Source organism: Mesorhizobium sp. M0145, assembly GCF_040322355.1.
GTDB lineage: Bacteria > Pseudomonadota > Alphaproteobacteria > Rhizobiales > Rhizobiaceae > Mesorhizobium.
In genome coordinates this window covers 1-53528 of sequence record NZ_JAMYTK010000033.1, presented here as the reverse complement: position 1 = coordinate 53528, position 53528 = coordinate 1, and the positions used below count along the sequence as shown (strand labels likewise).

General features: G+C 64.1%; 61 protein-coding genes and 2 pseudogenes (1 of these 63 running past the window's edge). 36 read left to right on the top strand and 27 right to left on the bottom strand.

Annotated features, from left to right (window positions below):
• Positions 1-156: the start of a tryptophan 2,3-dioxygenase family protein gene (locus NKJ28_RS29695; protein WP_352453705.1), read on the bottom strand. The gene continues 594 nt to the left of window position 1, outside the view; 156 of the gene's 750 nt are visible here — the first part of the coding sequence; the start codon lies at positions 154-156; its stop codon lies beyond the left edge, outside the window.
• Positions 157-313: 157 nt separating this feature from the next.
• On the opposite strand from NKJ28_RS29695, the gene NKJ28_RS29690 reads away from it, so the two are divergent.
• Complete coding sequence (locus tag NKJ28_RS29690) at positions 314-790, top strand: Lrp/AsnC family transcriptional regulator (RefSeq protein ID WP_502897310.1); 477 nt, start codon at positions 314-316, stop codon at positions 788-790.
• Between the two features lie 5 nt (positions 791-795).
• On the opposite strand, the gene NKJ28_RS29685 is transcribed toward NKJ28_RS29690, so the two are convergent.
• Positions 796-1269: an Lrp/AsnC family transcriptional regulator gene (locus NKJ28_RS29685; RefSeq protein WP_352453704.1), complete on the bottom strand. Its 474-nt coding sequence runs from the start codon at positions 1267-1269 to the stop codon at positions 796-798.
• A 111-nt stretch (positions 1270-1380) separates the two neighbouring features.
• On the opposite strand from NKJ28_RS29685, the gene NKJ28_RS29680 reads away from it, so the two are divergent.
• A complete protein-coding gene (locus NKJ28_RS29680; RefSeq protein WP_352638128.1) occupies positions 1381-1947 on the top strand; it encodes an RBBP9/YdeN family alpha/beta hydrolase in 567 nt (188 codons plus the stop codon).
• A 52-nt stretch (positions 1948-1999) separates the two neighbouring features.
• Here NKJ28_RS29680 and NKJ28_RS29675 read toward each other — a convergent pair whose 3' ends face one another.
• Both NKJ28_RS29675 and NKJ28_RS29670 read right to left on the bottom strand, forming a co-directional pair.
• Positions 2000-2959, bottom strand: a complete 960-nt coding sequence (locus NKJ28_RS29675) for a prohibitin family protein (protein WP_352638126.1) — start codon at positions 2957-2959, stop codon at positions 2000-2002.
• Between the two features lie 150 nt (positions 2960-3109).
• A complete protein-coding gene (locus NKJ28_RS29670; RefSeq protein ID WP_352638125.1) occupies positions 3110-3613 on the bottom strand; it encodes a GIN domain-containing protein in 504 nt (167 codons plus the stop codon).
• A gap of 366 nt (positions 3614-3979) precedes the next feature.
• Here NKJ28_RS29670 and NKJ28_RS29665 point away from each other — a divergent pair, with 366 nt between their 5' ends.
• The 5 genes and pseudogenes from NKJ28_RS29665 to NKJ28_RS29645 all read left to right on the top strand — a co-directional run bounded on the left by NKJ28_RS29665 (position 3980) and on the right by NKJ28_RS29645 (position 5914).
• Complete coding sequence (locus NKJ28_RS29665; protein ID WP_352638123.1) at positions 3980-4357, top strand: hypothetical protein; 378 nt, start codon at positions 3980-3982, stop codon at positions 4355-4357.
• Positions 4354-4661, top strand: a pseudogene (locus tag NKJ28_RS29660) (hypothetical protein). Before NKJ28_RS29665 ends, NKJ28_RS29660 begins: the two are co-directional and overlap by 4 nt.
• 11 nt (positions 4662-4672) lie before the next feature.
• Positions 4673-4855 carry a DUF3606 domain-containing protein gene (locus tag NKJ28_RS29655; protein WP_023675702.1) on the top strand — a complete coding sequence of 61 codons (183 nt, stop codon included), beginning with the start codon at positions 4673-4675 and terminating at the stop codon, positions 4853-4855.
• 220 nt (positions 4856-5075) lie between these two features.
• Complete coding sequence (locus NKJ28_RS29650) at positions 5076-5258, top strand: hypothetical protein (protein ID WP_352638122.1); 183 nt, start codon at positions 5076-5078, stop codon at positions 5256-5258.
• A gap of 44 nt (positions 5259-5302) precedes the next feature.
• Positions 5303-5914, top strand: a complete 612-nt coding sequence (locus NKJ28_RS29645) for a hypothetical protein (RefSeq protein WP_352638121.1) — start codon at positions 5303-5305, stop codon at positions 5912-5914.
• A gap of 15 nt (positions 5915-5929) precedes the next feature.
• Here NKJ28_RS29645 and NKJ28_RS29640 read toward each other — a convergent pair whose 3' ends face one another.
• Complete coding sequence (locus NKJ28_RS29640) at positions 5930-6835, bottom strand: S1C family serine protease (protein ID WP_352638120.1); 906 nt, start codon at positions 6833-6835, stop codon at positions 5930-5932.
• A gap of 249 nt (positions 6836-7084) precedes the next feature.
• Between NKJ28_RS29640 and yghU the strand changes: the two genes are divergently transcribed.
• A complete protein-coding gene (gene yghU, locus NKJ28_RS29635; protein ID WP_352638119.1) occupies positions 7085-7972 on the top strand; it encodes a glutathione-dependent disulfide-bond oxidoreductase in 888 nt (295 codons plus the stop codon).
• Here yghU and NKJ28_RS29630 read toward each other — a convergent pair.
• From NKJ28_RS29630 to NKJ28_RS29620, 3 genes are all read right to left on the bottom strand, one after another.
• Positions 7969-8673, bottom strand: coding sequence for a hypothetical protein (locus NKJ28_RS29630; RefSeq protein WP_352638117.1), 705 nt, complete (start codon positions 8671-8673; stop codon positions 7969-7971). The two genes, yghU and NKJ28_RS29630, sit on opposite strands and share 4 nt — an antisense overlap.
• A 428-nt stretch (positions 8674-9101) precedes the next feature.
• Complete coding sequence (locus NKJ28_RS29625; protein ID WP_023675695.1) at positions 9102-9353, bottom strand: exopolysaccharide production repressor protein; 252 nt, start codon at positions 9351-9353, stop codon at positions 9102-9104.
• A 150-nt stretch (positions 9354-9503) separates the two neighbouring features.
• On the bottom strand, positions 9504-10670 hold the full coding sequence (locus tag NKJ28_RS29620) for a KamA family radical SAM protein (protein WP_502894501.1): 1167 nt from the start codon (positions 10668-10670) through the stop codon (positions 9504-9506).
• A gap of 488 nt (positions 10671-11158) precedes the next feature.
• On the opposite strand from NKJ28_RS29620, the gene NKJ28_RS29615 reads away from it, so the two are divergent.
• Positions 11159-11590, top strand: coding sequence for an SAM-dependent methyltransferase (locus NKJ28_RS29615; protein ID WP_352453694.1), 432 nt, complete (start codon positions 11159-11161; stop codon positions 11588-11590).
• A gap of 61 nt (positions 11591-11651) precedes the next feature.
• On the opposite strand, the gene NKJ28_RS29610 is transcribed toward NKJ28_RS29615, so the two are convergent.
• Both NKJ28_RS29610 and NKJ28_RS29605 read right to left on the bottom strand, forming a co-directional pair.
• Positions 11652-13274 carry an ABC-F family ATP-binding cassette domain-containing protein gene (locus NKJ28_RS29610; RefSeq protein WP_352472101.1) on the bottom strand — a complete coding sequence of 541 codons (1623 nt, stop codon included), beginning with the start codon at positions 13272-13274 and terminating at the stop codon, positions 11652-11654.
• Between the two features lie 161 nt (positions 13275-13435).
• Positions 13436-13987 carry an isochorismatase family protein gene (locus tag NKJ28_RS29605; RefSeq protein ID WP_352638114.1) on the bottom strand — a complete coding sequence of 184 codons (552 nt, stop codon included), beginning with the start codon at positions 13985-13987 and terminating at the stop codon, positions 13436-13438.
• A 211-nt stretch (positions 13988-14198) separates the two neighbouring features.
• Here NKJ28_RS29605 and NKJ28_RS29600 point away from each other — a divergent pair, with 211 nt between their 5' ends.
• Positions 14199-14750 (top strand): DUF4019 domain-containing protein, encoded by a 552-nt coding sequence (locus NKJ28_RS29600; RefSeq protein ID WP_352638113.1) that lies wholly within the window; start codon positions 14199-14201, stop codon positions 14748-14750.
• 251 nt (positions 14751-15001) lie between these two features.
• On the opposite strand, the pseudogene NKJ28_RS29595 reads toward NKJ28_RS29600, so the two are convergent.
• From NKJ28_RS29595 to NKJ28_RS29565, 7 genes and pseudogenes are all read right to left on the bottom strand, one after another.
• Positions 15002-15397 (bottom strand): annotated as a pseudogene (locus NKJ28_RS29595) (LysR substrate-binding domain-containing protein); the annotation flags it as partial.
• 66 nt (positions 15398-15463) lie between these two features.
• On the bottom strand, positions 15464-16234 hold the full coding sequence (locus NKJ28_RS29590; protein ID WP_352638112.1) for an exodeoxyribonuclease III: 771 nt from the start codon (positions 16232-16234) through the stop codon (positions 15464-15466).
• 9 nt (positions 16235-16243) lie between these two features.
• On the bottom strand, positions 16244-16888 hold the full coding sequence (locus NKJ28_RS29585) for an alpha/beta hydrolase family protein (RefSeq protein ID WP_352638111.1): 645 nt from the start codon (positions 16886-16888) through the stop codon (positions 16244-16246).
• Positions 16889-17070: 182 nt separating this feature from the next.
• Positions 17071-18102 (bottom strand): tetratricopeptide repeat protein, encoded by a 1032-nt coding sequence (locus NKJ28_RS29580; RefSeq protein ID WP_352638131.1) that lies wholly within the window; start codon positions 18100-18102, stop codon positions 17071-17073.
• A 59-nt stretch (positions 18103-18161) separates the two neighbouring features.
• Positions 18162-19073, bottom strand: coding sequence for a non-homologous end joining protein Ku (ku, locus tag NKJ28_RS29575; protein ID WP_352638110.1), 912 nt, complete (start codon positions 19071-19073; stop codon positions 18162-18164).
• Positions 19074-19510: 437 nt separating this feature from the next.
• Positions 19511-22006, bottom strand: a complete 2496-nt coding sequence (gene ligD, locus NKJ28_RS29570; RefSeq protein ID WP_352638109.1) for a DNA ligase D — start codon at positions 22004-22006, stop codon at positions 19511-19513.
• A 155-nt stretch (positions 22007-22161) separates the two neighbouring features.
• Positions 22162-22386 carry a hypothetical protein gene (locus NKJ28_RS29565; protein WP_023675682.1) on the bottom strand — a complete coding sequence of 75 codons (225 nt, stop codon included), beginning with the start codon at positions 22384-22386 and terminating at the stop codon, positions 22162-22164.
• A gap of 183 nt (positions 22387-22569) precedes the next feature.
• On the opposite strand from NKJ28_RS29565, the gene NKJ28_RS29560 reads away from it, so the two are divergent.
• The 5 genes from NKJ28_RS29560 to NKJ28_RS29540 all read left to right on the top strand — a co-directional run bounded on the left by NKJ28_RS29560 (position 22570) and on the right by NKJ28_RS29540 (position 28105).
• Positions 22570-23577 carry an aldo/keto reductase gene (locus tag NKJ28_RS29560; protein ID WP_352638108.1) on the top strand — a complete coding sequence of 336 codons (1008 nt, stop codon included), beginning with the start codon at positions 22570-22572 and terminating at the stop codon, positions 23575-23577.
• Between the two features lie 229 nt (positions 23578-23806).
• On the top strand, positions 23807-24757 hold the full coding sequence (locus NKJ28_RS29555) for a substrate-binding domain-containing protein (protein WP_352467966.1): 951 nt from the start codon (positions 23807-23809) through the stop codon (positions 24755-24757).
• 222 nt (positions 24758-24979) lie between these two features.
• A complete protein-coding gene (locus NKJ28_RS29550; RefSeq protein WP_502898198.1) occupies positions 24980-26548 on the top strand; it encodes a sugar ABC transporter ATP-binding protein in 1569 nt (522 codons plus the stop codon).
• Complete coding sequence (locus NKJ28_RS29545; RefSeq protein ID WP_352453856.1) at positions 26545-27561, top strand: ABC transporter permease; 1017 nt, start codon at positions 26545-26547, stop codon at positions 27559-27561. The genes NKJ28_RS29550 and NKJ28_RS29545 overlap by 4 nt, the downstream gene beginning before the upstream one ends.
• Before the next feature lie 46 nt (positions 27562-27607).
• A complete protein-coding gene (locus tag NKJ28_RS29540) occupies positions 27608-28105 on the top strand; it encodes a GNAT family N-acetyltransferase (protein ID WP_352638106.1) in 498 nt (165 codons plus the stop codon).
• A gap of 196 nt (positions 28106-28301) precedes the next feature.
• Here NKJ28_RS29540 and NKJ28_RS29535 read toward each other — a convergent pair whose 3' ends face one another.
• The 3 genes from NKJ28_RS29535 to NKJ28_RS29525 are packed head-to-tail and all read right to left on the bottom strand — an operon-like array spanning position 28302 to position 30487.
• Complete coding sequence (locus NKJ28_RS29535; protein WP_352638105.1) at positions 28302-28442, bottom strand: hypothetical protein; 141 nt, start codon at positions 28440-28442, stop codon at positions 28302-28304.
• Positions 28443-28484: 42 nt separating this feature from the next.
• Entirely contained in the window at positions 28485-30116 is a 1632-nt protein-coding gene (gene groL, locus NKJ28_RS29530; protein ID WP_352638104.1) for a chaperonin GroEL, read from the bottom strand.
• Positions 30117-30172: 56 nt separating this feature from the next.
• Positions 30173-30487, bottom strand: a complete 315-nt coding sequence (locus NKJ28_RS29525; protein ID WP_352579505.1) for a co-chaperone GroES — start codon at positions 30485-30487, stop codon at positions 30173-30175.
• A gap of 338 nt (positions 30488-30825) precedes the next feature.
• On the opposite strand from NKJ28_RS29525, the gene NKJ28_RS29520 reads away from it, so the two are divergent.
• On the top strand, positions 30826-31095 hold the full coding sequence (locus NKJ28_RS29520) for an usg protein (RefSeq protein WP_352638102.1): 270 nt from the start codon (positions 30826-30828) through the stop codon (positions 31093-31095).
• A 12-nt stretch (positions 31096-31107) separates the two neighbouring features.
• Here the strand turns inward: NKJ28_RS29520 and NKJ28_RS29515 are convergent, their stop codons facing one another.
• A complete protein-coding gene (locus NKJ28_RS29515; protein WP_245274651.1) occupies positions 31108-31320 on the bottom strand; it encodes a hypothetical protein in 213 nt (70 codons plus the stop codon).
• Between the two features lie 346 nt (positions 31321-31666).
• On the opposite strand from NKJ28_RS29515, the gene NKJ28_RS29510 reads away from it, so the two are divergent.
• The 9 genes from NKJ28_RS29510 to NKJ28_RS29470 all read left to right on the top strand — a co-directional run bounded on the left by NKJ28_RS29510 (position 31667) and on the right by NKJ28_RS29470 (position 39349).
• The gene (locus NKJ28_RS29510; RefSeq protein WP_352638101.1) at positions 31667-32143 is read left to right on the top strand and encodes an Hsp20 family protein; all 477 of its coding nucleotides are present in this window, start codon (positions 31667-31669) and stop codon (positions 32141-32143) included.
• A gap of 29 nt (positions 32144-32172) precedes the next feature.
• Positions 32173-32682: an Hsp20/alpha crystallin family protein gene (locus tag NKJ28_RS29505; RefSeq protein ID WP_352638099.1), complete on the top strand. Its 510-nt coding sequence runs from the start codon at positions 32173-32175 to the stop codon at positions 32680-32682.
• Between the two features lie 63 nt (positions 32683-32745).
• On the top strand, positions 32746-33426 hold the full coding sequence (locus NKJ28_RS29500; protein WP_352638098.1) for a hypothetical protein: 681 nt from the start codon (positions 32746-32748) through the stop codon (positions 33424-33426).
• 106 nt (positions 33427-33532) lie between these two features.
• Positions 33533-34135, top strand: coding sequence for a CDP-alcohol phosphatidyltransferase family protein (locus tag NKJ28_RS29495; RefSeq protein ID WP_352638097.1), 603 nt, complete (start codon positions 33533-33535; stop codon positions 34133-34135).
• A 26-nt stretch (positions 34136-34161) separates the two neighbouring features.
• Complete coding sequence (locus NKJ28_RS29490; protein WP_352638096.1) at positions 34162-35949, top strand: bifunctional alpha/beta hydrolase/class I SAM-dependent methyltransferase; 1788 nt, start codon at positions 34162-34164, stop codon at positions 35947-35949.
• A gap of 2 nt (positions 35950-35951) precedes the next feature.
• Positions 35952-37295, top strand: a complete 1344-nt coding sequence (locus NKJ28_RS29485) for a phosphatase PAP2/dual specificity phosphatase family protein (RefSeq protein WP_352638094.1) — start codon at positions 35952-35954, stop codon at positions 37293-37295.
• Positions 37292-37720 carry a hypothetical protein gene (locus tag NKJ28_RS29480; RefSeq protein WP_352638093.1) on the top strand — a complete coding sequence of 143 codons (429 nt, stop codon included), beginning with the start codon at positions 37292-37294 and terminating at the stop codon, positions 37718-37720. Before NKJ28_RS29485 ends, NKJ28_RS29480 begins: the two co-directional genes overlap by 4 nt.
• Before the next feature lie 8 nt (positions 37721-37728).
• Complete coding sequence (locus NKJ28_RS29475) at positions 37729-38391, top strand: lysophospholipid acyltransferase family protein (RefSeq protein WP_031211476.1); 663 nt, start codon at positions 37729-37731, stop codon at positions 38389-38391.
• 22 nt (positions 38392-38413) lie between these two features.
• Positions 38414-39349: a phosphatidate cytidylyltransferase gene (locus tag NKJ28_RS29470; RefSeq protein WP_023675663.1), complete on the top strand. Its 936-nt coding sequence runs from the start codon at positions 38414-38416 to the stop codon at positions 39347-39349.
• 124 nt (positions 39350-39473) lie between these two features.
• Here NKJ28_RS29470 and NKJ28_RS29465 read toward each other — a convergent pair whose 3' ends face one another.
• A complete protein-coding gene (locus NKJ28_RS29465) occupies positions 39474-41471 on the bottom strand; it encodes an AI-2E family transporter (RefSeq protein WP_352638092.1) in 1998 nt (665 codons plus the stop codon).
• Positions 41472-41731: 260 nt separating this feature from the next.
• Between NKJ28_RS29465 and NKJ28_RS29460 the strand changes: the two genes are divergently transcribed.
• The 3 genes from NKJ28_RS29460 to NKJ28_RS29450 all read left to right on the top strand — a co-directional run bounded on the left by NKJ28_RS29460 (position 41732) and on the right by NKJ28_RS29450 (position 44795).
• Complete coding sequence (locus NKJ28_RS29460; RefSeq protein ID WP_023675661.1) at positions 41732-42028, top strand: hypothetical protein; 297 nt, start codon at positions 41732-41734, stop codon at positions 42026-42028.
• A gap of 382 nt (positions 42029-42410) precedes the next feature.
• Complete coding sequence (locus NKJ28_RS29455) at positions 42411-42632, top strand: alkylphosphonate utilization protein (RefSeq protein WP_023675660.1); 222 nt, start codon at positions 42411-42413, stop codon at positions 42630-42632.
• Between the two features lie 192 nt (positions 42633-42824).
• Entirely contained in the window at positions 42825-44795 is a 1971-nt protein-coding gene (locus NKJ28_RS29450) for an acyltransferase family protein (RefSeq protein ID WP_352638091.1), read from the top strand.
• Between the two features lie 222 nt (positions 44796-45017).
• On the opposite strand, the gene NKJ28_RS29445 is transcribed toward NKJ28_RS29450, so the two are convergent.
• Positions 45018-45296 carry a hypothetical protein gene (locus NKJ28_RS29445; RefSeq protein ID WP_352453505.1) on the bottom strand — a complete coding sequence of 93 codons (279 nt, stop codon included), beginning with the start codon at positions 45294-45296 and terminating at the stop codon, positions 45018-45020.
• 274 nt (positions 45297-45570) lie between these two features.
• Between NKJ28_RS29445 and NKJ28_RS29440 the strand changes: the two genes are divergently transcribed.
• Together NKJ28_RS29440 and NKJ28_RS29435 are read left to right on the top strand one after the other, a co-directional pair.
• Complete coding sequence (locus tag NKJ28_RS29440) at positions 45571-45834, top strand: hypothetical protein (RefSeq protein ID WP_245274650.1); 264 nt, start codon at positions 45571-45573, stop codon at positions 45832-45834.
• Positions 45835-46057: 223 nt separating this feature from the next.
• On the top strand, positions 46058-46363 hold the full coding sequence (locus tag NKJ28_RS29435) for a hypothetical protein (protein ID WP_023675656.1): 306 nt from the start codon (positions 46058-46060) through the stop codon (positions 46361-46363).
• Between the two features lie 44 nt (positions 46364-46407).
• Here the strand turns inward: NKJ28_RS29435 and NKJ28_RS29430 are convergent, their stop codons facing one another.
• The 3 genes from NKJ28_RS29430 to NKJ28_RS29420 all read right to left on the bottom strand — a co-directional run bounded on the left by NKJ28_RS29430 (position 46408) and on the right by NKJ28_RS29420 (position 48026).
• Positions 46408-47013, bottom strand: a complete 606-nt coding sequence (locus tag NKJ28_RS29430; protein ID WP_352587019.1) for a DUF6456 domain-containing protein — start codon at positions 47011-47013, stop codon at positions 46408-46410.
• Between the two features lie 65 nt (positions 47014-47078).
• A complete protein-coding gene (locus tag NKJ28_RS29425; RefSeq protein WP_352638089.1) occupies positions 47079-47714 on the bottom strand; it encodes a high mobility group family protein in 636 nt (211 codons plus the stop codon).
• Between the two features lie 69 nt (positions 47715-47783).
• Complete coding sequence (locus NKJ28_RS29420; RefSeq protein ID WP_352638088.1) at positions 47784-48026, bottom strand: hypothetical protein; 243 nt, start codon at positions 48024-48026, stop codon at positions 47784-47786.
• Positions 48027-48234: 208 nt separating this feature from the next.
• Between NKJ28_RS29420 and NKJ28_RS29415 the strand changes: the two genes are divergently transcribed.
• Entirely contained in the window at positions 48235-48930 is a 696-nt protein-coding gene (locus NKJ28_RS29415; protein WP_023675652.1) for an XRE family transcriptional regulator, read from the top strand.
• A 221-nt stretch (positions 48931-49151) separates the two neighbouring features.
• Here the strand turns inward: NKJ28_RS29415 and NKJ28_RS29410 are convergent, their stop codons facing one another.
• Positions 49152-49451, bottom strand: a complete 300-nt coding sequence (locus NKJ28_RS29410; RefSeq protein ID WP_352638087.1) for a hypothetical protein — start codon at positions 49449-49451, stop codon at positions 49152-49154.
• A gap of 192 nt (positions 49452-49643) precedes the next feature.
• On the opposite strand from NKJ28_RS29410, the gene NKJ28_RS29405 reads away from it, so the two are divergent.
• From NKJ28_RS29405 to NKJ28_RS29385, 5 genes are all read left to right on the top strand, one after another.
• Positions 49644-50006, top strand: coding sequence for a hypothetical protein (locus tag NKJ28_RS29405; RefSeq protein ID WP_352638086.1), 363 nt, complete (start codon positions 49644-49646; stop codon positions 50004-50006).
• 73 nt (positions 50007-50079) lie between these two features.
• Complete coding sequence (locus tag NKJ28_RS29400) at positions 50080-50538, top strand: GNAT family N-acetyltransferase (RefSeq protein WP_352638084.1); 459 nt, start codon at positions 50080-50082, stop codon at positions 50536-50538.
• Positions 50466-51185 carry a riboflavin biosynthesis intermediates N-glycosidase gene (gene ybiA, locus NKJ28_RS29395; RefSeq protein WP_352638083.1) on the top strand — a complete coding sequence of 240 codons (720 nt, stop codon included), beginning with the start codon at positions 50466-50468 and terminating at the stop codon, positions 51183-51185. The genes NKJ28_RS29400 and ybiA overlap by 73 nt, the downstream gene beginning before the upstream one ends.
• Before the next feature lie 130 nt (positions 51186-51315).
• Entirely contained in the window at positions 51316-52557 is a 1242-nt protein-coding gene (dinB, locus tag NKJ28_RS29390; protein WP_352638082.1) for a DNA polymerase IV, read from the top strand.
• Positions 52558-52727: 170 nt separating this feature from the next.
• A complete protein-coding gene (locus NKJ28_RS29385; RefSeq protein WP_352638081.1) occupies positions 52728-53372 on the top strand; it encodes a hypothetical protein in 645 nt (214 codons plus the stop codon).
• Positions 53373-53528: the final 156 nt, after the last annotated feature.

The following is a 53528-nucleotide window of genomic DNA, read 5'->3' as shown; positions in this document are numbered from 1 at the left end:
CTCGACCTGGTGCACGATCTGGAACTGCAGCTCGTCGGCATTCACCATCTCGGCCAGCGGCTTCTGGCAGGCAAGCAACCTGTCGCATTTGAGGTAGACGCCATAGTCGCGCATCTCAGGCGTTTCGATGCGGGCATAATAATCCTGCTTGTCCATGGCCATGCTCCTTGCCCCGGCCGTTCGGCCGCAGGCGCTTGTTGGATCCCGGTCCCCCGAGTCTAATCGCTTTCTTGCCGAACATTGTCCCTTTCTGTTATTCGATTGGCGGGAAACGAAGGACGAAAATTGTCGCTGAAGCAGATTGGAAGAACGAATGATGCTGGATGCGGTCGACCGGAAGATCGTCGCGGCGCTCGAACGCGAGGCCCGTATCTCCTTTGCCGCGCTCGCCGATGAGGTCGGCTTGAGCAAGACGCCGTGCTGGAAGCGGGTCAAGGCGCTTGAGGACGCCGGCGTCATCCGCGGCTACTCGACCCGCATCGACCCGGCAAAACTCGGCTTCGGCATCGAAGCCTTCATCCAGGTGTCGATCGATTTTGAGCTGTCGGACGCCTTCGAGGCGGCAGTGCAGAAGCATCCGCTGATCCGCCGCTGCCACGCCACGACTGGCGAGGCCGACTATCTTCTGCAGATCGTCACCGTCGACATGATGGCGCTCGACAGGATGCTGCGCGAGGAGCTCAGCCGGCTGCCCGGCGTGCGGCGCACGATCACCTCGATGGCGATGCGCGAGATCAAGGGCGGCATCTCGTTCGCCAATGCCGTCGGGCATACGCAGACCAAGCGATAGACCGGTCAGGCCCTGGTCATCAATTCGCGTCCCAGCCGCTTCGGTTGCTCGGCGCGCAGAACCACATTTGTCGTCACTGTGCCGTAGTGGCCGATGCTGTCGACGATGCTTTCAAGATCGGGCGGTGACGGGACCACGACCTTGACCAGAAAACAATCCTCGCCGGTCACCCGCAGCACCTCGACCACCTCCGGCAATTGGGCGAACTTCTTCAGGCAGGCCTGGATATGCTCATGCGTGGTGCGCAGGCGGATGACCGCCATGGTGCCGAGCCCGAGCGCTGCCGAATTGATCACCGCCTTGTAACCGGTGATGACGCCGCGCTCCTCCAGCCGCTTCACCCGTTCCGAGGTGGCGGGCTGGGACAGTCCGACGCGGCGGCCAAGCTCGGAGATGCCGATGCGGCCATCCTCCTGCATGATCTCAATGATCGCCAGATCGGTGGGGTCGAGCCTTGGCCGATAATCGCCGTTCCGCATGATCGCCTTTAATCCATCGGATTTCGTCGCTGCTTTCCGATGATCTCTCATTCCGCCACCTGGGAGAAGACCTAGAATTGCACGCGCTGCATCAGGAAAGAAGGGCTTCGCATGACCGACTTCATCATTGTGCCGGGCATCGGCGGATCGGGCAAAGCCCACTGGCAGACACGTTGGCAGCAGGCAAACCCGGCGATGCGGCGGTTCAACCCGGCAAGTTGGGACGCGCCGGACCTCGACGACTGGGTGGCTGCGCTGGAAACCGCTGTATGCCAGGCAAGGACACCGCCGGTGCTCGTCGCCCATAGCCTCGGCTGTCTGCTCGTCGTACACTGGCAGCGGATCTCCCCCCGCTCTATCGGCGGCGCGTTGCTGGTCGCGGTTCCGGACCCTGCGTCGCCGGCCTTCCCCTCCTCCGCCCGGGCCTTCGCCGACGCACCGCAACAACGGCTTCGCTTTCCGTCGCTGATTGTCGCCAGCACCAACGATCCCTACGGCTCGCTGGACTATGCCAGGGCGAAATCCGAGCGATGGGGCAGCGATCTCCATATCGCCGGACCGCTTGGCCACATCAATGGCGACAGCGGGCTCGGCGACTGGCCGGCGGGAATGGAGCTGCTGACAGCTTTTCTAAGTCAAACGCAGGCAATCGCCCGAGGCGCCGTGCTTCAGCCGTAACCGCACCAGGACGGTTATCGCGCCGCCGCCCTGATCTGGTTTGCGCCGCGCCTCAGTTCGATGCTGCGGCAGGCGTGCTGAGTTCGAGGAACGGTACGGTCGAGCCCGGGATCATCGACTTTGGCAATTCGCCGTTCCATCTCTCCGCCTTGGTCAGTTCGACCAGCAGCGGATTGTTGGCGATTGCGGCGGCGCGAGCCTTGATGGCGCCCGCGGTCGCATCGCCTTCGACCCTGGTCTTGTAGGCACTGGCCTCGGCTTCGGCCTTGACGCTGTCGGCGCGGCCCTTGGCCTGGGTGACGGCGATATCGGCCTTGATCTTTTCCTGCTGCAGGTTCTGTTCCTGCTTCTGCACCTCGACCTGCGCCGTCATCCTGGCTTCGACCGCCTGCTCGTAGGCGTCGGAGAAGTCGATGTTCTCGACCTGCACGCTGTCTATCATCACCGGGCCGTCGGTTACCGCCGCGATGGCGTCGGCGACGTCCTTGTTGAACTTCGCCCGGTTCTGGATAACCGACACCGCGTCGTACTGGCCGAACACCGTCTTGATCTCCTGCGGTGCTTTCCTGGCAATGACACGGTCGGCCAGTGCCTCGATCGATCCATAATTGGTGTAGACGTTGCTGACTTCGGCGGCCGGCACGTGGAAATTGACGGTGACGCGCATGTCGGCCGGCTGCTGGTCGCGCGAATAGGCCTGCATGGCCGGCAGGCCGCTGCAATCGTTCTGGTTCTCGCAGCCCCATTTGAGCACCTGCTGGCGCAGGCTGATCTTCTCGACACGCTGTAACCACGGCAGCTTGAAATGCAGTCCGGGATCAACGACCGAACTCAGCGCTCCGTTGGTCAAGAGCACGCCGCGGTCGCCCTGATCGATCGTGTACCAGGATCCAAACAGCACAAAGACGCCGAGCGCCACGATGACGAGTGCGATCAGGCCGGAACCGATCGACCCCGATGCCATCCCCGGCTTGCCCTGCGGACGGCTTGAATTGCCTTGCGTTTCGGTCATCACCCCACCCCAACCTGATTGCCCGTGCTGCTTTTGCCCACAATAGTGGCGGCATTGCAATCCTCTGGATATGGAAGGACCTTCGCGCCAGCCGGCCGGACCAGCGGGGTGGTTCAGGCGGTCCAGGGCAATCCCTACGCCGGAATTGCTTTACGGCACCTGTGTAATGCTGCCGCTGCCTCGGACCTCCGAACGCCGCATGGTCGGGTGCCCGTAGACGTCGACGTCACCGCTGCCGGAAATCGTGACATCCGCATCCGCCTGTGCGGTAATCTCTGCGTCGCCGCTGCCGCGAATCTCGATCCGAGCGGATTGGGCGACAAGATTCCTGAGCCGGCCGGTGCCCGAACCGCGGATCTCCAGATCGACCGTCTGGGCGGTTCCGGTTGCGGTAACGCTGCCGCTGCCGCGGATGTTCAGCCGCAACCCGGGCTGATTGATCTGCGACAGGGCAAGGTCGCCGCTGCCGACCACTTTCCAGTCTGAAATTGCCGGCCCCGACACCCTGACATCGAGCCGGGATGCGAACCAGCCCGGTTCGCAATCCAAAGTGAGTCTGCTGCCTTCCATCCGCACATGGTCGATCAGGGTCGACTCGCCGCTGACGACGGCCTCAGCCTTGTCACCCGGCTGATAACGGACTGATGCTGGCAAAGCGATCGTGAAACTGCCGTCGTTGCGGAACGGCAGCGTAACCTCTTTTCTAGTCGATGTGGTTGCTCCGCAGGTTGATTGTCCACCAATCCATGAACCCCCGGCGTTGATCCAATCCGGCGCTTGTCTGTTTGGCGCCGTTCCGGACGGAAGACCGCCGACACTTTCCTGGAACCGCCCTGGTTTCCGGAACCGCCCTAGCGGATTTCCCCTGCAGCCGCGGCAGCGGGCTGGGACGCGTTGCCTGGCGTCTCCTTCTGCCGTTCGGCATCGGTTTTGCGCTTCGGGCAATCCTCGTAGTCGTGGTCGCGCCCACCGCAGTAGGAGCAGCATTTTGCTGGCGCGTCGGAGCGAAGCATCGTTGGCATGCGCAAGAATGCACGAAAGCCGACAGATTGCGAAGGCTTGCGCACCGGCAAGGTCGATTTCGCCACGGAACCGCTGCCGCCGCATGAAAGTTATCTGCTCATTGCAACGGGAGCACAGGACATGGCCGACGACCCGAACCGCTACGAGACCGGAGCGAGGAAATATCCGGCAAAGACGAACCCCGACGCGGCCGACGAATTTTCGCAGGATGCGGCCGGCAACAAGCCACCTCCCGGCGGCATGGGATTGACCAGGCCGGCTGACGATTTCGACGACAGGACCCTGCATTCGGAGGGCCAGAACCCGCCGCGCGCAGCGATCCGGCCAGACGGCAAGGCCACCGCCAAGAAGCCTGGCAAGGACGCAAGACGATGAACGTCGCCAATCTCCAGCTCGAAGGATTGATGATGGCGATCGCGGCCGTCAACAACGCGCTGTCCACAAGGGCCTGCTGTCGGTCGACGAGGTCGACATGGCGTTGCGCCGCGCCGAGGCGGCGATGACCAGCGACGAGCGTCTCTATGAAGACATGTCGCCATCCAACCGCGACGCCGTCTGCTTTCCGCTCAGGCTGCTGCAGGCGGCCAACAATGCCCAGGGTGAAACCGGCGTACCGTCCTTTGCCGAACTGGCCAGGATGGTCGGCCGGACCAAGGAGCCCTATAACGACCAGATGTGATGGAGGACGCCATGGCCGACGACAAATCCAAGACCAAGCAGGATCGCAAACTGGTCTCCGGCGAAGAGCCATACGAGGTCGCTGCGTTTGCCCGCAAATACGGCATACCGCAAAGCGAGGCCGCGACCATCATCAAGCGTTACGGCCCCTCGAGGAGGAAGCTCGACGCGCATATGGCGAGCCGCAACGCCTGATCCAATTCTGGCGGCGGCCGCCGTTCACGCCGGAAGCGTCCCTGCCCTGCCGCCTTGTCGAGAGTATCCGCACCGCCGGGCGGCCCCTCGGGCTCGCCGCTGCGGGATTCAACGCCCGGTTTCGATAGCCGCGGAATACTACCGCGGCGCAACAACTCATTTACCTCGACGCTGTACCAGTCCGGTGAGCAAAGCCGGGGGTCGGATGCAGGAACAATTATTGCGCTACGAATGTGTCATGGAGCCGAACGGCCGTTGGATGGTGTGGGACATCGTTCACGATCTGCCGGCGCAATTTTCGCAAATCGCGCTGATCGGCCTGAGCCGTCGTGAAGCGGTTTCGCTCTGCCGGCTGCTCAACGAGACGAGCCGTTCCGAGACGCGGCAGAGCCGGGCCTCCTGAGAAGCGCGTGCGTCTCAGGCCTGCCCAGGCTAAGAGGATTTTACATGCGATCGACAATATTCGGTCTGGTCTTGCTGCTGCCGGCCGCCGCCCTGGCGGAGCCGATCGAGACGCAGAAGATCATCACGGCGGCGACCGGCGACTGGAACGGCGACGGCGCCGCCGATCTGGCGATGATCGTCGAGACCGAGCCCGGCTCTCCCATGGACCTGTATTTTTTCCTCAAAGATCGCGATGGCGATTTTCTAAAACCTGCCGGGATCGTGCATGATCAGATTGACGGGGAATGGAAGGATTACGACCGGCCGGGCCCCGCCACATCCGACACCGAGCCCGAACTCACCGCGCTCCCCAACGGTTCGATCAAGCTCGATATTCCGGCGATGGAGATCGGCAGCGAGCGGACCAACAAGACGCTGACGCTCGCCTGGCGCAACGGCACGTTCGTCGTCGCCGGTTTTGCCTACGAGTATTGGGATTACATGGACGACAATGTTGCCGGCGACTGCGACTACAATGTGCTGACCGGCAAGGGCAAAAGCAGCAAGAAGCTGGCGGACGGCAGCACCAGGCAAGCGACCGTATCGGTCGAAGGCAAGGTCATCCCGTTCGCGGAGTGGACCCCGGGCACTGGCTTCAGCGCTTGCGGAGAGTGAGAGGTTTCGGTTGCCTCACTGCAGCGGCGGCTTCCACAGCAGGCTGTTGCGATCGGCGGACTTGACGCGCAGCCAGGTTTCGCGGCCATCGCGCAGCACCCGGAGCGGGATCTCGGCACCCGCCGGGCCGCTCTTCCAAAGCTTGCGATAAAAATCGGCAAGCCCATCGACCGCCGCGTCGCGGACATCCGAGATGACGTCGCCCTGGCGCAGGCCCGCCTGGGCGGCCGGGCCGCCCTCGGCGACGCTCATCACCACGACCTTGCCGTCGCTCTCGGCCGAGAAGGCGCCGAGCCACGGCCGCGGCGGCCTGGCGACCTGGCCGCGCGTCAGCAGATCGTCGAGGATGGGCGGCAGAAGATCGATCGGCACCACCATGTTGATGTCGGCGACCTCGCCGTTGCGGCTCATCTGCAGGCGCAGCGAACCGATGCCGAGCAGCCTGCCATCTGCGCCGATGAGGCCGGCGCCGCCCCATGAGGGGTGAGCCGGCGCCGTGAAGATCGCCTCGTCGAGCAGATATTCCCAATAGCCGGCGAATTCCTGCTTGGTGACGATCCGCGCCCGCACGGAGCGGCCGACGCCGTCGGCGAGCACGACGGGATCGCCGATCTTGGCCCTGGACGCATCGCCGAGCGCAATGGCGGGCAGCCCGAGCGGCGCCAGCGCCTGCACCAGGCCGAAGCCCGACTCCTGGTCGTAGGCGAGCGCATGGGCGGGAACCACGCGCCCGTCCTGATCGGCCAGCCAGACCTCCTCGGCCTCAGTGATGAGATAGCCGATGGTGAGTACCAGCCCGTCGCCGCGGATGACCACGCCACTGCCCTCGCGGCGGGTGCCAAGTGTATTTGCCGTGAAGGCGTCCTCCGGCACGGTGGCGCGGACGGCCACGATGGATCGCAAAAGGGGCTCGATATTCATGCTTTGGTTCCTGGCAATGTTCGCAGGCTGATATGGGCTATAGGTATGGCGCAGGTGATCAGGCGCAAGAGGCGGCGCCGGCTTTGGCGTGGACCGGCGCCGCGCCGTTCGCGCCGGGGTTTTGCAATAGCGCCGGCAGCCCTATCTGTACCTACGGCTATCCCAAGCTGCCCTATGCAAAGTTCCTCCGCCATCACCCACGTTGACATCTGATATCCTCCCAACCCAACCCTTCCAAAGGCCTCCCAAATGAACGACTACGCAACGGACCAATACACGCCGCCAAAAGTCTGGACCTGGAACAAGGCAAATGGCGGCGCTTTCGCCAGCATCAACCGGCCGACCGCCGGCCCGACGCATGACAAGAAACTGCCGGTCGGCAAGCATCCGCTGCAGCTTTATTCGCTGGCGACACCGAACGGCGTCAAGGTGACGATCATGCTGGAGGAACTTCTGGCGCTCGGCCACAGCGGCGCCGAATACGACGCCTGGCTTATCAGGATCAACGACGGCGACCAGTTCGGCAGCGGCTTCGTCGAGGTCAACCCCAACTCGAAGATCCCGGCCATGATGGATCGCAGTGGGAAAAAGCCGGTCCGCATCTTCGAATCCGGCTCGATCCTGCTCTACCTCGCCGAAAAATTCGGCGAATTCCTGCCGACGGAGCAGCCGGCTCGCGCCGAGACCCTGTCATGGCTGTTCTGGCAGATGGGCTCGGCGCCCTATCTCGGTGGCGGATTCGGCCATTTCTACGCCTATGCGCCGACGAAGATCGAATATGCCATCGACCGCTTCGCCATGGAAACCAAGCGGCAGATGGATGTGCTCGACCGACGCCTCGCCGAAAGCGAGTATTTAGGCGGCAGCGACTATACGATTGCCGACATTGCGGTGTGGCCCTGGTATGGCGGGCTGGCCAAGGGCCGTATGTATGACGATTCCGGCGAGTTCCTGCAGGTGGAGCAGTACAAGAACGTGCAGCGCTGGGCCGACGCCATCGACGCGCGGCCGGCGGTCAAGCGCGGCCGCATGGTCAACCGCACCTTCGGCGAGCCTTCGAGGCAGCTGCACGAGCGCCATGACGCCAGCGATTTCGAGACCAAGACGCAAGACAAGCTCGCGGCGGCCAAAAGCTAAGCGGATGACGCGCCGATCTCCCGCCTTGTAGGGGAGATCGGCAGCTTCGGCCGACTGCTCAAGCTCGCCTTCACCGCCGCCATCCACAGCCGGTCGATGTTGGCCAGGAATTTCTCGTCGAGTTTGTCGAGGTGCTTCCAGTACATGCCGTCCTCGAAGAGATAGCCGAGTTCCTTCTCGATCCTGTCGGCCTCCTCCGCCTGATCGAGCCGCAGGCCGGCAAGCATCTGCGCCTTCATTTCCGATATTCGCGAGGGAGAAAGCGCGCCGAGTTCATCGAGCGTCAGCCGCGGGAAGACCAGCCGGCTGCGCGGCAGGTCGGATAGGTTGACGCACAGGCAGCCGCGCCGAAGCGCATGGATGAGCAGGCGGGCCGACTTCGCCTCGAGGTTGCGCAGGGTGACGTCGTTGCGCAGCGGATCGGCGCGGCCGACGCCGTAAAAATGCGTGTTGCCGGGCTGGTCGTAGATCATGTCGCAGCCAAGGAATGCCAGCACGTCCGGCTTCTGACTGTGGATCGTCCAGTAGGCCGCCGTCATCGACATGGTGCCGCCGGCATAGACGAAGCCGCCAAAGCTGTTTTGCGCCGGCACGTAATGCGAGGCGCTGAAGATCTGCGCCTGCTGCAGGGGACCGCCTTGCGGCATCCGCTCCGCCGGGAAATCGCCGGCATGGACGAGGAAATCCCAGTCGGGGCGCACGCGCCAGGCGTTGTTGATGGCGACGATCTTGCCGAAGGCCTGCTTGGGTCAGGCGGCGCAGCGCACGACATCGGGGGCGCTACCGATCAGCAAGATCACATTCGGCGTTCCGTCGATCACCACAACCCTCTCGACCGGCCGAAATGCATCTCGATGCCGCCCGGTTGAACGGCTTTATAGCCTCAACGGCCCATCGAAAACACCAGCCGGATTTAAGCTGGCATCAACAAAAGGGAGCTTGCCAGCCGGTTGTAAAATGTGGCCTTAGGCACTGTCGTACAAACAGCAGGCAGGTTTTCCCACTAGCCCAAAAACGACGATATGAGTTGGGCGATATATATTAGTTGACTAAACTAGCGGAACGTCCAATGCACATTCCCAGAACCGAACATGTCCTGTCTAGACCATGATATCTATATGGGACATTACTACATAAGCTGAACGCGACCTCGACGGTTCGGCGGCACAGCCCTCAGACGCCGCGGCTTTGCCTCCGCGCTTTTCGCCCCGGATCCGTAGATCAACCGGACGACGAATAGGAAATATCCAACCTGCATGACGATCAAGGTCAAGATCGTCCAGGCCAGCGTCTTCCAGATTGAACCCGTCGCAAGGTAAGTCGAGATCGCCACGATGGACGATGTGGTGGTCAGCCCCACCAGGAACTGTGGAAAGTTCATGACTTTTCTGCGCCGCCCCGAAACTCGCTATAGCCGGGACGAACTCCCCTAACCCATTACCCCGGACCAACGTTTTCACTATTTCAGCAATTGCGCAAGCACCAAATAGAACAGCAGTTAACGCATGCTTCCGTGATCAAGGGCTGCATGTCAGGTCACCAAGGTGGGCTGGCTTGGACGGCGGCTGCGCGTCCCTCCCTCCCCAACCAGCTCTCCATAACCCCTCACCGCCCCATCAAGCCCACGTATTCGCCACGTCTCCCCTTCCCGTGCCTCAAGATGGGACGGGCCGAGCGGGACTTTCCCTCCGCCGTCCGGCAGGTCCAGCACGTAGACGGGATTGCAGATGCCCGACAGGCGCGCACGCAAGGCGCTGACCAGCGCCTGGCCCTCGGCGATCGTGGTGCGCCGGTGCGCCATGCCGCGCACGAGATCGCCGTGGTGCAGATAATAGGGTTTGACGCCAAGGCGATACATCAGCTCGCGGCACAGCTCTTCCAGCACCTCGACCGTATCGTTCACGCCTTTCAGCAGAACGCTCTGGTTCAGCAGCACGAAGCCGCCCTGCCGCAACGTGCGGCAGGCCCGCTCGGTCGCCTCCGTGATTTCGCGTGGATGGTTGAAATGGGTGACGACAGTGACCATCAGCCGGCCCTGCAAGGCTTGAATCAACCCGCCGGTGACGCGCGACGGCAGCGCGACGGGTACGCGAGTGTGGATGCGCAACAGCCGCACATGCTGGATCGCCTCGACACGGGCGCGGGTTTCCGCCAGCGCCCTATCCGGCAGCGATAGCGGGTCGCCGCCGGTCAGGATCACCTCGCGGATTTCCGGATGGACCGCGATATAGGCGAAGGCTTCGTCGAGAGCTTCGCGCGTATAACCGCGGCCGATCGACGTCAGCTGCTCCTTGCGAAAGCAGAACCGGCAATAGACCGCGCATTGATAGGTCGGGAACAACAGAACCCGGTCGGCATGTCGATGCGTCAATCTAGGCACGGGACTGAAGGCGTGGTCGGCGATCGGATCGTCGAGTTCGCCCTCCTGCTCTGCCAGTTCGTCGGGCGACGGGATGACCTGAAGCCGTATCGGATCGGCGGGGTCGTTCCAGTCGATCAGGTCTAGATAGGCCTTGGGAATGCGAACCTTGTGGCGCGTGGCCGCGGCTTCGGCCGCCGCCCGCTCGGCTGGCGACAGCGGCAGCGAATCCAGATCGCCTACATGCCGCACGCCCTCGCGAACATCGTCCCGCCATGCGGCATCCGCCTCGCGAGCGCGCCGGTCATCGGCTGCCACGCCGGCCGCATCGAGCGCCATGCTGGCGTCGGGGATGTCGGGATGTGAGGTCATCGCAGGCTCCTTGAATTTCGGGCCGGGGTACAGCATTGGAGCCAGGACTTGAAGGCAATAAGCGGTGTTTGGCCGGGTTGGAGGGCGCGGCAGGAAGCCACAACCGGCCATTGATCAGAACAATCGTCCAACATCGCTGACGCAAAACATTAGCTTGCTCTTATATTAGCTTGAGCGTATACACATAAACGGCCGGTGATCTACCCCCCAACCGGTTAGGCTCGGCGCCAGTTCCCTCCCTACCCCTCAGGTCAACGACGCCGGGCCGCTCGGGCCCGCCCGGTCGCCCGCGGTCGAGACCGGATCGACCTCTTCGATGTCGATCATGCCCCTGCTCAAGCAGCACCCAACTGAACATACCAGCTGAACACATCGGCGATGCCCGCGTCTGTCGGCCTTCCCGTCGCCGGCCGCGGTCGCTAATCTCGGATTGCGAAAAAGCTGGAGAAGAGCGTATGGCGAACGACTTGTCGCCAAGGCTTTTGGAGATCGTCAATGCGCTGCCCTTGCGGCAGGGCATGCGAGTGCTGGAGATCGGCTGCGGACCGGGTGCTGCAGCGCGCGAGATCGCGCGCCGGATCGGCGGTGGGCACGTGCTGGCGATCGACCGCTCGGCCAAGGCCATCGCGCAGGCCGGGGCCGCCTCGCGCGCCGAGATTGCGGCAGGCCGGCTGAGCCTTCGCCAGGTCGCCATCGAGGATTTCGAGTTGGAAGCCGATGAGAAGCACTTCGACATTGCCGTTGCGGTGCGCGTCGGCGCGCTGGACGGGCGTCATCCCGAAGCAGGAAAAATTGCCCTGCGACGGCTCAAGGCGGCGTTGACCGCGCAAGGCCGGCTGTTCATCGACGGCGGCGATCCGCTGCGCGAAATTGCGATACATGGCTGAGCACCTCGTGCTTGGCTTCCGGAATCGAGCGTCTACGTGACCGTGAGCGGCAGAGCCGGCCTCAGCTCCGCAACCCCGGCGCCTCCTGCCCGGTGCGCTCGACATACTCCGTATAGCCGCCGCCATAGGTGTGGATCCCCTCGGGCGTCAGTTCCAGCACCCGGTTCGACAGCGCCGCCAGGAAATGGCGGTCGTGCGAGACGAACAGCATGGTTCCCTCGTACTGCGACAGTGCCGTGATCAGCATCTCCTTGGTGGCGATGTCGAGGTGGTTGGTCGGCTCGTCCAGCACCAGCAAATTGGGCGGATCGAACAGCATCAGCGCCATCACCAGCCGCGCCTTCTCGCCGCCCGACAGCACGCGGCATTTCTTCTCGATCTCGTCGCCGGAAAAGCCGAAGCAGCCGGCCAGCGCCCTGAGCGGCGCCTGGCCGGCCTGCGGAAATGCATCTTCCAGCGTCTGGAACACGGTGCGCTCGCCCTCCAGCACTTCCATGGCGTGCTGGGCGAAATAGCCCATCTTGACGCTGGGCCCGCGCGCCACCGTGCCATTGTCCGGCTCGGAAGCGCCAGCGACCAGCTTCAGCAGCGTCGACTTGCCGGCGCCGTTGACGCCCATGATGCACCAGCGCTCGCGGCGGCGCACCTGAAAATCCAATCCCTCGTAGATCGAGCGGCTGCCATAGCCCTTGTGCACGTTCTTCAGCGTCACCACGTCCTCGCCGCAGCGCGGCGCCGGCTGGAAGTCGAACGATACCTTCTGGCGGCGCTTGGGCGGCTCGACCCGGTCGATCTTGTCCAGCTTCTTCACCCGGCTCTGTACCTGGGCGGCATGTGAAGCCCGCGCCTTGAAGCGCTCGATGAAGGCGATCTCCTTGGCCAGCATCGCCTGCTGGCGCTCGAACTGCGCCTGCTGCTGCCGGTCGGCAATCGCCCGCTGCTGCTGGTAGAATTCGTAGTTGCCGGAGTAGGCGGTCAGCGAACCGCCGTCGATCTCGACCACCTTGTTGACGATGCGGTTCATGAACTCGCGGTCGTGCGAGGTCATCAGCAGCGCGCCGTCATAGTTCTTCAGGAACTGCTCCAGCCAGATCAGGCTTTCGAGGTCGAGATGGTTGCTCGGCTCGTCGAGCAGCATGGCGTCGGGCCGCATCAGAAGGATCCTGGCCAGTGCCACGCGCATTTTCCAGCCGCCGGACAGCTTGCCGACGTCGCCGTCCATCATCTCCTGGCTGAAGCCAAGGCCGTCCAGCACCTCGCGGGCGCGCCCGTCCAGCGCGTAGCCGTCGAGCTCCTCGAAGCGGTGCTGCGCCTCGCCGTAGCGGGCGATGATCTCGTCCATCTGGTCGGCTTGGTCAGGGTCGCCCATGGCGTGCTCGAGCTCGCGCATCTCGGCCGCCACTTCGCTGACCGGCCCGGCGCCGTCCATCACTTCGGCCACCGCACTGCGGCCCTCCATGTCGCCGACATCCTGGCTGAAATAGCCGATGGTGACGCCGCGATCGACGGAGACCTGGCCCTCGTCGGGCTGCTCCTCGCCGTTGATCATGCGAAACAGCGTCGTCTTGCCGGCGCCGTTGGGGCCGACCAGCCCGACCTTCTCGCCCTTCTGCAAGGCGGCGGAGGCTTCGATGAAGACAATCTGACGGCCGTTCTGCTTGCTGATGCTTTCGAGACGAATCATGGTTTTCCGGGAAAGGCCAAAGGAGCGTTCCCGCGCCAATACGCGATAGGCCGCGCCGGCGGAAGCCCGCAGTAGTGAGGCGCCCCGCGCCAAATTGTCTGAACCCGCCAGTTGCTTCCCGGCTGGATCAGGCTTTGACGGCGTAGGGATGAGCCGGCGGATCAGCTATCGGTCAGGGCTTTTGTCGTCGCCAGTTTGACCCCGGCGGCGGCAAATGCCGCATTGTGTCGGGCGATGATCTCCGCGGCGGTCTCGCTGGCGGCGTCGAGCGTGCTGTGGGCGTCGGAAACCACGGTGACGCCCAGGCCCGCTGCAAAGGCGCCCTTCACCGTGGCCGCCACGCAGAAATCGGTCTGCGCGCCGATCAGAACGACCTCGCCGGCGCCCTGCCCGGCCACCCATTCTGCAAGGGCGGCATTGCTGAACGCATCGCCGACACGCTTGGCGAAAGTCGGCTCGTCCTCGGCCTGGCCGAGCGCCGGCCACACCGACCAGCCCGGCCCACCCGGCGCCAGAGGATCGCCCTGCGGGCCGTCATGCCTGATGAAGGCGATCTTGCGCCCGCTGCGCCGTGCCCATTCGATCAGCGCGCGGGTGCGGGCAACCATGCCGTCGGCATCATGGATCGGCGGTTCGGCGACACCGTCGAACATGCCGGTCTGAAGGTCAATCACGATGAGCGGCGCAGCGGCCGCGGGGCTGGTCCCTGACATGGTTTTTTATAGCACGAGGGCGGAGCCGATCAAGGATCAGGGCCGCGATGGCGCGCACGGGCAACCGCAAGTGGCTGGAGTTCGAGATATGTGACAATCCGCTTGCAGCAGCGCTAACATAGCGCGCCATTGGGATGTGGGTCAGTTCGAAATTCTGGCTATCGGCCGTGACCGGATTGCATTCGTGGCAAGCTCCTGCGAAGAAATTACCATGACACATGCAGCCGTAGCTTTCCTTGCGATCGTGACTTCGGTGTTGGTCGCGATCCTACCCGCACAATCGCAAGAGTGGACGCCCTCGGAGGACGCGGTTCGAGATGCAACGGAAACGGTTGGTCACTATTTCCTTTCGCTCGATAACCAAGAATATGGGCGGGCATACGAAATGAAAACTGATACCGCCAAAGCTTCGATCCCATCGAACGCCTTCGTGGAGCAAAGTAAACATTTTCATTCTCAGGCCGGCGCTGTGCGCGAGCGCCGGCCACTCAAATTCACGTGGTTGAAGGACCCGGCGAACGCTGCCTTTCCTGGCGTTTATGCCGCAGTCGACATAGCGGCGAAATTTGAAAACATCGATCGTTACTGCGGCTATATTGTTCTCTATCAGCGGCCGTCAGGTGGAAATTTTCGAGTCATGCGGGTCGAAAGCAACTTCATCGACAACGCTACCGCGAAAAGCATTGAAAAGACCCAATCGAAACTCGAATTGGATCGAGCATGGGCCGAGTTGTCGGCTAACTGTCCGAATTTTCCATCGTGAAGGTGAGGCAATTTTTTTGTACTTTCCGCGCACCATCGGCTCTCGGCTTCCCTCGCTTCGATCAGCGCAACGATGTCGGCGATCTCTTGCAGTTTGCCGGCCCTACGACGCGAACGCAGCGAGAGCGCAGCTTTTGTCCTCACCCAATCCGCCCGTCACGGCATAGCGCCGGCGGTGCGCTTGTCACTAAACCCAAGCGCGATGTTATCTCGTCCGATCGCCCTTCGCAAAGTAGCCGGCGGCCCGGACGATCACACCCGGCCCGATGTCCCATCCTCGCCAAAAATCCCGGTCACCCAGTCGATGAACACGCGTACCCGTGGCGCCAGCTGGCGGTTCTGCGGGTAGAGCGCCGACAGCGGTGTCGGCGACGGCGGGTAATCCGGCAGCACTTCGACAAGCGTGCCGCGTGCGAAATCCCCGGCGAAGCGGTAGTGCGGCGCCTGCACCAGGCCGAAGCCGAGACGCGCCAGCTCCGCCATGGTGTCGGAGCCGTTGACCGTCACCCGGTTGGGCAGGCTGACATAGCGCAACGCGCCGCCGACGGTGAATTCGAGCGGCATGACCTCGCCGGTCCGCGACGAGCGGAAGCCGACCATCAGATGGCCTTCGAGATCGTCGAGGGTTGCCGGCATGCCGAAGCGTTCGCCCGCGAAGCGGCGCGGCCAACCTGACTGGTTGCCGCCCGGAAAGGCGGCGCCAGACTCCGTGCCTCACTTCAACTCCACCCAGACCGGCGCGTGATCGCTGGCGCCGGTCTCGCCGCGCACGTCGCGGTCGATGCCCGCCGCTACCAGCCGGCGCGACAGCTTCTTGCTGAGCAAGATATGGTCGAGGCGCAGGCCGGCATCGCGCGGCCAGCGGTTGCGGCGATAGTCCCAGAATGTGTAGAGCGTCTCGTTCGGGTGCTTCTTGCGCAGCGCGTCAAGCCAGCCCTGGTCGACCAGCCGCTGGAACGATGCGCGGCTTTCCGGCTGGACCAGCGCGTTGTCGTCATAGGAGCGGGTCGGGTAGATGTCGCGCGGCTCGGGCACGATGTTGTAGTCGCCCGCCAGTACCACCGGCAGGCCGGTGTCGAGCAACTGCGCCGCATGCGCCTCCAGCCTCTCGTGCCAGGCCAGCTTGTACCGGAATTTCGGGCCGGGCTGCGGATTGCCGTTCGGCGCGTAGAGGCAGGCGACGACGATGCCGTTGACCGCTGCCTCGATGTAGCGCGCCTGCTGGTCACTGTCGTCGCCGGGCAGCGCCTCGCGGGTCAGAACGGGTTCTGCGCCACGCGAAAGGATGGCGACGCCGTTCCAGGTCGGCTGCCCGACCCAAACTGCGCCGTAGCCGGCGGCCGCCAGCACAGTGCGCGGAAACTGCGTCTGTCTGGCCTTGAGCTCCTGCAGGCAGGCGATGTCGGGTTTGGTGGCAGCCAGCCATGCGAGCAGGTTCGGCAGCCGACTGTTGATGTTGTTGACGTTGAAGGTGGCGATCTTCATCGGCCTGCTTCAACGCACGATGCGTTCGGTCCACGCCTTCACCGCATCAGCGAGCGTCTTCAGATGATCGGCGGTGGAGAAGCCGGAGATGTTTTTGCGCGGCTTCAGATCATGGTCGCCGTCTTCCAGCCAGAAGATCTCGATCGCGTCGGACAAAGCATAGGTCGCGACCTCGTCTTTGGTCCCGAACTCGTCGCGCGTGCCTTGGAAGATCAATGTCGGCGTCTTGAGATCGGCGAGGTGCTTTGTCCGAAGCTGCGTCGGTTTCCCCGGCGGATGGAAGGGATAGCCAAGGCAGAGCAGGCCCGAGATCTCGCCCTTCGAAAACATCTCGTCGGCGATCATCGAAGCGACGCGTCCGCCCATCGACTTGCCGCCGATGATCAGCGGACCCTTCACGCCCTTCGCCCGGAGGTCGGCGATCGCCTTGACGTATTCCGGGTTAACCGTCTCGGCGCGCGGCGGCGGCTTGCGGTGGCCGTAGCGGCGAGCCGCCATGTAGTGGAATTCAAAGCGCGCAACGCGGAAGCCGGCCTCGGCCAGCGCCTTGGCGGTGGCGGTCATCGAGGCCGAGTCCATCGGCGCCCCGGCGCCGTGGGCGAGTAGGATGGTGATTGGGGCGGTGTCGGGACCGTCGAAGAGGAAGGTTGTCATGGGGACTCCAACGCTGGTGACACCTTCTCCCCTTGTGGGAGAAGGTGGCCGAGCGAAGCTCGGTCGGATGAGGGGTGTTCCAGGGAACGCCGACGCCTCATTTCTTCCAACACCCCTCAACCGTCTCGGCGCCGCGCGCCGATCCACCTTCTCCCACAAGGGGAGAAGGAGGCGCTACTACCTCACCCTGCCGACTTTTGCGCCAGCTGCAAATCCACGAACTGTATCCCCTTGGCCGCCATGCGCGCCCATTCGGAATTGGCGTCGAGCTCGAGATAGCGCACCCAGCGACGCCGCGCCTCGGCGAGATTGCCGGTGTCGAACTCCAGCCTGGCAAGGTTGAATACCGCATCGGCATAATCAGCGTCCAATGCGATCGCCTTGAGCAAATGCCGGCGCGCCGACGCCGCCCGCCCCTCTTCGCTCATCAGCCCGGCGAGATTGAACCAGGCCTCTACGAAGCCGGGATCGAGCTTTATCGCGCGGGCATAGTCGTGCGCCGCCTCGGCCGCGTGGCCGGCGGCGCGCAGGCAGTTGGCGCGGTTGAAAGCGGCGATGGCATCGCTTGGGTCGATGACCAGGCAGCGCCGGTAGAGCGCCGCCGCCTGCTCGTGGTCTTCAGCCCCTTCCGCCGCCTCGGCATCGGCGAACAGCTCTTCCAGCGTGTCGTCATCCTGCGTTCCCAGATCGAACAGCAGCTGGCCGTCGAGTTCGCTCTGGCCGCCCTCGAGATAGATCGCATCGGCCCGCCCATGCTGTGAGCCGACGGCGAGCGACTTGGCGGTGAGCGAGGCGACCGGGCCCGACCGGTGCACCGAGCGCGCAATCGCCCCCCATGAGGCGCCGCCGGCAACCAGCCCGGCATATTTGCGGGCGAGGATCAGGTCGCGAAAGGAATACGGTTCGCAATCATGCTCGAAGGCATCGAACAGCGACAAAAGGTCGAGATCCTCGCCGGTCAGCCGCGACTGGTCGATCAGCGACTGCCGCGACAGCGCCGAAGCCTCCGGCGCTTTCATCAGGCCGAGCAGGCGCAGGAAGCCGTTCTCGCTGACCAGCTTGCGCCCGGCCGCGCGCTCGGTGACGACGCGGCGCTCAATCTCGGCATCATCGGCCTTGGCGAGGAACGTCCGCCCGAATACCACATGGGTGGTCCGTCTGGTGACTCCGCGCCGCAATTGGCCCTGCCGGCGCGCGACCTCGCGCGCCGCCATGCGAAGCGGAAACGCCGCGAGCGCGCCGATAGTGCCGAAGATCGTGCCAGTGGGCGCCGTCACCCTTTGCTCTTACCGACGGCCTGCAGCAGATTGGCCTTGAGCGGGTTTTCCTTGGCGCCGCCCTTGGCGGACTTTGCTTTGGCTGCCGGTTTCGTCGCCTCATCGGCCTTGCTCTTGGACTTGGCCGGCGGCTTGGCCGATTGGGACAGGCTCGCCTTCAGCGCATCCATGAGATTGATGACATTGCCGCGCTCGGGGGCCGCCGCGATGATCGGCTTATGGCCCTTCAGCTTCTCGCGGATCATCGCCATCAGCGCGATCTCGTAGCGGTCCTCGTAATTCTTCGGTTCGAAGGTGGTTTCCTTCTGCTTGATCAGCGCCTCGGCCAATTGCAGCATTTCGGGATCGGGGTTTCCGGCCGGGATATTGCCGAAATACTCAGCCGTGGCACGCACTTCGTTCGGATTCCTCAAGGTGCAGACGAACATGCCGTTCTCGCGCGCGCCGATCGTCACCACGCGCTCGCGGCTGGACAGCACCAGGCGGGCGATCGCCAGCTTGCCGGATTTGCGCATGGCTTCGCGCAGCACGGCGAAGGTCTCCTCGGCCATTGCGCCGTCCGGCGCCAGGTAATAGGGCGCGTCCTGATAGATGACGTCGACCGAATGCTCGTCGACAAAGGCCTCTATGTTCATCGTATGATTGGATTCGATGCGTACCGCATCGAGATCGGAGTCCTCGATGATGATGTACTGCTTGTCCTCGTATTCGTAGCCCTTGACCAGGTCTGAACGCTCGACCAGCCCGAGTTCGGGGTCGACCGGCTTCATGTTGATGCGGTTGTGCGTCTTCTTGTGCAGCTGGTTGAAGCTGATGCGCTCGCTGGCGCTGGTCGCCGGATAGAGCCGGACCGGACAGCTGACCAGACTGAGCTTGAGGTAACCTTTCCAACTTGCCCTGGGCGCCATGAAATACTCCTACGCGGCCTTGTGCTGTCGAACTGTTCGCAGCGTTCATTCGTCCGGAGGACGAACGGGACTGCCGAAATCCTACATTGCCCCTTACAATACCGGCAAATCCCTAGCGAAATCTTCCATCTCGGCTGAGGGGTCGGCGGTGGGACCCGGCGGGAAGAATAATTCAAATTTTCTGGAGCGTCGATGGAGTCTAGATGGGGCGGCTCGCAGGGTGCAGATGCCGGCGGGACAGCGCCCCCCTCTGTCCTACCGGACATCTCCCCCACTTGGGGGGAGATCGGCAGCTTCAGCGCTCCGCTCAATCCTGCGACGTTGGCGATTTGCGAAAGCCGAGGCGACGTCCAATCTCCCTCCTTGTGGGGGAGATGTCCGGCAGGACAGAGGGGGGCGCGAAGGATCGCGACGGATGTCATTTCGCGCCGTTGCGTTTACTTGTTCGAAAACGCCGGCAAATCCCTGGCGAAATCTTCCATGTCGGCCCAGGGATCGCCCGACGTCGCCAGCAGGCCCGGCAGCGACGAATAATTCAGATCCTGCGGAGCGTCGATGGATTCCAGATCACTCCAGCTCACCGGCGTCGAGGCCGGCAAATTGGTGCGGGCGCGCAGCGAATAGGGAGCCGCAGAAGTGTGGCCGCGCGCATTGCGGTGATAATCGATGAAGATGCGCCGCTTGCGGTTATCCTTGCCCATGGTGGTGGTGAAAGTGTCGGGCGCGGTGGCGGCAAGATGCGTCGAGATGGCGCTGGTCGCCTGGTGCAATTTCTTCCAGTTCTGCTTTTGCGTCACCGGCACTGATATGTGGATGCCGTGGCCGCCGGACGTCTTGGCGAACGGCACCAGCCCTAGCGCTTCCAGCTCGCCCTTAATGTGCACCGCCGCCTCAACCACCTCGCGCCAGGCGATCCCCTCGCCCGGGTCGAGGTCGAAAACGATCAGGTCCGGCTTGTCGAGCCGCGTGCGATGGGTGCCCCAGGTGTGGAACTCGACGACACCGAACTGCGCCAGCGCCAGATAGCCCTTGGCGTCTTCCACCGAGAGATAGGATTTGGTCTCGCCCTCCGAATTGGTCGCTTCGAAAGTCGCCACAGAGGACGGCATGCCGGTGAAGGCGTGGCGCTGGAAGAAACAGTCCTGCGGCCTGCCGGTCGGGCAGCGCACCAGCGACACCGGCCGGCCGAGAATGTGCGGCAGCATGAAATCGCCGACCAGCGCGTAATAGACGGCAATGTCGAGCTTGGTCGGGCCGGTCTTGCCGAACAGCCGTCGCGTCGGGTTGGTCACCCAGATGGTGGCGAGGTCGGCCTCGGCGATCAGCCGCTTGCGCTTGGCCGAAACCGGCGTCGACAGGCCGACGTCGCGCAGGCCGCGGAACACGGCATGGCGCAGCGCATTGTCGGTGGTCCGGTTGGCGTAGTGGATATGCGCCGAAAGCAGCGGCCGCACCCAGTTCATCTCGCGCATGATTTCGCGGGGAACCCCTTCGGGCGCGGATGCACCCGCCCTTAGCGGCTCCAGCCTGGCCAGCAATTCGCCGGCGGTCCTCGCATCGAAGCCGGTGCCGACCTTGCCGCGATAGTGCAATTCGCCATCCTCGAATTCGCCGAGGCCGAGTGCGGCCAGCCCCTCGGCCGCGTCGGAGACAGTGTAGCCGGCGATGACGAAGTCGCCGGTCTGAAGCGCCTTGGTCTTGGTCCAGGTCTTGGTACGGCCGCTCTGGTAGATTGCCGTGGCGCGCTTGGAGACGACACCCTCGAGCCCCATCTCGGATGCCTGGTCATAAAGTGCTTGGCCGTCTCCTTCGACATGATCGCTGAGCTGGATGGCCGAATTGGCGCCGAGACCGGACAGCAATTGCGAAAGCAGCGCCTTGCGCCGGCGGAGCGGCGCTTGTCTCAGGTCCCAGCCGTCGAGATACAGAAGATCGAAGGCGTAGAAGTGGAGCTTGTTGCCGGCGCCTTCGGCCAGCGCGTCTTGCAAAAGGGCAAAGCGGCTGATGCCCTTGGCGTCCAGCGCGACGACCTCGCCGTCGATGATCGCCTCGCGGCACGGCAGCCTGGCGAATGCAAGCGGCAGGTCGCCATAACGCTTCGTCCAGTCGAGGCCGGCGCGGGTGATCAGCCTGACTGCGCCGCTAGCGAGATGCGCCATGGTGCGGTAGCCATCGAATTTGATCTCGTGCAGCCAGACTTCGCCCGTTCGGGCCGCTGGCTCATCGCCGCCCGGCGGCTTCGGAACCTGCGTAGTCAGCTGCGGCTCGATCCGGGAAGGCGGCGGCGCCTTGACGGCGCCCGGCAAAGCGCCGGGTTTCAGCACCACCGGCCTGGCAGGTTTGGCGGCAGGCTTCGGCGTTGCCACCAGCTCCTCGATGCGGCGTCCGGATTTGACGCTTTCCGGGCGGGCTTCCAGTATGTCGAGCTTGGCGTCGGCGGCGAGATCGCGCTCCTTGAACAGCAGCCAGTTCTTCTTGCCCTCATCCTCGCCGGGCTTCGGTTTCAGCCGCGTCAGCATCCAGCCGCCATTCAGCTTTTCGCCGGCGAGGCGGAACTTGAAGGAACCGGTGCGCAGGCTCTTCTCGACATCGTCCATCGGCGCCCAGACGCCGGTGTCCCAGACGATCATCGGCCCGCCGCCATATTCGCCTTCGGGAATGACACCTTCGAAGTCGATATACTCGAGCGGATGGTCCTCGGTCTCGACCGCCAGCCGTTTGTCGGCGGGGTTGAGCGACGGGCCGCGCGGCACCGCCCAGCTCTTCAGCACGTCGCCGACCTGCAGGCGCAGATCGTAGTGATCGGCGGTGGCGTGATGCTTGTGGACAACGAAACGATTGCCCTCACCGGCAACCAGACCGCCGGCTGGTTCCGGCGTCCTCGTGAACTCGCGCTTGGCGCGATAAGCCTTGAGCTTCGAAGGAGCTGGCATGGACTAGGCGCGGGTGGTGGGCAAAAGCAACGAGCGCGGCATCAAAATCCCATCGCAGCGGCGCTCCAATGTCACGGCATGGATCCCAGGGTCTCCGCGACGTCGCTTAGCTCCTGCTCCGCCCTGGGATGACGAAGGATGGCAGGTCACGCCGCTCAATCGTCGGTGGCCGGCGTCAATTCGAGCTCGGCCGGCGACAGGCCCTGCTGCAGCTGGCTGAGCCGGAATTCGTCGACCCAATAGGCCTCGCCGTCGACCAGCACCCGCGCGCTGTAGCTGCCGGCCGAAAAACGCTGCGCAGTGATGTACACCTTGTGGCGGTCGAGCGCGTTCCGCACCGCGGCGCGCTTGGATTTCTGACTGGCGACGGAACTGGCCATGCTGGTTACTCACGCACAAGCCGCAAGGCGGCGTGCCTTAAGGATGGCCGAGAGCGTGTCGGCTGTCAATTTGGCGGTCGCTGCGAGCCGCGCGCGGTGGCGCCTCCCGCTCTGTGGAAACCGAGCCGGTGCGCTATATTGCCCTGGCGGCTTGGAACGCGATGCTGATCCGGAGAGCTTCACATGACATTGACGATGCGCAAACTCGGCAGCCAGGGGCTGCAAGTCTCGGCAATCGGTCTCGGCTGCATGGGCATGAGCCAGTCCTATGGCCCGGCCGACGAGGCGGAATCGACCGCCACGCTGCACCGCGCCATCGAACTCGGCTGCACCTTCCTCGACACTGCGGAAGTCTACGGGCCGTACGCTAACGAGGAACTGCTCGGCCGCGCGCTGAAGGGCCGGCGCGATGAGGTGACGATCGCGACGAAATTCGGCTTTCGCATCGAAAACGGCAAGCAAGTCGGCACCGAGCGCGACAGCCGGCCCGAACATATCCGCGAGGCTTTGGAAGGTTCGCTGAGGAGGCTCGCCACCGACCACGTCGACCTCCTCTATCAGCACCGCGTCGATCCGGCGGTCCCGATCGAGGATGTGGCGGGCGCTGTCGGCGAGCTGATCGCTCAGGGCAAGGTCCGCTTCTTCGGCCTCTCTGAAGCCGGCGCCGCCAATATCCGCCGGGCGCATGCCGTGCATCCGGTGTCGGCCGTGCAGAGCGAATACTCGCTATGGGAGCGCAATCTGGAACCGGAGATCATTCCGCTGCTGAAAGAGCTCGGCATCGGCCTGGTGCCGTTCTCGCCGCTCGGCCGCGGCTTTCTCACCGGCGACGTCAGGCGCGCCGAAGATTATCCGGAGGGCGATTACCGGCGCGGCGATCCGCGCTACCAGGGCGCCAACTATGACGCCAACATGCAGGCGGCGGCCACGGTACTCGACATCGCCGCCGCCAAGCGCGTCAAGCCTGGTCAGATCGCGCTGGCCTGGCTGCTCCACAAGGGGAGCGGCTTCGGCATCGACATCGTGCCGATCCCCGGCACCAAGCGCAGAAAATACCTCGAGGAGAACGTCGCCGCGGCTTCGATCAGGCTGGACCCAGCCGAGATGCAAGTGCTCGACGACGCGCTGGCGCCGGGAAAGGTCGCCGGGCCGCGCTACGGCGAGCGCACCATGGTGATGATCGATCGGTAGGTCTTGCCTGCTCCCGTTCTTGCGCAAAGCTCCGGCCTTGGCTAGCATCCGCCGGCAGGCACCGAGCGGAGGAGAACGTCGCGGTGGACCGGCTGGAGCGCCGTTGCGTCCCTTCAAACACGAGTTGGGCGCTCGAAGGACACTCCATTTTTGAATCGACGCAAGGAACCTTCCGGAAAACCCCTTCCGGTTTAGGGGTCGTGCGCTCATCTGGGAGGAGACTAAATTGATCAACAGACGTGAATTCCTGCTGTCGTCGGCGGCGATGGGCGCTTTGGCGCTGGCCGCTCCGCAACTGGCTTTTGCCCAGGACAAGCTGACCATCCTTGGTTCGGTGCCGAGCCTCGGCTTTCCGTTCTTCGTGCACATGCTGAACCAGATCAAGGCGGAAGCTCAGGCGCAAGGCGTCAACCTGATCGAGAGCGACGGCCAGAACTCGGCGCCCAAGCAGACCGCCGATATCGAGGCGGCGCTGGTGCAGAAGGTCAACGCCATCGTCATCTCGCCGCTTGACGTCAACGCGCTGGCCCCGGCCATCGAAGAAGCGGTGAAGGCCGGCGTTCCCGTCGTCACCATTGATCGCCGCGTTGAGGGCGTCGAGGGCATCCTCGCCCATGTCGGCGCCGATAACGTCAAGGGCGGCGAGGCCGAAGCGCAGGCCATGGTGGCGGCATTCCCGAACGGCGCCAAGATCTTCCATTTGCAGGGCCAGCCCGGCGCCGGCCCGGCGATCGACCGTAACAAGGGCGTGCACAACGTCCTCGATCCCATGAAGGACAAGTACCAGATCATCTTCGAGCAGACCGCCAACTTCGCCCGCGCCGAGGCGCTGTCCGTCACCGAGGCCGGCCTTGCCGCCAACGGCAAGCCCGACGCGATCATCTGCGCCAATGACGACATGGCGCTTGGCGCGGTTGAAGCCTGCGCGGCGCGCAACTTCACCGACGTCAAGATCTACGGCTTCGACGCGCTTCCCGAAGCGCTGGTCGCCGTGCGCGACGGCAAGCTGGCCGGCACGGTCGAGCAGTTCCCCGGCGAGCAGTCGCGCACCGCCGTGCAGATCGCCGTCGCCTACGCCAGGGACAAGACCGAGCCGAAGGAAAAGCTGGTGCTTTTGACACCGATCGTCATCGGCAAGGACAATCTCGACAAGGCGGAGAGGCTGGGCGAGACGAAGTAGGCGAAGCCGACGGGACAGCACCCCCCTCTGGCCTGCCGGCCATCTCCCCCTCAAGGGGGGAGATTGGATGTCACGTCGGCTTTCGCTAGTTTTCGATCTTGCAGAAGAGGCGAAGCCAATGAAGCTGCAATCTCCCCACTTGAGGGGGAGATGGCCGGCAGGCCAGAGGGGGGCGCTGCCTCGCCAGCCTTGCGTGACAACCGAATGATCGAGGAGCAAACTTTGCCCAAGGCAGCCGCCATCGCGCCCTCTCCCGCCCTGCTCACCGTCGAGGGCGTGACCAAGCGCTTTGCCGGCGTCACCGCGCTGAACGACGTTTCGCTCGAAGTCGGCCCCGGCGAGATCCTCGGCCTGCTCGGCGAGAACGGAGCCGGCAAATCGACGCTGCTCAAGATCCTGTCCGGCGTGATCCCGCCGTCCAGCGGCCGCATCGTCTTCGATGGGGTCGAATTCAGCCCGCACAATCCGCAGGATGCCAAGCGCCACGGCATCGTCACAATCTACCAGGAACTGAGCCTGATCCCGACGCTGACCGTGGCGGAGAATATCTTCATCGGCCGCGCACCGCTCGGCCGGTTCGGGCTGGTCAGTTGGCGGAAGATGGAGGAAGATTCGCGCGCGATCATCTCTCGCGTCGGCCTCGACCTCGACCCGGCGACGCCGGTGTCGGCGCTGTCGGTGGCCGAGCAGCAGCTGGTCGAGATCGCCCGCGCGCTATCGCTGAAGAGCCGCTTGATCATCATGGACGAGCCGACCTCGGCGCTGACCGAAACCGAAGTGCACAGGCTGATGTCGATCATGGACCGGCTGCGCAAGGATGGCGTCGCCATCATGTTCGTCACCCACCGGCTGGAGGAGGCCTCGGCGATCTGCGACCGCATGACGGTGCTGCGCGACGGCAGGCTGGCCGGCCATCTCGACCGCGAAGGCGGGCCGATCAAACTGCCGAAGATCATCGAGAAGATGGTCGGCCGCGCCGCTTCCGAGCTCTATGCCAGGCCGACGCAGCGCGACGTCGCCGGCGACGTCCGGCTCTCGGTGCGCGGCCTGCGCACGGTGCGCGATCCGCAGGCGCCGCACGCGATCGTGCTCGAAGGCGTCGATCTCGACCTCAAGGCGGGCGAAATCCTCGGCGTCGCCGGGCTCGTCGGCTCCGGCCGCACCGAGCTCGCCCGCGCCATCTTCGGCGCCGACCGCATTGCAGCCGGCACCATCATGCTCGACGGCAAGCCGATCGCGCCCGCCTCACCCGCCGACGCCATCGAGCTCGGCATCGGGCTGGTTCCGGAAGACCGCAAGCACCAGGCAATCTTCGCAGCACTCGCCATCCTCACCAATTTCTCGATCGCCGCGCTCGACCGCTACTCCAATGTCGGCTTCATGGCCGAGCGGCGAGAGCGCGAGGCGCTGGCGAACTATAGGAAGACGCTGTCGATCCGCATGGCCTCGCCCGAGCAGGCGATCGAGGGACTGTCCGGCGGCAACCAGCAGAAGGTCATCCTTGCCCGCTGGCTGGCACGCGACCCCAAGGTGCTGATCGTCGATGAACCGACGCGCGGCGTCGATGTCGGCGCCAAGGCGGAAGTGCACCAGATCCTGGTGGAGCTCGCGGCGCGCGGCATCGCCATCATGATGATCTCGTCCGAGCTGCCCGAAGTGCTTGCGGTGTCGGACAGGATCGTCACCATGCGACGCGGGCGCATTACCGGCGAGATGCCCGGTATCGAGGCGACCGAGGAGAAACTGATGGAACTGATGGCGCTCGACCAGAAGCAGGAAGCAACGCAATGACCAGCACGACCGAACGGAGCCAGCGCGGCGGCGTCAATATTGCGCGCCTGCTGATGAGCTTCGGCCCGCTGATGTTCCTGGCGTTGCTGATTGTCGTCTTCACCGTGCTGAAGCCGAGCTTCATCGACCCGATCAACCTGTTCAACATCATGCGCCAGATCTCGATCACCGGGCTGATCGCGCTCGGCATGACCTTCGTTATCCTTACCGCCGGCATCGACCTGTCGGTCGGCTCGCTGCTCGCCTTCTGCGGCATGGTCGCGGCGGTGGTGGCCAAGGGCGGCACCGCCAACACGCTGTCGCTGTCGACGTCGGGCACGCAAGGCTATGGCTGGTTCGCCGCCCTTCTCGCCGCCGTCGTCGTTGGCGCCGTGGCCGGCGGCGTCCAGGGCTTTGCCATCACCAGGCTGAAGGTGCCGCCCTTCGTCGTCACGCTCGGCGGCCTCACCGTGTTTCGCGGCCTGACCTTGACGATTTCCAATGGCGGCCCGATCTCCGGCTTCGACGCCTCGATGCGCTGGTTCGGTACCGGCCTGATCGGCCCGGTTCCGGTGCCGGCGATCATCTTCGCGATTGCCGCGATCCTATGCCATATCGTGCTGCGCTACACACGTTACGGCCGCGCGGTCTATGCCGTCGGCGGCAATGCCGAGGCGGCACGGCTCTCCGGCCTGCGTGTCGACCGCATCCTGATCTCGGTCTACATCATCGTCGGCTTCTTCGCCGGCCTCGCCGCCTTCGTTTTGTCGGCGCGGCTCAACTCCTCCGAAGCCGTGGCCGGCATCGGCTACGAGCTGACGGTGATCTCGGCGGTCGTCATCGGCGGCACCTCGCTGTTCGGCGGCATCGGCAGCGTCGGCGGCACGGTGGTCGGTGCAGGACTGATCGGCGTCTTGCAGAACGGGCTGCAGTTCAACAACGTCTCGTCCTACACGCAAAGCATCGTCATCGGCCTGATCCTCATCCTCGCCGTGGCCTTCGACCGCTGGCTGAAATCGCGGGTAAGGCGGTGATGGCGGAGCGAACGCTGCGGTGCCATAAACTGCCCGGGAGGTGCCAATGCCCCAAATAAGAACCATGACCGAACAGGACGTTCCGGCGGTGTCGCGGCTGCTTGGAGGGTCCTGGCGCTACACCTATTCGCCGATCCTGGGTGCCGAGACCACGGCACGGCTTTCGGATGAGAGGCACGCGCCGGAGCGGCTGGCGGCCGAGCTCAGGGACGACAGCAAGATGTCCTTCGTCGCCGAGCGGGCTGGCGGCTCGCTCGCCGGTTATGCGATGGCAGCGATGGACGACAAGGGCGAGGTCGTGCTCGAGCGGCTCCATATAGACAAAAGCGAGTACGGCACCGGTCTTGCCGCCAACCTGCTGCATGCCGTTCTTGCCGCGCATGCGGGTATTCCCAGCATCGCCCTGGAAGTGATCGAGGGCAACGACCGCGCAATCGCCTTCTATCGCAAGCACGGCTTCGAGGTCGTCGAGCGCCGGCCGGCTGCACACGGCGTGGGCGGCCACGCCTCGCTGATCATGCGCCGGCTGCTGCCACGGGCTTAGCAAGCGAAAGCGGCTGAGCGCGTAATCTCCCCCCTTGAGGGGGAGATGTCCGGCAGGACAGAGGGGGGCGCCACGCGTGAAGCGCCAACCTTCTCTTTCGTCCCACAGGGCGTCGCGCCAGGACGTACCGACCCCCTCTGTCGCCTTCGGCGACATCTCCCCCTCAAGGGGGGACATTGGCGACTTCTCCGACCGCTCAGGCCGGGGCGTTGACGCGCTGTGCGCGCGTTGCCCAGTCGGCAACCGTCGCGCCAGCAACGCTCTCGCCGGCAACCATCCCGTTCGTCTGCGGCGCAAGCAGGTCGTTGCGGCGGGCGAAGGCGACGAAGGCGGACACGGTCCATCTGCCGTTTCGAAGTCGCGCTTTGGAAGCCTGGCCTTAGAAGTCCATGCCGCCACCGCCGGGCATCGGAGGCATGGGCGTTTCCTTCTTCGGCTTCTCGGCCACCATCGCCTCGGTCGTCACCAGCAGGCCGGCGACAGAAGCGGCGCCCTGGAGAGCAGTGCGCACGACCTTGGCCGGGTCGATGACGCCTTGACTATAGAGGTCGCCGAACTCGTTGGTCTGCGCGTTCCAGCCATAGCCGAAATCGGCCGTCTCGCGCAGTTTGCCGACGATGATCGAGCCTTCCGCACCGGCGTTCTCGGCGATCTGGCGCACCGGCGCTTCGATGGCGCGACGCACGATCTCGACGCCGGTCTTCTGGTCGGGATTGTCGACGGCGACGTTGTCGAGCGCCTTCGCCGCCCTGAGCAGCGCTACGCCGCCGCCGGGCAGGATACCCTCCTCGACCGCCGCGCGTGTGGCGTGCATGGCATCGTCGACGCGATCCTTGCGCTCCTTGACCTCGACCTCGGTCAAGCCGCCGACGCGGATGACGGCGACACCGCCAGCGAGCTTGGCCAGCCGCTCCTGCAGCTTCTCGCGGTCGTAGTCGGAGGTGGTTTCCTCGATCTGGGCCTTGATCTGGCTGATGCGCGCCTGGATTTCATCCTTGCGGCCGGCACCGTCGACGATGGTGGTGTTCTCCTTCTCGATCAGCACCTTCTTGGCGCGGCCGAGCATCTCCAGCGTGACGTTCTCAAGCTTGATGCCGAGGTCTTCCGAGATCGCCGTGCCGCCGGTCAGGATGGCGATGTCTTCGAGCATGGCCTTGCGGCGGTCACCAAAGCCCGGCGCCTTGACGGCTGCAACCTTCAGGCCGCCGCGCAGCTTGTTGACGACAAGCGTCGCCAGCGCCTCGCCTTCGACGTCCTCGGCGATGATCAGTAGCGGCTTGCCGGATTGCACGGCGGCTTCGAGCACGGGAAGCATGGCCTGCAGGTTGGACAGCTTCTTCTCGTGGATCAGCACATAGGGTTCTTCGAGCTCGACGCGCATCTTATCCTGGTTGGTGATGAAATATGGCGAGAGATAGCCGCGGTCGAACTGCATGCCTTCGACCACTTCCAACTCGGTCTCGGCGGTCTTGGCTTCCTCGACAGTGATGACGCCCTCATTGCCGACCTTTTCCATCGCCTCTGCGAGGAAGCGGCCGATCTCGGCATCGCCATTGGCAGAGATGGCGCCGACCTGAGCGATTTCGTCGTTCCTGGTCACCTTGCGGGCATTGGCCTTCAGTTCGGCGATGATTGCTTCGACCGCCTTGTCGATGCCGCGCTTCAGGTCCATCGGGTTCATGCCGGCAGCAACCGCCTTGGCGCCTTCCTGGACGATCGACTGCGCCAGAATCGTCGCGGTCGTGGTGCCGTCGCCGGCGGTATCGCTGGTCTTCGAGGCGACCTCGCGCACCATCTGCGCGCCCATGTTCTCGAACTTGTCCTCAAGCTCGATCTCTTTCGCCACCGTCACGCCGTCCTTGGTGATGCGCGGCGCGCCGAACGATTTGTCCAAGACAACGTTGCGGCCCTTGGGACCGAGCGTCACCTTCACCGCATTGGCGAGGATGTCGACGCCGCGCAACATCTTCTCGCGCGCTTCGGTATGAAATTTCACATCTTTGGCAGCCATTGGAACACTCCTCGATAGGCAGCTTTTCGTTGACTGGAATGCTTGTTCAGGCCCCCTCAGGCAGCCTTCTTCATCTCGCCCGTGGCTTCGATCACACCCAGCACGTCGCCCTCTTTCATGATGAGCAGATCCTCGCCATTGAGTTTGATCTCGGTGCCGGACCATTTGCCGAACAGAATGCGGTCGCCGACCTTGACGTCGAGCGGCTGCAACTGGCCGCTGTCGTCGCGCGCGCCGGGGCCGGCGGCGATGACCTCGCCCTCCTGCGGCTTCTCCTTGGCGGTGTCGGGGATGATGATGCCGCCCGCGGTCTTTTCGTCGACCTCGATGCGGCGGACCAGGATGCGGTCATGCAATGGACGGAACGCCATGTCGTTCTCCTCTCGGGACAAACAGATTTTCGAACATCCTCCTGACCGGACCGGCAATATCGGCCCGGCACGGGGCGCGCGACCCCTTCATCAGGCATCGCGCGCATACGAACTAGTCGCGCTTTTTTCAGCTTTCAAGAGGATCATGCAAAAATTTTAGCACTCGACGCCTGAGAGTGCCAATACGCTGTAATTGTTCGCACATTCGCCGTTTCCGGCGCGATGACCCGGCCGGATTTCCAAATCTGTCCGTCTCCTGAGCCGCTTGCGGCGGCTGGAACCTATGTGGAAGGCGAGGCGTTTTGCAGACGGAGGTTCATTGGGAAAGGAAGGATTGCATGATCAGCAGGGACTTTCAGCTCCAGATGCAAGGGTTTGGCCTCACCACGGCGGAGATCCACTACCGCCTGCCCGATCATCGAAGCCTTCTGCAGCTCTACATCTGGCAGGAATACGATATTGCCCCCGATTTCCCGACGCTGAAGCATTTCCTCGATTTCTGGGAGCGCGAGATCGAAGGCCCGCTGCATTCGGTGCGCGTCGCCCATCATCACCTGATCCAGCCCTCCGCATGGCGGGCCGTAAACGGCATTATCACCGTCCACTGAGGAGCAAGCCGGTTATTCCTCCTCGTCGGGCCCTTGCAGCAGTTCGATCAGCGTCGCTACTCTTGCCGTCGGCAGCGGTCGGCCCTCGTTCACCAGCGCCTCGTCGGCGGCGATCCAGGCCAGGGCCTCGCGCAATTCCTGGACCGTCCCGTCCGTCGCCGCAATGTCGGCGATCACGGCTTCGTCGACCGGGCCCAGCACAGAAATGATCTCGTCGCGTGTCATGGTCAGCTCCATCTGCGAGTGCCGGGAACGGGCCCGGCAACACAAGAAATCTGGGTCTTGACCTGCTGCAGACAATAACCGGCCGGGGAAGTCAGCGTTGGCAATTGAAACCAAACAGGCAATCTCCTGCCGGACATCTCCCCACAAGTGGGGAGATTGGCAGCCTCGCCGAACCGACCGAAAAACCGGCCCGAAAAACCGGCAACGCGAGAGCCACCGGGTCTTGACTTGCGGCGGACAATAACCAGATCGATGGCACCGGTCGCCGAAATGGGGCCGGCGAAACCAGGGAGCGCCCGCTCTTTGGCGCTCCTCGTATCTATGTTGCTCGATGGAGGATGTAGCTATGAGAACCGCATTCGACTTTTCCCCGCTCTATCGGTCGAGCATCGGCTTCGACCGCGTCTTCAACCTGCTGGAAAATGCGCCGCAGGCTTTCGACGCCTGGCCGCCCTATGACATCGCGCGCAGCGGCGAGAACAACTACCGCGTCACCATCGCCGTAGCCGGGTTTTCCGAGGACGACCTCGAAATCACCCATGAACCCAACCTCCTGATTGTCTCCGGCCAGCACAAGGAGCCGGACAACGCGGAGTATCTGCATCATGGCCTCGCCGCACGGCCCTTTACCCGCCGTTTCGAGCTTGCCGATCACGTCAAGGTCGCAGGCGCCTCGCTCGACAACGGCCTGCTCAGCATCGATCTGGTACGTGAGGTGCCCGAGGAGATGAAGCCCCGGCGCATCGCCATCGCGACCGATGTCGCCTCGCCGAAGACCGGGCCAAAGGTCGCGCAGGTCGAAGCAAACAAGCAGGCTGCCTGAATGCACCAGTCGAGAAAGGAGACTATGCAATGGCTATTCGTGATCTCATTCCCTGCGGCCGGGAGAACAATCAGGCCCCCAGCCTGTTCCGCAACGGCGATCGCGATCCGTTCCTGACGCTGCATCGCGAAATGGACCGCCTGTTCGACGAGGCGTTCCGCGGCTTCGACACGCGGCTGCCGTCGCTCGGTGGCTTCTCCGCCGCCCGCGTCAGCTGGCCCAGTATCGACATCGCCGATGGCGAAAAGGAGATCCGCGTCACCGCCGAGATCCCCGGCATGGACGCGAAGGACGTCGAGCTGCTGCTCGATGACGGCGTGCTGACGCTGCGCGGCGAGAAGCGCGAAGAGACCGAGGACAAGGACAGGCAGTTCTCCGAACGCTTCTATGGCCGTTTCGAGCGGCGTATCCCGCTCGGCTACGAAGTCGACGAAGACAGAGTGAACGCCGCGTTCCGGAACGGCGTGCTCAGCGTGACGCTGCCCAAGACGGAGCGCGCCCAGGCCAAGGCCAAGCGCATCGCCATCGGCAAAACCTGACAGCTCGCAGGACGACGCCCCCTTCTGTCCGCCGGTTGCGGCTGACAGAAGGGGCAAATGTCGATGACCCGTTCTCCCGACGCTCCGGTTCCGCCTGACCAGGCGCAGCACGCCCTGCAGTGCCTGACGACCGAGCATTTCGTCCTGCAAAACGCTCGCGCCGCGACCATTCAGGAAGCGAACCAGAGAGCCGATCTGTTCCTGACCTCGGTCTCGAGCGCAACGATTGCCTTGTCCTTCGTCGCGCAGGTCACGGAGATGGGCAGGCCGTTCGTGTTGTTCAGCCTGATCTTGCTGCCTTGCCTGTTCTTCATCGGCCTGGTCACTTTCGTGCGCGCTGTGCAGGTTGCCATCGAGGACATGGTGCATGCCCGCGGCATGGCCCGGATCCGCCACTATTTCGTCGAGCTGGCGCCCGTGCTGCAAAAATACCTTGTCAATTCCACGCATGACGACCCCTCGGCGGTGCTGGTCGACAAGGGCCTGAGACCCTCGCCGCTGCAATATTTCATGACCACCGCGGGGATGGTGGGCACGATCAATGGCGCCATTGCCGGCGTCTTCACCGGCATCGTTGTAAAGTCTGCGTTTGGCGGGGGCATGACGCCCGGCGTGATTTGCGGGCTGCTGGTCTTCGCCGCATGCATTCTCATCCTGCGGCGTTACCATAGTCGCGCCTGGGCGGCGGCCGAACAAAGTTTGCCCGCCCTGTTCCCGGGCGACACGGCCAAAGCGAGGACATAGCCGTCCGGCAAGTTTGCGGAAAGTGATGGGCGCCGCCCTTGCGTCTTGCGCGCCAATTGACCATCCTCGCCAACATCACTTTGCACCGCGGCCGGGGGGTTCGCACATGCCGACGCTTTATGCGCTGAAACCGGCCTTCCAGGCCAGGTTGCGGCCGCTTGCCGACGGACTGGCCAGAGCCGGCGTCACCGCCAACCAGATCACGTTGCTGGCCGCTGCCCTCTCGCTCGCCACCGGCCTTGTGGTGGCAGCCCTTGCCGGCCACCGCGTGGTCTTTCTGCTGATGCCGCTCGTGCTGTTTACGCGAATGGCGCTGAATGCGATCGACGGTATGCTCGCGAGGGAACATGGCCAGGCCTCGAAGCTCGGCATGTATCTCAACGAGCTCTGCGATATTATCTCCGACCTCGCTTTGATCCTGGCCTTTGCCGTCATTTTTCCTGCTTGGGGCGTCGTTGCATTCGCGATCGCGGCTATGATCGCGGAATTCGCCGGCGTGCTCGGCATCGCCGCAGGAACCGGGCGCAACTATGCCGGGCCGTTCGGCAAAAGCGACCGGGCGCTGGCGCTCGGCATCCTCGCCGTGCTTATCGCGTCCGGCCTGTGGGTCCCGGCGCTCACGCCGCTCGTGTTTCCGGCCATGGCTACACTCTCGCTGGCGACCGCCATCAACCGGATACGCAGCGGCCTTAACGGGAGCGGCAGCTGAATTCCGGTCTCGCCAGGGAGAACAACATGCTTCACCAACAGACGGTTGCCGCAGTGGCTTCAGCCAATATCGAGCGGGTGGCGCAGGAGCGCAGCTTCAAGAGCCATGACGGCACCGAGATCTTCTACTGCTATTGGCCGGCGCTGTCGGAAAACCGCAAGGGCGCCATCCTGCTGTTCCACCGCGGCCACGAGCATGGCGGCCGCATGGCGCATCTGGTCGACGAGTTCGAGATGCCCGACCACGCCTTCTATGCCTGGGATGCGCGCGGCAATGGCCGCTCCGCCGGCGAACGCGGCTATGCGCCGTCGTTTGCGGCGCTGGTGCGCGACATCGATTGTTTCGTGCGCGAGATTGGCAGCGACGGCTTTGCCCGGCGCGACATCGCGCTGATCGCGCAATCCTTCGGCGCCGTGCTTGCCGCCGCCTGGGTGCACGATTACGCGCCCGACATTCGCGCCCTGGTGCTGGCCTCGCCGGCCTTCTCGGTCAAGCTCTACGTGCCCTTCGCCAAGCAAGGCATTGCGTTGTGGCAGAAGCTGAAGGGCCGCTTCTTCGTCAATTCCTACGTCAAGGCGAAATTCCTGACGCATGACCCCGAGCGCATCGCCTCCTTCGACGCCGACCCGCTGATCACCCGGCCGATCGCCTCCAACATCCTGGTCGAGCTCTACGATCATGCCGCGCGCATCGTCGCCGACGCCCGCGCCATCACCGTGCCGACACAGCTTCTGATCTCCGGCAGCGACTGGGTGGTGCGGCATGGACCGCAGCACGAATTCTTCGTCAATCTGGCGAGTCCGGCCAAGGAGCGGCACGTGCTGCCCGGCTTCTTCCACGACACGCTGGGCGAGCGCGACCGCCACAAGGCACTCGACCTGATCAGGCCCTTCCTCGAAAGCCAGTTCGCGGCACCGGAAGAGCCGGTCGACCTGACCGAGGCCGACCGTGCCGGCTACACACGCGACGAGGCCGACCGGCTGGCCTCTCCGCTGCCGCTGCTGTCGCTAAGGGGCCTCTACTGGGCAATCAGCCGCGCCTCGATCCGCATGGGCGCCTGGCTGTCATCCGGCATGAAGACGGGGATTGCCACCGGCTTCGATTCCGGCTCGACGCTCGACTATGTCTATGAGAACGAGGCGCGCGGCATCAGCCCCATTGGCCGCATGATCGACCGCACCTTTCTCGATGCCATCGGCTGGCGCGGCATCCGCCAGCGCAAGCTGCATCTGGAGGAGCTGATCGGCAGCGCCGTTGAGACGCTGAAGGCCGCCGGCCGGCCGGTCCATATCGTCGATATCGCCGCCGGCCATGGCCGCTACGTGCTCGATGCCGTGCAGAAATGCGCCGCGCCGCCGGCAAGCGTACGGCTGCAGGATTTCTCCGAGCTCAACGTCTCGCTCGGCCGCAAGCTGATCGCCGAGCGCAAGCTGCCGGCGACCGTCTCGTTCCATCAAGGTGACGCCTTCGACGCCACGATGCTGGCCGGGCTCGACCCGGCGCCGGATCTCGCCATCGTCTCGGGGGTCTACGAATTGTTTTCCGACAATGCCATGATCGCCCGCTCGCTCGGTGGACTGGCCAGCGCCATGCAGCCCGGAAGCCTGCTCGTCTACACCAACCAGCCTTGGCATCCGCAACTCGAGATGATCGCGCGCAGCCTGACCTCGCACCGCGGCGGCCAGGCCTGGGTGATGCGCCGCCGCACGCAGACCGAGATAGACCAGTTGGTGGCGGCCGCCGGCTTCGAGAAGCTCGACCAGCGCATCGACCAGTGGGGCATCTTCACCGTTTCGGTCGCGCGGCGCGTCTGAGCATGGACTTGCCTGCCTCTGCCTTACCTCGCGATGCCCCTGCCCTTCCGGCCTTGCCGCGCGAGCCGTATCCCGGGATAGTCCTGCGCGCCGCATTGTGGCTGTCATTTCTGGCGCCGTTCTTCTACGCCACCTACGGCTTCGCCAATTGGCTGGCGTCGCGGCGCGACGATATCGGCAGCATCGTGTTCGGCTGGGAGCATGGCATCCCGTTCCTTGCCTGGACGATCGTGCCCTACTGGTCGATCAACCTGTTCTATGGCTTGTCGTTGCTGTTGAACAATTCGAAGAGCGGCGTCGACCGCCTTGCCGGCCGCTATCTGACGGCACAGATCGTCGCCGTCGCCTGCTTCATCCTGTTCCCGCTGACTGCGACGTTCGTGCGCCCGCAGACGAGCGGCCTGCCCGGCTTCATGTTCGCCGTGCTCGGCGGCTTCGACAAACCCTTCAACCAGGCGCCGTCGCTGCATATCGCGCTGCTGGTCATCATCTGGGACCATTGGCGTCACAGATTGACCGGCATCGCCGGCGTCGCCTGGCATGCCTGGTGTTTCCTGATCGGCGCCTCGGTGCTGACAACGTGGCAGCACCATTTCATCGACATACCGACCGGCGCGCTGCTCGGCCTTTTCGCGCTGTGGCTGTTTCCGCGCGACGGCGAGCTGCCGTTCGCCGGCTTCCGCCTGACCGGCGACCCGAAGGCGCGGCGGCTGGCGCTGTTCTATGCGCTCGGCGCAACCCTTGCGCTGGCCGGCGCCGCTGCCGGGGCATTGGTCTCGGCGCTATGGCTCATCCTGTTGTGGCCGGCACTGGCGCTGGCCATAGTCGCTTTCGCCTATGCCGGCGCCGGCGCCACGGTGTTCCAGAAAACAGCCGATGGCCGCGTGTCGCTGGCCAGCCGTCTTCTGCTGTGGGCCTACCGGGTTGCCGCCAAGGTCAATGTGTGGGCATGGACGCGAAAGCTTCCGGCGCAGATCGTCATTGCCGACGGTGTTTCCCTTGGTCGTTTTCCGACCGCCGCCGAGGCCGACGCCTTCGGCACGGTGATCGACCTTGCCGGCGAATTGGAAAGGCCGCGTGGCGCCTCGATCCGCTGGTTGAGCCTGCCCATGGTCGACCTTTTGCCGCCGTCTCGCGAGGCGCGTGCGCAAGCGGTGGCGGCGATCGACACGGCGCGGGGCCAGGGCACGGTGCTGGTCTGCTGCGCGCTCGGCTTCCAGCGCAGCGCCGCCGTCGTCGCCGAATGGCTGGTCGCCAGCGGCCGGGCCGCCACGCCGGATCAGGCGCGAGGCCAGCTCGCCGCCGCGGGCCGGCCTGTGCATCTTGGCATGGACGCGGCGACATGACCGCCTATCGTGACAAGGCCGAGACGTTCGCCGCCGGACTGATGGTGCAGGTGGCGTGGCCGCTGCTGTTGATTGCTGCTGCCTTGCTGGCGGCGCCGGTCATCGGCCTGGCGGCTGCGCCGCAAACATCGTCGCTGTCCGCGGCGGCCTGGCTGATCGCCGCCGCGGGTGCCATAGCCACAATTATTCTCTCGGCCCTGCTTTTATTCGACGCGCTGCTGTTCCGGCTGATGGCCAGCCACGCCAGCGAAGCAGGCGGCGGTGCGGCGATCGACGACGTGCTGGCGCGCATGCGGCTGAAACCCACGGCGGCCGGTGGCCGCTCGCTCGACCAGCGGATGGCCGGCACGCGCCGTCTGCTCGCCAAGCAGCGTATCGCGTTTGGCCTGTTCGCGGCGGCCTCGGTCGTCGCGGCATTCTTTTGAGCCCGTCCATGACAAAGCTTCGCGTCAGCACCTACACCTTGCTGCAGACGGTGACCTCGGTCGGCCTGTCGGCACTGGCCTGGGTGGTCACCGGAGTGCGGCCGATCTGGAACGGCAGCCAGCCATCGGACCGGCAGCGCATCTACTTCGCCAACCATGCCAGCCACGGCGATTTCATCCTGCTGTCGGCCTGCCTTAGCGAGAAGGAGCGCGCCCGTACCCATGCGGTGGCGGCCGCCGATTATTGGAGCAAGACGCGGCTGCGCCGTTTCATTGCCGAGGACATGCTGTCTTCCGTGCTGATCCACCGGCAGTGGACGGATGAAACGCAGCACCCGATCTCGATCATGCTGTCGGTGCTCGACCAGGGCCATTCGCTGATCCTGTTTCCCGAAGGCACGCGCAACATGACCGACGAACCGCTCCTGCCGTTCCGCTCCGGCCTCTACAATCTTTCGATGGCGCGGCCCGATGTCGAACTCATCCCGTGCTGGATCGAGAACATGTCGCGGGTGCTGCCCAAGGGGCAATTCGTGCCGGTGCCGCTGCTTTGCCGTGTCGTCTTCGGCGCGCCGATCGCCATTCAACCGGGTGAGGAACGCCGCGCCTTTCTCGACCGCGCCCGCGAAACGCTGCTGGCGCTCAACCCCCGGCCGCAGCGAGACGATTGAGGACCAAGGCAAGATGCTGCCGATGATGCACGAAACCCTCATTCTGATTGTCGGCCTGCTGGCGGTGCTGATCAGTGCCAGCGTCGTCGCCGGTGTCTTGTCATGGCGCGCGCCAAAGCCGTTGTCGCCGACGCTGGTCAACCTCACCCAGCGCATCAATGCCTGGTGGGTGATGGTGGTGGCGATCACCGTTGCCTTCTTCTTCGGCCGCCCCGGCATGACCATCCTGTTCGCGCTGATTTCGTTCGCCGCGTTGCGCGAATTCGTGACGCTGACGCACAGCCGCCGCAGCGACCACTGGGTGCTGCTCGGCATGTTCGGCATCGTCATCCCGTTCCAGTACTGGTTGGTGTGGACCGCCTGGTACGGCCTGTTCACCATCTTCATCCCGGTCTACTGCTTCCTGCTGATGCCGGCGATCACCGCGCTGCACGGCGACACCGAACGCTTTCTCGAGCGCGTCTCGGCGCAGCAATGGGCGGTCATGATTTCGGTCTACTGCGTCAGCCACGTGCCGGCGCTGCTGACGCTCGAGGTGCCAGGCTTCGAAGGCCGCAACCTGTTGCTGATCGCTTTCCTGATCATCACCGTGCAAGGCAGCGACGTGCTGCAATATATTTTCGGCAAGCTGTTCGGCCGGCATCTCCTGGCGCCGACGGTCTCGCCGTCGAAGACTTGGGAGGGGCTGGTCGGCGGGCTGGCGGCATCGAGCCTGCTCGGCGCGCTGCTGTCGTTCCTGACGCCGTTCTCGCCGCTGCAGGCAGCCGGCGTCGCCTTCATCGCCTGCCTGATGGGCTTCCTTGGCGGGCTGGTCGCCTCCGCCATCAAGCGCGATCAAGGCGTCAAGGACTGGGGCCATCTGATCGAAGGCCATGGCGGCATGATGGACCGTGCCGACAGCCTGGTCTTCGCCGCCCCGGTCTTCTTCCATACGGTGCGCTATTTCTGGACTGTATAAAGGTTGGCCCCGTTTGCCGCGGCGGACGGTTCAGCGCGACCTTGCGAAGATAACCTGATCCGTTTCGTTATTACCACTTTCGCGAAAGCGGTAATAACCCGACCTGCCGCAGTCTTCGCCGCGCTCATTTTGCCGCGGCGAGCGGCTCTTTCTTGCGCGCCGGCGTCAGGCGGCGCATGCGGCGTTTGGCGGTGGTCTTCAGCGCCACCGGCGGAGCGCTGGACAACGCACCGAGCACCGCGCCTACCATGCCATGTGCGACGAAATCGGCGTTGATCTCGTTGGCCAATCTGGCATCTGCCTCCTGGTTGTCGCTGTCGGCTCCCGACCACAAGACGATGCCCACTCGCAACCTTGGTTTGGCGCGTTTCAGCCGACGGACCAGGAACCGCCCGTGCTTGACGGAATCCCGGTTCAAAAATCCGACGACGACAGTATCGACGGCGTCGAGCTCAAGGCGGCGAATGCTCCCCGGTTCCATCTCGGCGAAGCTCGCTCTCAACACCGTAGCGCCCTGGACTTCGAGCACCTGCGCCAGCATGGCGGCAGCCGCGTCGTCGAGTTCGCCGCGCCCTCCGGCGCACAGCACCGACATGCCCGTGCCATCCGGCAGTTCGGTGTCTTCCTCGCCCTGAACCTCCCCCTGAACGTGCTTGTCCTCGCGTGAGCCGTGGTCCTCGGCCGCGGCCGTGTCGTCCGCTTCCGCCTCCTCCTGCGCGCTGTCGTCGAGGTTCGCCACCATCGTCAGCGCGCTGCCCGCGACCTGCTGTCTTTGCTCATCGCTCAACACACCACGCACCCGGTCCTGCTCGCCGAGCAGAAGTGCGGGAATCGCGACCTTGTCGTAGAACTCGACCAGATATTCTTCCTCCAGCATCTCCTCGGCATGGTCCGTCGCTTCCTCGGGATCGCCGGCCAGCAGCCGCTGGTAAAGCCGGGCGTGCGGTTCGAGCACGGGTTCGTTGCCGAACAGAACGTCGAGGAATTCGAACTGCGGCACATGGCGGCCGAGCACGACGAGGCAGACCGTGAGCGGCGTCGACAGAACCAGGCCCAATGGCCCCCAAAGCCAGGTCCAGAAGATCGCCGCAACGATGATGGCCAATGGCGACAGCCCGGTGCGCGAGCCGTAGAGCCAAGGTTCGATCACGTTGCCGGTGATCAGTTCCACCACGACGAAAAGCCCTGCAGTCCAGAGCACGAGCGACCAGCCGGGCGCCACGGCCAGCGCCAGGAACAGAGGCAACAGCGTCGCTATGACCGGGCCGATATAGGGAACGAAGCGCAGCGCCAGCGCCAGCAAGCCCCACAGCAATGGATTGGGTATGCCCAGCAGCCAAAGTCCGATTGCAATTGGGACGGCATAGACGATGTTCACGACCAGTTGCATGAGCAGATAGCGGCCGACGCGCTTGCCGGCATCCTGCAGCGCCTCGGTGGTTCGATGCAGATCGCCATAGCCGACGAGGCGTATGAAGCGATCGCGCAGGTCCTCCCGCTCGAGCAGCATGAATATGACGACCACGACGATCAGTCCGGCCGATGCCAGCGGGCTCAGCAGCGGGCCGATCAGATTCTGGAGAACCTCGAGCGGTCGTTCGCGCGCGACGATTTCGACCGGGATCGGTTCCCGCGGAGGCTGATCGGCGGCGGGTTGTGCGGGCTCGGGTCTGTCGAGCTCCTGGCCGACGCGTTCGATCACCCGGCTCAATCTGGAAACGATGCCGCCGCCGACGCCGGTTTCCTTGAGCGACCGGACCTTGGTCAGGATATTCGCCTGGTAAAGCGGAATGTTCCGCGCCAGTTCACTGACCTGCGTGGCGACGATGAAGGAGAACAGAGCCAGCACCGTGAATGCGCCGAGCACACTGGCGATCACGGCAGGAAGACGCGGAATGCCGGCTCGCTTGAGTGCCGACACCATGGGCACGAGCGCAAAGGTAAGCAGCAGCGCGATTGCGATCGGCAGAAAGACCTCGCGCCCGAAATAGAGCGCCGCGACGGCCGTCACGACCGACGCTACGCTGGGCAACGATGTGCGCGGAAGCGCCCTGGCCGCGGAAACAATGCCCGCCCGCCGGGGCTCCGACAGGTGCGCGTCGTTTCGACGATTTGCCGCCACTTGATACCTCCGCCCCGCCGTCGCCATGATCGGGCATATTGAGCCGGCGTGCAACTTCGCAGCGTCTCACCCAGCTGGACGCCGATTGCCCTGGTCGGCAGCGCGGCAAATTCAGTCATGGTAGAATTTTTTGCATTAATGACGTCACGGGCAATCCTGTTCCATGTCTGCGCCAGAACGTGGAACTTTTGGGTCAAAACACCGTTCCTTCGTAGATCGCTGATGGACAACCTCAAAGCAGCAGCTCAGGAGGAATGATCATGAACATCAAGACGCTTTGCATGGGCGCGATGGCGCTTTCGATGATGACCGGCGCAGCGCTTGCCGCCGGTGCCACTGGCACTTCGGCGCTCGACGATCCGCAGAAAATGAACCCCTTCTTCACCGACGCCGGCATGAAGACCATGAAGTCGGAAGCCGAATTCAAGGCGGCATGGATGGCCATGTCCACGAGCGACCGAGCCATGATGTTGAAGGAATGCAGCGACGCAGGCATTGCCACGATGCATGCCGACTTCTGCAAGATGGCCAACCAGCTCGGTGGCGCCAACAAGTGATCGTTGCCAATTGAAATAACGCACCAAGCGAAAGGGCGGGCAGGTCTGTCACTGCGACCTTCCTGTCCGCACGGGCGGGCGCTCATCTATTTGAACTCGTGCCGGAATATCCGCGTAAAAGGCCACGACTTCGATTGCCGTGGCGCCATTGGCATGGCTTGGCCGGAGCGCATGTCGCGAAGCGGCAATGCCACTACCGCCCAGGGGGTCCCAGTCTGCTCACAATCCGGGTTTTCCGGTCGGCCGTCCGCCTGGCATTAGCGGTCGGCACGCTTGGTTACCGGCACGCTGCCCCCGGCACGCTTGACCTCGCCGCCAACCGTGGGATAGGCCGGGTAATGAGCCAACCACCTCCGCACCGGAGTCCCACGAAAGACCTGCCATGACCGACGCGATCATAAGAGACAGCAATGGCACGGCGCTGCACGAGGGCGACTCCGTGACCCTGATCAAGGATCTCAAGGTCAAAGGCACGTCGGAGACGATCAAGCGCGGCACGCTGGTGAAGAATATTCGCCTCACCGGCAATCCCGGCGAGATCGAATGCAGCACCAGGCAGGTGAAGGGCCTGGTGCTGAAGACCGAGTTTTTGAAAAAGGCGTGATCGCCTCGGCACCCTTCGCTTCGCTTCCATATCAGTCGCTCTCGAATCGCTCATGTGAGTGAATCGCCCACGCGAGGAACTGGAGGAGCCGCGCCCTCCCCCTATGTTGCACTGCGTTAGATTTGTTGCATTGCAATATCGTCGCATCGGGTCGAGCCTCTGCGAGGTGGGCATTCCTTGCATGAGGTGATTGTGTCGGCATCATTTCGGCCTGACATCGAAGGGCTGCGCGCGCTGGCGGTGGCGGGTGTCATCGCCTTCCATTTTGGTCTGTCCGGCCTGCCCGGCGGCTTTGCCGGCGTCGACATCTTCTTCGTCATCTCCGGCTATCTGATCACCCGTCACCTGGTTACGGAAATCACCGAGACCGGGCGGCTGAACCTCTGGCGCTTCTACGCCCGGCGCGCCCGGCGCCTGTTGCCGGCGGCACTGTTCGTCATCCTCGCCACGCTGTTCACGGGTTACTTCATCCTGTCGCCGGAGGAACAGGCGCTTTATTCGAAAGGCGCCATGTTCGCCTCCGCCTACATGATCAACCTTTGGCTGATCCGCTGGTCGTTCGACTATTTCGCCGCCGACGCCACCAACAACCCGTTCATCCACTTCTGGTCGCTCTCGGTCGAGGAACAGTTCTATTTGGCATGGCCGGCGCTGCTTCTCGCCGCCGCTTGGCTGCGTCCCGGCAAGCGCGCCGCTATAATCGTCATCGGCGTCGCCGGCGCGGCCTCCTTCGCCGCCTGCGCCTGGCTGACGGAAGTGTCGCAGCCCTGGGCGTTCTATTTCTCGCCGCTCAGGGCCTGGGAATTCGCCGCCGGCGGCCTCGCGACCATGGCGCCGGCAAAGATCTGGCGCGACCGGCCGCTGCTGGCCACGCTCCAGGCATGCCTCGGTCTGGCACTGATCGCCTGGGCCTATCTGATGCTGGACGAAGACTCGCCGTTTCCCGGGGTGAATGCGCTGGCGCCTGTTGCCGGCACCGTGCTGCTGCTGCTCAGCGGCAGCGGCGGCCGCAATCTGCCGAGCGCCGTGCTGGCGCTGCCGCCCATGCAATGGTTGGGCCGGCTGTCCTATTCGCTCTATCTCTGGCACTGGCCGGTCATCGTCTATGCGGCGATGGTGGTTCCCAGCCTGTCCATCCTGGACCGCCTTGCCTGCGCGGCGCTGACGCTGCTTCTATCGATGTTCACCTATCATTTCATCGAGAACCCGATCCGCCGCAACGGCTGGCTGATGGCCGGAGCAGCGCGGGCGCTGGTGCCCGCCGTCGCGCTGACCGGCGCCGGCGTGGTCGCGGCCTATGGCAATGCGCGCTTTGCCGAGCACAATCTCAGCCCCGAACAGCACGTCATCGCCGACAGCGCCGCCCAGCTCTCCACCGTGCGCGCGACCAATGGCGGCTGCGTGCTCGATTTCGAGACCGTCAAGCCGAAGCCCTGCATGTTCGGCCGCAAGGATGCCCAGCGCTCGGTCGTGCTGTTCGGCGACTCGCATGCCGACCATTGGTCGACGCCGCTGATCAAGGCGGCCGAGAAGAACAATTTTCGCGTCGTCACCTTTCTCAAATCCTCCTGCCGGGCTTCGCGGGTGACGACCTGGAACTGGCGGCTGAAGCGCGACTACACCGAATGCGATCAATGGCGCGAGCAGTCGGTCAAGGACATCATCGCGCTCCACCCGCAACTGGTGGTGATCTCGGAGTTCTCGATCGGAAATGTGATGAAAGAATCGCCCGAGGAGTTGAAGCACGCCGATTGGCAAGCGCAGTGGCGGACCGGCCTCAGCTGGACGCTTCAAGCCTTCAGCCAGGCCGGCATCAAGGTCGCGGTCATCAGGGACGTTCCCTACAATGCAAGCTACGCCGACAAATGCGTGGCGCGGGCGCTGTGGCGGGGCCAGACGCCCGCGACATGCGACACGCCGAGGATCATGGCGGCAAACGACGACATCGCCACCATCGAGCGCGATATCGTGCGCTCGACACCGAACGCTGCTTACATCGACATGACCGACCGCTTTTGCGACCAGACCACCTGCCATGTCTTCATCGACGGCAAACTAGCCTTCCGCGACCGCCACCACTTGGCGACGCCCTTCGCCGAAACGCTGGAACCGGCAGTGGAGCGGGCGCTGTTTTCGGATGTGATGGCGGCGGACGTAAAGTAACGGTTCCGGATCTTGTCGGATCACGACCCAGCCCTCGGCAAGCAACCATGCGGGGGTCAGCTAAGGATAAGACCCGCCAGGAAAACCGTAAGGATAAGCGACAGCGGAACTGCAAGAAGGCAGCACAGCTCGAAAGCTCGCCAAGAAGTCATTGGGCGCTTTTCCATGTTGGCCTCCTCCCTCAACGGCCAGACCGAGACGGCAGTTCCGCTTAGATAGTGCTCACCCCCACCACTCATCATGCAATTGGCGCAACTCGTTCCGCTTCCTGGTCATCCATCGTGCACGCGCCAGATGTGTCGCCCACGCCCGGAAAGCCCTCTCCGGCTCCTGCTCCGGATCAATGTGCAGAACGATGCGGGCGACCTCACGCCAATCGGTCCCTTCAGCCGACGCGTCGAGCAGCCGGATATAAGTAAGCATGCGATCTTCGTCATAACCGGTCGGCACTGAAGACGTCGGCGCTGCGTTCGCGATATGAGAGTTTGGCGGCTTTGGCATTGCGACCTACCAGCAATGGCGCACCGTAGCAGCCTATAAAGAAGCCCGCGCCCTTTGATCGGAGGATGCGCCGATCGAGATTCGCCTCGACGGTCGGCAAATGGCGGCCTCAGGCGGAGTTCACCGCCCAGCTGGGCTCACGCCTCACCACGTCGTGATCGGGTCGAGGCAATCTATCTATTTTAGTGGAACCTAATTTAGTCGACGCAATTATGCGTGCGTGAGAAAGCGTGAAATCCAGACCGTCACTGAAAGCCGGCTATCGCGAGATCAGTTGGCCGATGATCCAGTGATTGCAGTCGATTTGACGGAACGGATATTACAGGCGGCCGACAACGACAGGATTGTCTGCCTCGTTGTGGCAACGGAGCAACTGGAAACCGACCGCATCGAGAAAGCGGAGCCTAAGGAGACCAGGATTGCCACAAGCTTCGTCCGGGACTTTGAGGTAATGCTGCTTGTTCTTTATGCGGCCTACGCCCTCGCTGTGCTGGGTGCGACCGCGTTCGTTTTGCTGGAATTGGGCCATGTTCTGTAGGCAGACGTCGGCAAAAGACGGGACTGACGCGCGATTGCCGCTGTTTGATGAGAGGAGCGGCCACGCTGCGTCGACGATCCGACCCCGGCGCAGCCAGCGGCGTTTTCGCGCCAGCAGGCGCTAAACTTCGGGCCCGTCCGTTCCTTACATCTTGCCAATCTATGGAACGAGGCTGCCCCTCGGGGGTTTTTCTATTAGAGGGACGTTAAAGAAGGAGGTAGCTATGAAGAAGCTCCTGCTTGCCTCGGTGATCGCCATCGCCTCGGCGGCTTCCGTGATCGGCCCGGCGAATGCCGGCGGCAGCGTCACGATCGGCATCGGCAACGGCTATGACGACGACTATTATTATCGCCACCATCGATATTCCGATTACGACGATGAGTACGTCCCCCGTTACCGCTATGATGTCTACGACGAGGACTACAGGCCGCGCTACCGGTACCACCACCGGCGCTGCCACACCGAAGTCATCAAGCACTGGCGTCATCACCACCGGATTATCGAAAGAATCCGTGTCTGCCGTCGTTGACGGATCGATCCGGCCGGTATTGCCGGCCGGATCGGCGGGGCTTCTCACCTCGGCTTGCGCATCAGCATCATGCCGTAATGCACGGCCAATATGTCGAGCCCGATCTTGAGTAGTTTCACCACCACGTCGCGCGGCTCGCCGGCCTGTTCGGCCAGGCTCTTGACCGTTGCGTCGGCACAGCAGACCTTTTGCACGATGCCGGCGATCTCCCAATGGACAAGCGCCCTGGTTGCCTCGGCATGGTCGCGGCCGGCGGACAGGATGTGTTCGGCGACGCCGCTGCCGGTACGGCCGCCGTCGACGCGCTCGGCCCAAGCCATCGGCTTGGCGGTTGCCTCGGACGAGTTGCGGAAATCCTGGCGGTAGCGCGTACCCGCCTCGCGCTGCTGGCGCGACAGCGAGGTGAGGCCGCTCAGCGGGTCGACGTTGCGCACCCGCACGATGCCGCCGGTCGCTGTGTGGCCGTCATTGGAGACCTCATAGAGGCGCGCTCCCTCCTGCGTCCCCTTCGCCAGCCGCTTGCGGCCGAACCGGTCGTCCTTCAGTGCGAAATCATGGCCGATCTCCTTGCGGATGCGCACCTGCTCGGCCTCGCCTTTCGGCAATCGCGGTGGCCTGGCTGTGGCCTTTTGGGCGGTTTTGGTGCTCATCGGCTCGGTCCTCCTAGGTTTTGGTCGTCGGGCTCTGGCGAACTTCCAGCCTCATTGCAGCGGGCTCAAATCGCTTCGGCCGGCAGCGTGCGCAGGAAGCGCGCAGCGTGATAGGCGCAGTAGCTTTTCGAAGGCTTTGTGCGCAGCCCGCAGCACAGCATGTCCAAACCGGGGCGGCTGCCGGGGGCGTCGTTTTCCGCATCCTCCTGCGGCGTCGTGTCGAGCGGCGCGCGGCAGCGCTCGAACAGGCAATCGATGAAGCGCATGGCAACGAAATGCGGCTGGCGACCGCCGGCGGCGATCGGGCGCGGCGCCGGCATTTCGAGCGGCGCGCCATCTGACCCGGTGATCCGAGTCGGACCCGGCTGCCAGGCCGGCGGCGCCAGCCTGGCCGACAGCCTTGCCGGGCGGCAGCGTGGCTCGGCCTTCGGAGCCGACTCCGCTTGATCAGCAGTGCTTGATGGCTCAGGCGCCGAATTTCCGAGCCGGCCGCCAGAGCGTCCGCCACACCAGCCTTTGGATCTGGCAAGGCCGATGGCGCGCAGACGGGCGGTGCGGTGGACGATGCCGATGATGGCCGCGCGCGAGGCCGGGCGGCCGCGCAGCGCGGTCAACCGGGTGGCGATCTTCGCGGCCGACAGCCCGCTCATCAGCCAGTTCTCTATTTGTTCCAGTTCCGAGGCGGAATAGCGGGCGCCCATGATGTTTCATTTCCTGCAAAAATGGTTGTGTGCGGCGCCGGCTTCGCCGGCCTCAGGCTCGAAAGCCGGTCAGCCTTCGCGTGGTCTGCTGCGATCGAGCTTCATCTCGGCCGCCTGCCTTGTTGCGCCGGACACTGCCTTGTCCGTCCGCTCGTCGAAGGCGATGACCGTGCCGTCTTCGGTGCGGATGCAGGAAACCGCGGCTTCCGCATTGCCGGCCGGCAGGTAATTCGTGGCCGGAGCCGCGAGGGGAACGGCTCCGGCCGTTCCGGCCGCTTGCGCTGCCGGATCCGAGGCGCGAGCCTCGGGCATCGTCCCGGCCGGGGAGGAGGACAGCCGCGACGAAGGGGAAAGGGTTGGCACATGACTACCTCGGCCGCCGCCTTGGCGCTGAAGGGCGGATTCGAGGACCGAAAGCTGGCGGAGCGACTTGTGCATGACCACATAAGAGCATAACTCAAACCATAATGCAAGCGATTCTTGCATAGACGAAACCGAATCTTGTGCCTCAGATGGAGCCATGGTGAAAACTGCACTGTCGATCAAGGTCGGGGCGGCGATCCGCCGGGCGCGCAAGCAGCGCGGCCTGGTGATGCGCCACATTGCCGAGCACAACGACACCGATGTCGCTGCCGTCGGCAATTGGGAAACCGGGCGCAACCTGCCCAAGACCGAGAACCTTTTGAAGACCGCCGCGTTCCTGCGCGTCGACCCGGTGGCGCTCGGCAAGGGCGAGGTCGTCTTCCTCGAAGATGCCGGGCCGGTTGCCGATGCCGAGATCGTCACCGATTCCGGCCCCCTGCCCGCCGGGCCGATGGACATCCAGCTTCTCGGCACCGCCGTCGGCGGCGACGATGGCGACTTCACCTTCAACGGCCAGCCGGCCGGCTATGTCCAGCGGCCGCCGGGGATCCGGCATCTGCGCAACGTGTTTGCGCTGCACGTGCTGAGCGATTCGATGGTGCCGCGCTACGAGCCCGGCGAGATGATCTATTGCGGCGGCCGCGAAGCGTTGCCCGGCGACCATGTGGTGATCGAGACGCTGCCCGAGGAGAACGAGCAAAACGGCAAGGCTTTCATCAAGAAGCTGGTCAAGCGCACCGCCGCCGAGCTGATCGTCGAACAGTACAACCCGCCCAAGACGCTGTCCTTCAACCGCTACGCCATCAAGAACGTCTTCCGCGTCATCCCGCTCAAGGAATTGCTGGGGTATTGAGGGCTTGTTGCCTTCTCCCCTTGTGGGAGAAGGTGGATCGGCGCACAGCGCCGAGCCGGATGAGGGGTGCTGGAAGGAACGCGGCGGAGGAAATGTAGAAGCGATTTTTATGCACTTACGCCATCAAGGTAGCGATCCGTCCAACACCCCTCATCCGACCGAGCTTCGCTCGGCCACCTTCTCCCACAAGGGGAGAAGGGAAGAGCAGCACGCCCGCCCCCTCAAGCCCGCCTCGACTGCAGCTCTCGACCGTTGAGCAGGCGCGCCTCGGCGCGGGTCCGTTGCCGGTCGTCGATGAAGGCGGCCTGGATCGAGACGGCGGCGCCCGGCAGGCCGTCGGCCCGACAGGCCTTGCAGATCAGGCGCCCCGAAAGTGCGGCCAGCGGTGTCTCCGGCCTCACCCCATGCCGCTTGAGCTCGGCCGGTTTCCACCACCTGTTGCGGCCGCAATCGATGCACTCGACGGCAATCGAGACAACATCCGCGATCGTCGCTTCCCTGCCCGCTAATGCCATAGCCATCCCCATCATTGTTCCTGCTTTGTTCACATCATTATCGGTTTTCGGGGCGGAGTCGAGTCGGTTCCGCTTGCACCAACGTGAAAGTTTCACTTGTTCAGATACTTGAGTTATGCTTCTATCTCGTGCAGGCTGGAATCGGCGCGAGCAACAGAACCGCGGCCGCTCCGTCGGCCGGCAAGCAAGGGAGTGACGATGGACCTCGCCCAGTTCGCCCAGGCCTGCGGTTATGCCGGCGACAGCCCGGCCATGCTTGCTGCCTTCGCAGCCATCCGCCAGGACGGCATCCGCACGGCGCGCCAGGGCCATCGCCAGCGCAAGGCGGCGATCGACCGGATGAAGCCGAGCCGCGCTTTGTTCCTGGCGGCGATCCGCCCGGCGCAGTCGGCCGAGGAAGCGATCGAGGACGCTGCCCGCTTCGTGTCGATGTTCCGCAACATGCCGCACTGGCGACAGGAAAGGCGCGCCGCCGACCTCACCCGCGCCAGGCAGCAGCGCCTGTTCGCCCGCTTCTTCCGCCGCTACGGCCACCGCCTCTGGGCGCTCGAGGCCACCTGAAGGCGCGCGGGCCTCCCTTGCAAGTCAAAACGGATATTGCGATCGCTGACACCGCGCCGTATGTCTCCGCGCGATGAGCGAGATCGAATTCCGTCGCGCGCAGGCGCCCGACCTGCCGGCGATCGTTGCAATGCTTGCCGACGATGTGCTCGGCGCAGACCGGGAAGACCCGTCCACGCCGCTTGCGCCATCCTATCTCGATGCCTTTAGCGCAATCGATACCGATCCCAACCAGTTGCTGGCCGTCGCCGTCAACGCCGGGCAAGTGGTCGGAACGCTGCAGCTCAGCTTCCTTCCAGGCATTTCGAGAAAAGGCGCCTGGCGCGGCCAGATCGAAGGCGTTCGCGTCGCCTGGCAATGGCGCTCTCGCGGCGTCGGCAAGTTGATGATCGAATGGGCGATTGAAACATGCCGTTCGCGCAATTGCAGCTTCGTCCAGCTCACCACGGACAAAGGTCGATGGGAGGCGCACGCTTTTTACGAGCGCCTCGGCTTCACCGCCAGTCATCTCGGCTACAAGATGGCGCTGTAGATCAGCATTTCATCGCATTCAGCGCCGACCGCTCATCTTCGCTATCCACTCTGGATGGAGCATTGACAAGCCGGCCGTTCGCCCTGCTCCATCCGCCCATGATTTACGACCGAACCTGGCTTGAGAAAACCTTTCGCGCAAAGCCCCGGCAGAAGTTCCTGTTCTTCTGGGGCCATCAGCCGTCTAAGGACGGCCGCATAACCACGTCGTGCTTCAGCCAGTGGTGGCATGCGCCCTTTACCGTCGATGGCCTGAGCTATCCGACTGCCGAACACTGGATGATGGCCGAGAAGGCACGACTGTTCGGTGATGCTCCGACAGCAACACAAATCCTCAGGGCGGCGAGCCCCAAGCAGGCAAAGCAGCTTGGCCGCCAGGTGAGCGGCTTCGATGGCACCAAATGGGATGCAGACAAATATCGCATCGTGACTGAAGGGAGCTTTCAGAAGTTCCGTCAGAACGCGGCGCTGCGCGAATATCTGTTGTCGACGCATGACCGGGTGCTGGTCGAGGCGAGCCCTGTCGACCGGGTGTGGGGTATCGGCCTTGCGGCGGATGACGAGAGGGCAGTGAACCCGCTGCTGTGGCGCGGCGAGAACCTGTTGGGATTCGCGCTGATGCAGGCCCGCGATCGGCTGCGCGGCTGAACATTGCCGTGCGCTCGTCATCTGCGGCAGCCTCCGCGCTGCTTGACAATCCACCCACAATGTTCTCTTTATGTTCTCATCACAACTCGACACAATGCGGCGTTCGAACCGCCGCGGGCGAACGGGCCGGATGGAAGCCAACATCCTCCACGCGGATCTGGATGCCTTCTATGCCTCGGTCGAACAGTTGCTCGACCCGGCCTTGCGCGGCAAGCCGATTGCCGTCGGCGGCGGGGTAGTGCTTGCCGCATCCTATGAAGCCAAGGCGTTCGGCGTGCGCGGCGGTATGCCGGGACGGCGGGCGCGGGAACTCTGCCCGCAACTCATCTTCGTCGGCGGCCATTTTAAGGACTATCAGCGGCTGGGCGATGCGGCAATCAAGGTGCTCGGCGATTTCACGCCGGTGGTCGAGCGGATTTCGATCGACGAGGCCTTTGCCGACGTCGCCGGCTGCACCCATTTGTTCGGCTCGCCGGCCGAGATCGCCGGCAAGATCCGCCGCCGCGTGCGGACCGAGCTTGGCCTGCCGATCTCGGTCGGCGTAGCCCGCACCAAGCATCTGGCCAAGATCGCCTCACAGGTCGCAAAACCGGACGGGCTGGTGGTGGTCGATCCGCGCCACGAGCTGGAGTTCCTGCACCACCTGCCGGTCGAGCTGATGTGGGGCGTCGGCCCGGTCACCAGGCAGCGGCTGGCCGGCATCGGCGTCAACACCATCGGCGAGCTGGCGAAGACCAATGGTGGGGCGCTTGAGCGCCTGCTCGGGCCGGCGGCGGGAGAGAAACTCAACGCGCTGGCGTGGAACCGCGATCCGCGCAAGCTCGAGACGCAGCGCCGGGCGCGCTCGGCGGGTGCGCAGTCGGCGCTTGGCCGAAAACCGGCCGAGGAGCAGGTCTTCGTGCCGGCTTTGCTGCATCTGGCCGACAGGGTCGCCACAAGATTGCGGGCGAAATCCCGGCCCGGCCGCACGGTGACGGTTCGCGTCCGCTTTGCCGATTTGCGCTCGGTGACGCGCTCGATCACGCTCGACCAGCCGATATCGGCAACCGCCATGCTGGCCGAGATCGCCGAGGCGCTGGTGCGCAAGGTGCTCATCGACCATCCGCACGAAAAGACAATCTCGCTGCTGGCGATCGCCGTATCGCATCTGGAGCAGCATGCCGGCCTGCAACTGGAACTGCCGCTCGGGCTCGACGACGACCGCCGCCGCCCCGGCACCAGCAAGGGCGCGGCGCGCTGGACCGCGGATCGCGCCGTCGACAAGATCCGCGACCGCTTCGGCTGGGAGGCGGTGGGCTACGCCTCGGTCGCGCTCGGGCTACAGCGGTCGGTTCCCGACGCCTTTCGCGAGCTGGCCGAAAAGGAATTGTGAGCCTCGATTACACTTTGGTTGCCAAGTCGGCGGAATGACGTTGAAGGCTGCGGACTTGTGAATTTATCTTCGGTCCAGTTGGTCGTGCACCGGTTTGGGCATCAGCCAGACAGGGTAGCACCCGCCCGCAAATCCTTCCGCACCTTCATTTCGAACGACAGGAGATCGGCATGGGACAGAACGCCGGATATTTCGCACTCATCGTTGCCGGACTGGTGACCAATGCAACGACGCTGGCCAAGCCGCTCAACCCGGACCGGGCGATTCCATCCCTGGGCGATATCAACTCGCCGCTGGCCAGCCCGCTATTCAAACAGGTCAAGGCTGGGCCGCTGGAGATAAAGCTTGAGGAAACCACGCTTGCCGATGTCGAAAAAGCCTTCGGCGGAGCGATGCACGATGAAGGTGACGCCGGAGATTCACGCCACTGGCTTTGCTATGCCGGCCCCGACGCCGGCGGATCGCCGTCGATCTTCTGGTTCGTATCCGGCGAGATGGGCGGCTCCGACCACGGTGTCCTGTCCGTCGCCCTGCAGCCGAACCCGGAAGGCAAGGTGCCGGAAGGATGCGCCAGCGCGCCTGCCAGCCTGACAGCTATTGAACTCGATACACCCGGCGTCGGAGCGCCGCTGAGCGACGTGGCCGCGAAATTTGGCGCCGCCAAGCCCGATCGTTACGGCCATTTCGGCTTCGCCGCCTCTTATCCTGCTTCGTCTCCCGACCAGAAGGACGCCACGGTCACGCAGACGCTCACCTACACAGCCGGGAACGGCAGGATAACCGGCGTGGCGGTGACGCAAGTCACCACCAATTAGGGTGTCCCCGCTCGGTTGGCGAGATAGTGTGCTGAAGGTTCTGCAAAAAGTTTTGGAGAGAGAACGGCGCCTGCTCTGAGGGGCGAGCGGCCATGGCACGGTGGTGACGTTGCGATCACCGATTCCCGTGGAAGGGGAAGTGCCATGACCAATCGA

What these genes read in the sequence shown, in the direction of transcription:
- NKJ28_RS29690 (WP_502897310.1), top strand. Translation starts at nt 314, where the DNA reads ATGATGCTGGATGCGGTCGACCGGAAGATCGTCGCGGCGCTCGAACGC.
- NKJ28_RS29685 (WP_352453704.1), bottom strand. Translation starts at nt 1,269, where the DNA reads ATGCGGAACGGCGATTATCGGCCAAGGCTCGACCCCACCGATCTGGCG.
- NKJ28_RS29680 (WP_352638128.1), top strand. Translation starts at nt 1,381, where the DNA reads ATGACCGACTTCATCATTGTGCCGGGCATCGGCGGATCGGGCAAAGCC.
- NKJ28_RS29675 (WP_352638126.1), bottom strand. Translation starts at nt 2,959, where the DNA reads ATGACCGAAACGCAAGGCAATTCAAGCCGTCCGCAGGGCAAGCCGGGG.
- NKJ28_RS29665 (WP_352638123.1), top strand. Translation starts at nt 3,980, where the DNA reads ATGCGCAAGAATGCACGAAAGCCGACAGATTGCGAAGGCTTGCGCACC.
- NKJ28_RS29655 (WP_023675702.1), top strand. Translation starts at nt 4,673, where the DNA reads ATGGCCGACGACAAATCCAAGACCAAGCAGGATCGCAAACTGGTCTCC.
- NKJ28_RS29645 (WP_352638121.1), top strand. Translation starts at nt 5,303, where the DNA reads ATGCGATCGACAATATTCGGTCTGGTCTTGCTGCTGCCGGCCGCCGCC.
- NKJ28_RS29640 (WP_352638120.1), bottom strand. Translation starts at nt 6,835, where the DNA reads ATGAATATCGAGCCCCTTTTGCGATCCATCGTGGCCGTCCGCGCCACC.
- yghU (WP_352638119.1), top strand. Translation starts at nt 7,085, where the DNA reads ATGAACGACTACGCAACGGACCAATACACGCCGCCAAAAGTCTGGACC.
- NKJ28_RS29625 (WP_023675695.1), bottom strand. Translation starts at nt 9,353, where the DNA reads ATGAACTTTCCACAGTTCCTGGTGGGGCTGACCACCACATCGTCCATC.
- NKJ28_RS29620 (WP_502894501.1), bottom strand. Translation starts at nt 10,670, where the DNA reads ATGGCGCTCGATGCGGCCGGCGTGGCAGCCGATGACCGGCGCGCTCGC.
- NKJ28_RS29615 (WP_352453694.1), top strand. Translation starts at nt 11,159, where the DNA reads ATGGCGAACGACTTGTCGCCAAGGCTTTTGGAGATCGTCAATGCGCTG.
- NKJ28_RS29610 (WP_352472101.1), bottom strand. Translation starts at nt 13,274, where the DNA reads ATGATTCGTCTCGAAAGCATCAGCAAGCAGAACGGCCGTCAGATTGTC.
- NKJ28_RS29605 (WP_352638114.1), bottom strand. Translation starts at nt 13,987, where the DNA reads ATGTCAGGGACCAGCCCCGCGGCCGCTGCGCCGCTCATCGTGATTGAC.
- NKJ28_RS29600 (WP_352638113.1), top strand. Translation starts at nt 14,199, where the DNA reads ATGACACATGCAGCCGTAGCTTTCCTTGCGATCGTGACTTCGGTGTTG.
- NKJ28_RS29590 (WP_352638112.1), bottom strand. Translation starts at nt 16,234, where the DNA reads ATGAAGATCGCCACCTTCAACGTCAACAACATCAACAGTCGGCTGCCG.
- NKJ28_RS29585 (WP_352638111.1), bottom strand. Translation starts at nt 16,888, where the DNA reads ATGACAACCTTCCTCTTCGACGGTCCCGACACCGCCCCAATCACCATC.
- NKJ28_RS29580 (WP_352638131.1), bottom strand. Translation starts at nt 18,102, where the DNA reads ATGGCGGCGCGCGAGGTCGCGCGCCGGCAGGGCCAATTGCGGCGCGGA.
- ku (WP_352638110.1), bottom strand. Translation starts at nt 19,073, where the DNA reads ATGGCGCCCAGGGCAAGTTGGAAAGGTTACCTCAAGCTCAGTCTGGTC.
- ligD (WP_352638109.1), bottom strand. Translation starts at nt 22,006, where the DNA reads ATGCCAGCTCCTTCGAAGCTCAAGGCTTATCGCGCCAAGCGCGAGTTC.
- NKJ28_RS29565 (WP_023675682.1), bottom strand. Translation starts at nt 22,386, where the DNA reads ATGGCCAGTTCCGTCGCCAGTCAGAAATCCAAGCGCGCCGCGGTGCGG.
- NKJ28_RS29560 (WP_352638108.1), top strand. Translation starts at nt 22,570, where the DNA reads ATGACATTGACGATGCGCAAACTCGGCAGCCAGGGGCTGCAAGTCTCG.
- NKJ28_RS29545 (WP_352453856.1), top strand. Translation starts at nt 26,545, where the DNA reads ATGACCAGCACGACCGAACGGAGCCAGCGCGGCGGCGTCAATATTGCG.
- NKJ28_RS29540 (WP_352638106.1), top strand. Translation starts at nt 27,608, where the DNA reads ATGCCCCAAATAAGAACCATGACCGAACAGGACGTTCCGGCGGTGTCG.
- groL (WP_352638104.1), bottom strand. Translation starts at nt 30,116, where the DNA reads ATGGCTGCCAAAGATGTGAAATTTCATACCGAAGCGCGCGAGAAGATG.
- NKJ28_RS29525 (WP_352579505.1), bottom strand. Translation starts at nt 30,487, where the DNA reads ATGGCGTTCCGTCCATTGCATGACCGCATCCTGGTCCGCCGCATCGAG.
- NKJ28_RS29520 (WP_352638102.1), top strand. Translation starts at nt 30,826, where the DNA reads ATGATCAGCAGGGACTTTCAGCTCCAGATGCAAGGGTTTGGCCTCACC.
- NKJ28_RS29515 (WP_245274651.1), bottom strand. Translation starts at nt 31,320, where the DNA reads ATGACACGCGACGAGATCATTTCTGTGCTGGGCCCGGTCGACGAAGCC.
- NKJ28_RS29510 (WP_352638101.1), top strand. Translation starts at nt 31,667, where the DNA reads ATGAGAACCGCATTCGACTTTTCCCCGCTCTATCGGTCGAGCATCGGC.
- NKJ28_RS29505 (WP_352638099.1), top strand. Translation starts at nt 32,173, where the DNA reads ATGGCTATTCGTGATCTCATTCCCTGCGGCCGGGAGAACAATCAGGCC.
- NKJ28_RS29500 (WP_352638098.1), top strand. Translation starts at nt 32,746, where the DNA reads ATGACCCGTTCTCCCGACGCTCCGGTTCCGCCTGACCAGGCGCAGCAC.
- NKJ28_RS29495 (WP_352638097.1), top strand. Translation starts at nt 33,533, where the DNA reads ATGCCGACGCTTTATGCGCTGAAACCGGCCTTCCAGGCCAGGTTGCGG.
- NKJ28_RS29490 (WP_352638096.1), top strand. Translation starts at nt 34,162, where the DNA reads ATGCTTCACCAACAGACGGTTGCCGCAGTGGCTTCAGCCAATATCGAG.
- NKJ28_RS29485 (WP_352638094.1), top strand. Translation starts at nt 35,952, where the DNA reads ATGGACTTGCCTGCCTCTGCCTTACCTCGCGATGCCCCTGCCCTTCCG.
- NKJ28_RS29480 (WP_352638093.1), top strand. Translation starts at nt 37,292, where the DNA reads ATGACCGCCTATCGTGACAAGGCCGAGACGTTCGCCGCCGGACTGATG.
- NKJ28_RS29475 (WP_031211476.1), top strand. Translation starts at nt 37,729, where the DNA reads ATGACAAAGCTTCGCGTCAGCACCTACACCTTGCTGCAGACGGTGACC.
- NKJ28_RS29470 (WP_023675663.1), top strand. Translation starts at nt 38,414, where the DNA reads ATGATGCACGAAACCCTCATTCTGATTGTCGGCCTGCTGGCGGTGCTG.
- NKJ28_RS29460 (WP_023675661.1), top strand. Translation starts at nt 41,732, where the DNA reads ATGAACATCAAGACGCTTTGCATGGGCGCGATGGCGCTTTCGATGATG.
- NKJ28_RS29455 (WP_023675660.1), top strand. Translation starts at nt 42,411, where the DNA reads ATGACCGACGCGATCATAAGAGACAGCAATGGCACGGCGCTGCACGAG.
- NKJ28_RS29445 (WP_352453505.1), bottom strand. Translation starts at nt 45,296, where the DNA reads ATGCCAAAGCCGCCAAACTCTCATATCGCGAACGCAGCGCCGACGTCT.
- NKJ28_RS29435 (WP_023675656.1), top strand. Translation starts at nt 46,058, where the DNA reads ATGAAGAAGCTCCTGCTTGCCTCGGTGATCGCCATCGCCTCGGCGGCT.
- NKJ28_RS29430 (WP_352587019.1), bottom strand. Translation starts at nt 47,013, where the DNA reads ATGAGCACCAAAACCGCCCAAAAGGCCACAGCCAGGCCACCGCGATTG.
- NKJ28_RS29425 (WP_352638089.1), bottom strand. Translation starts at nt 47,714, where the DNA reads ATGGGCGCCCGCTATTCCGCCTCGGAACTGGAACAAATAGAGAACTGG.
- NKJ28_RS29420 (WP_352638088.1), bottom strand. Translation starts at nt 48,026, where the DNA reads ATGCCCGAGGCTCGCGCCTCGGATCCGGCAGCGCAAGCGGCCGGAACG.
- NKJ28_RS29415 (WP_023675652.1), top strand. Translation starts at nt 48,235, where the DNA reads ATGGTGAAAACTGCACTGTCGATCAAGGTCGGGGCGGCGATCCGCCGG.
- NKJ28_RS29410 (WP_352638087.1), bottom strand. Translation starts at nt 49,451, where the DNA reads ATGGCTATGGCATTAGCGGGCAGGGAAGCGACGATCGCGGATGTTGTC.
- NKJ28_RS29405 (WP_352638086.1), top strand. Translation starts at nt 49,644, where the DNA reads ATGGACCTCGCCCAGTTCGCCCAGGCCTGCGGTTATGCCGGCGACAGC.
- NKJ28_RS29400 (WP_352638084.1), top strand. Translation starts at nt 50,080, where the DNA reads ATGAGCGAGATCGAATTCCGTCGCGCGCAGGCGCCCGACCTGCCGGCG.
- ybiA (WP_352638083.1), top strand. Translation starts at nt 50,466, where the DNA reads ATGGGAGGCGCACGCTTTTTACGAGCGCCTCGGCTTCACCGCCAGTCA.
- dinB (WP_352638082.1), top strand. Translation starts at nt 51,316, where the DNA reads ATGGAAGCCAACATCCTCCACGCGGATCTGGATGCCTTCTATGCCTCG.
- NKJ28_RS29385 (WP_352638081.1), top strand. Translation starts at nt 52,728, where the DNA reads ATGGGACAGAACGCCGGATATTTCGCACTCATCGTTGCCGGACTGGTG.